General features: G+C 72.2%; 38 protein-coding genes (1 of these 38 running past the window's edge). 8 read left to right on the top strand and 30 right to left on the bottom strand.

The window, feature by feature from the left end; genetic code table 11:
* The 6 genes from ABD191_RS21930 to ABD191_RS21905 form a co-directional block, all read right to left on the bottom strand.
* Window positions 1-802: cellulose-binding domain-containing protein (locus ABD191_RS21930; RefSeq protein WP_425560803.1), on the bottom strand; the 802-nt coding region annotated here is incomplete at its 3' end.
* Between the two features lie 377 nt (window positions 803-1,179).
* The gene (locus ABD191_RS21925; RefSeq protein ID WP_344085196.1) at window positions 1,180-1,674 is read right to left on the bottom strand and encodes a S26 family signal peptidase; all 495 of its coding nucleotides are present in this window, start codon (window positions 1,672-1,674) and stop codon (window positions 1,180-1,182) included.
* Window positions 1,668-3,575: an ABC transporter ATP-binding protein gene (locus ABD191_RS21920; protein ID WP_344085193.1), complete on the bottom strand. Its 1,908-nt coding sequence runs from the start codon at window positions 3,573-3,575 to the stop codon at window positions 1,668-1,670. The genes ABD191_RS21925 and ABD191_RS21920 overlap by 7 nt, the downstream gene beginning before the upstream one ends.
* 130 nt (window positions 3,576-3,705) lie before the next feature.
* Window positions 3,706-3,894: a hypothetical protein gene (locus tag ABD191_RS21915; protein ID WP_344085190.1), complete on the bottom strand. Its 189-nt coding sequence runs from the start codon at window positions 3,892-3,894 to the stop codon at window positions 3,706-3,708.
* A gap of 101 nt (window positions 3,895-3,995) precedes the next feature.
* Window positions 3,996-4,643 (bottom strand): class I SAM-dependent methyltransferase, encoded by a 648-nt coding sequence (locus ABD191_RS21910; protein WP_344085187.1) that lies wholly within the window; start codon window positions 4,641-4,643, stop codon window positions 3,996-3,998.
* A gap of 94 nt (window positions 4,644-4,737) precedes the next feature.
* A complete protein-coding gene (locus ABD191_RS21905; RefSeq protein ID WP_344085184.1) occupies window positions 4,738-5,442 on the bottom strand; it encodes a nucleotidyltransferase domain-containing protein in 705 nt (234 codons plus the stop codon).
* 286 nt (window positions 5,443-5,728) lie between these two features.
* Between ABD191_RS21905 and gltB the strand changes: the two genes are divergently transcribed.
* Both gltB and ABD191_RS21895 read left to right on the top strand, forming a co-directional pair.
* Window positions 5,729-10,273 (top strand): glutamate synthase large subunit, encoded by a 4,545-nt coding sequence (gene gltB / locus ABD191_RS21900; RefSeq protein WP_344085181.1) that lies wholly within the window; start codon window positions 5,729-5,731, stop codon window positions 10,271-10,273.
* A complete protein-coding gene (locus ABD191_RS21895) occupies window positions 10,266-11,732 on the top strand; it encodes a glutamate synthase subunit beta (RefSeq protein ID WP_344085178.1) in 1,467 nt (488 codons plus the stop codon). Before gltB ends, ABD191_RS21895 begins: the two co-directional genes overlap by 8 nt.
* A 140-nt stretch (window positions 11,733-11,872) precedes the next feature.
* Here ABD191_RS21895 and ABD191_RS21890 read toward each other — a convergent pair whose 3' ends face one another.
* Together ABD191_RS21890 and ABD191_RS21885 are read right to left on the bottom strand one after the other, a co-directional pair.
* Window positions 11,873-12,403: a hypothetical protein gene (locus ABD191_RS21890; RefSeq protein WP_344085175.1), complete on the bottom strand. Its 531-nt coding sequence runs from the start codon at window positions 12,401-12,403 to the stop codon at window positions 11,873-11,875.
* A 457-nt stretch (window positions 12,404-12,860) separates the two neighbouring features.
* On the bottom strand, window positions 12,861-13,067 hold the full coding sequence (locus ABD191_RS21885; protein ID WP_344085172.1) for a hypothetical protein: 207 nt from the start codon (window positions 13,065-13,067) through the stop codon (window positions 12,861-12,863).
* Window positions 13,068-13,388: 321 nt separating this feature from the next.
* Between ABD191_RS21885 and ABD191_RS21880 the strand changes: the two genes are divergently transcribed.
* Window positions 13,389-14,192, top strand: coding sequence for an MOSC domain-containing protein (locus ABD191_RS21880; RefSeq protein ID WP_344085169.1), 804 nt, complete (start codon window positions 13,389-13,391; stop codon window positions 14,190-14,192).
* Here the strand turns inward: ABD191_RS21880 and def are convergent.
* Genes def through ABD191_RS21795 form a run of 17 tightly spaced genes read right to left on the bottom strand, consistent with a single transcriptional unit; the run spans window position 14,189 to window position 39,042 of the window.
* Window positions 14,189-14,737: a peptide deformylase gene (gene def, locus ABD191_RS21875; protein WP_344085166.1), complete on the bottom strand. Its 549-nt coding sequence runs from the start codon at window positions 14,735-14,737 to the stop codon at window positions 14,189-14,191. The genes ABD191_RS21880 and def overlap by 4 nt on opposite strands.
* Before the next feature lie 50 nt (window positions 14,738-14,787).
* Entirely contained in the window at window positions 14,788-15,663 is an 876-nt protein-coding gene (locus tag ABD191_RS21870; protein ID WP_344085163.1) for an alpha/beta fold hydrolase, read from the bottom strand.
* Between the two features lie 31 nt (window positions 15,664-15,694).
* Window positions 15,695-18,679 (bottom strand): type I polyketide synthase, encoded by a 2,985-nt coding sequence (locus tag ABD191_RS21865; protein ID WP_344085160.1) that lies wholly within the window; start codon window positions 18,677-18,679, stop codon window positions 15,695-15,697.
* A complete protein-coding gene (locus ABD191_RS21860) occupies window positions 18,669-20,525 on the bottom strand; it encodes a non-ribosomal peptide synthetase (RefSeq protein WP_344085157.1) in 1,857 nt (618 codons plus the stop codon). The genes ABD191_RS21865 and ABD191_RS21860 overlap by 11 nt, the downstream gene beginning before the upstream one ends.
* Window positions 20,522-22,078 carry an MFS transporter gene (locus ABD191_RS21855; RefSeq protein ID WP_344085154.1) on the bottom strand — a complete coding sequence of 519 codons (1,557 nt, stop codon included), beginning with the start codon at window positions 22,076-22,078 and terminating at the stop codon, window positions 20,522-20,524. Before ABD191_RS21855 ends, ABD191_RS21860 begins: the two co-directional genes overlap by 4 nt.
* 34 nt (window positions 22,079-22,112) lie before the next feature.
* Entirely contained in the window at window positions 22,113-23,990 is a 1,878-nt protein-coding gene (locus ABD191_RS21850) for a condensation domain-containing protein (protein ID WP_344085151.1), read from the bottom strand.
* Window positions 23,987-25,837, bottom strand: a complete 1,851-nt coding sequence (locus tag ABD191_RS21845; RefSeq protein WP_344085147.1) for an AMP-binding protein — start codon at window positions 25,835-25,837, stop codon at window positions 23,987-23,989. The genes ABD191_RS21850 and ABD191_RS21845 overlap by 4 nt, the downstream gene beginning before the upstream one ends.
* Window positions 25,830-27,173 carry a condensation domain-containing protein gene (locus ABD191_RS21840; protein ID WP_344085144.1) on the bottom strand — a complete coding sequence of 448 codons (1,344 nt, stop codon included), beginning with the start codon at window positions 27,171-27,173 and terminating at the stop codon, window positions 25,830-25,832. Before ABD191_RS21840 ends, ABD191_RS21845 begins: the two co-directional genes overlap by 8 nt.
* The gene (locus ABD191_RS21835; RefSeq protein ID WP_344085141.1) at window positions 27,170-28,879 is read right to left on the bottom strand and encodes an acyl-CoA dehydrogenase family protein; all 1,710 of its coding nucleotides are present in this window, start codon (window positions 28,877-28,879) and stop codon (window positions 27,170-27,172) included. Before ABD191_RS21835 ends, ABD191_RS21840 begins: the two co-directional genes overlap by 4 nt.
* On the bottom strand, window positions 28,876-29,547 hold the full coding sequence (locus ABD191_RS21830; RefSeq protein WP_344085135.1) for an FMN-binding negative transcriptional regulator: 672 nt from the start codon (window positions 29,545-29,547) through the stop codon (window positions 28,876-28,878). Before ABD191_RS21830 ends, ABD191_RS21835 begins: the two co-directional genes overlap by 4 nt.
* A 19-nt stretch (window positions 29,548-29,566) precedes the next feature.
* The gene (locus ABD191_RS21825) at window positions 29,567-30,901 is read right to left on the bottom strand and encodes a lysine N(6)-hydroxylase/L-ornithine N(5)-oxygenase family protein (protein ID WP_344085132.1); all 1,335 of its coding nucleotides are present in this window, start codon (window positions 30,899-30,901) and stop codon (window positions 29,567-29,569) included.
* 52 nt (window positions 30,902-30,953) lie between these two features.
* Complete coding sequence (asnB, locus tag ABD191_RS21820; RefSeq protein WP_344085129.1) at window positions 30,954-32,813, bottom strand: asparagine synthase (glutamine-hydrolyzing); 1,860 nt, start codon at window positions 32,811-32,813, stop codon at window positions 30,954-30,956.
* Window positions 32,762-34,390, bottom strand: a complete 1,629-nt coding sequence (gene leuD, locus ABD191_RS21815; RefSeq protein WP_344085126.1) for a 3-isopropylmalate dehydratase small subunit — start codon at window positions 34,388-34,390, stop codon at window positions 32,762-32,764. Before leuD ends, asnB begins: the two co-directional genes overlap by 52 nt.
* The gene (locus ABD191_RS21810) at window positions 34,387-35,769 is read right to left on the bottom strand and encodes an aconitase family protein (RefSeq protein ID WP_344085123.1); all 1,383 of its coding nucleotides are present in this window, start codon (window positions 35,767-35,769) and stop codon (window positions 34,387-34,389) included. The genes leuD and ABD191_RS21810 overlap by 4 nt, the downstream gene beginning before the upstream one ends.
* Window positions 35,766-36,911: a CaiB/BaiF CoA transferase family protein gene (locus tag ABD191_RS21805; protein ID WP_344085120.1), complete on the bottom strand. Its 1,146-nt coding sequence runs from the start codon at window positions 36,909-36,911 to the stop codon at window positions 35,766-35,768. The genes ABD191_RS21810 and ABD191_RS21805 overlap by 4 nt, the downstream gene beginning before the upstream one ends.
* Window positions 36,908-37,888 carry an LLM class flavin-dependent oxidoreductase gene (locus tag ABD191_RS21800; RefSeq protein WP_344085117.1) on the bottom strand — a complete coding sequence of 327 codons (981 nt, stop codon included), beginning with the start codon at window positions 37,886-37,888 and terminating at the stop codon, window positions 36,908-36,910. Before ABD191_RS21800 ends, ABD191_RS21805 begins: the two co-directional genes overlap by 4 nt.
* Window positions 37,885-39,042, bottom strand: coding sequence for a LeuA family protein (locus ABD191_RS21795; protein ID WP_344085114.1), 1,158 nt, complete (start codon window positions 39,040-39,042; stop codon window positions 37,885-37,887). The genes ABD191_RS21800 and ABD191_RS21795 overlap by 4 nt, the downstream gene beginning before the upstream one ends.
* 1,328 nt (window positions 39,043-40,370) lie before the next feature.
* Here ABD191_RS21795 and ABD191_RS21790 point away from each other — a divergent pair.
* Window positions 40,371-40,694, top strand: coding sequence for a cellulose binding domain-containing protein (locus ABD191_RS21790; protein ID WP_344085111.1), 324 nt, complete (start codon window positions 40,371-40,373; stop codon window positions 40,692-40,694).
* Window positions 40,695-40,826: 132 nt separating this feature from the next.
* Window positions 40,827-41,408 carry a dihydrofolate reductase family protein gene (locus ABD191_RS21785; RefSeq protein ID WP_344085109.1) on the top strand — a complete coding sequence of 194 codons (582 nt, stop codon included), beginning with the start codon at window positions 40,827-40,829 and terminating at the stop codon, window positions 41,406-41,408.
* Between the two features lie 33 nt (window positions 41,409-41,441).
* Here ABD191_RS21785 and ABD191_RS21780 read toward each other — a convergent pair whose 3' ends face one another.
* Complete coding sequence (locus tag ABD191_RS21780) at window positions 41,442-41,900, bottom strand: MarR family winged helix-turn-helix transcriptional regulator (RefSeq protein ID WP_344085106.1); 459 nt, start codon at window positions 41,898-41,900, stop codon at window positions 41,442-41,444.
* Window positions 41,901-41,989: 89 nt separating this feature from the next.
* Here ABD191_RS21780 and ABD191_RS21775 point away from each other — a divergent pair, with 89 nt between their 5' ends.
* The 3 genes from ABD191_RS21775 to ABD191_RS21765 all read left to right on the top strand — a co-directional run bounded on the left by ABD191_RS21775 (window position 41,990) and on the right by ABD191_RS21765 (window position 45,546).
* The gene (locus ABD191_RS21775; protein ID WP_344085104.1) at window positions 41,990-43,825 is read left to right on the top strand and encodes an FAD-binding protein; all 1,836 of its coding nucleotides are present in this window, start codon (window positions 41,990-41,992) and stop codon (window positions 43,823-43,825) included.
* Complete coding sequence (locus ABD191_RS21770; RefSeq protein WP_344085101.1) at window positions 43,822-44,721, top strand: LLM class flavin-dependent oxidoreductase; 900 nt, start codon at window positions 43,822-43,824, stop codon at window positions 44,719-44,721. The genes ABD191_RS21775 and ABD191_RS21770 overlap by 4 nt, the downstream gene beginning before the upstream one ends.
* 216 nt (window positions 44,722-44,937) lie before the next feature.
* On the top strand, window positions 44,938-45,546 hold the full coding sequence (locus ABD191_RS21765) for a cytochrome b (RefSeq protein WP_344085098.1): 609 nt from the start codon (window positions 44,938-44,940) through the stop codon (window positions 45,544-45,546).
* 48 nt (window positions 45,547-45,594) lie between these two features.
* On the opposite strand, the gene ABD191_RS21760 is transcribed toward ABD191_RS21765, so the two are convergent.
* The 4 genes in view from ABD191_RS21760 to ABD191_RS21745 are tightly spaced (at most 26 nt apart) and all read right to left on the bottom strand, a layout consistent with a single transcriptional unit that may run on beyond the window.
* Window positions 45,595-46,509, bottom strand: coding sequence for an FAS1-like dehydratase domain-containing protein (locus ABD191_RS21760; RefSeq protein ID WP_344085095.1), 915 nt, complete (start codon window positions 46,507-46,509; stop codon window positions 45,595-45,597).
* Window positions 46,506-47,366: a polysaccharide deacetylase family protein gene (locus ABD191_RS21755; RefSeq protein WP_344085093.1), complete on the bottom strand. Its 861-nt coding sequence runs from the start codon at window positions 47,364-47,366 to the stop codon at window positions 46,506-46,508. The genes ABD191_RS21760 and ABD191_RS21755 overlap by 4 nt, the downstream gene beginning before the upstream one ends.
* 26 nt (window positions 47,367-47,392) lie before the next feature.
* Window positions 47,393-48,178 (bottom strand): SDR family NAD(P)-dependent oxidoreductase, encoded by a 786-nt coding sequence (locus tag ABD191_RS21750; protein ID WP_344085091.1) that lies wholly within the window; start codon window positions 48,176-48,178, stop codon window positions 47,393-47,395.
* Window positions 48,178-48,814 carry the 3' portion of a cysteine hydrolase family protein gene (locus tag ABD191_RS21745; protein WP_344085088.1) on the bottom strand. 14 nt of this gene lie beyond the right edge of the window, so only the last 637 of its 651 coding nucleotides appear in the window; its start codon lies off the right edge, out of view; it ends in the stop codon at window positions 48,178-48,180. Before ABD191_RS21745 ends, ABD191_RS21750 begins: the two co-directional genes overlap by 1 nt.

Raw genomic sequence — 48,814 nt, 5'->3', positions numbered from 1 at the left:
TCGGCGCGAAGTAGAACAACGTCGGCGCCACCGCCGCCTGGCTCATCCCGTTCTGACTGGCCGAAGCCATGTCCGACCAGTTCGTGAACGGGGTGAAGTTCATCGAACTGTAGTTGCCGTTCGACACATACGACCCGTACACCAGGTGCTTACCGTTGTAGACGACATTGGTGAAGTCCTTCAACGACACCCACCCCGACTTCGGGTTCGCCAGCACACCACTCGACGACCACCGGTACGACGAGGGCAGCGAGCAGTTCTGACCCGACGTCGTCACCGGAGCGGACGTCACCGGCGGACGGGTCGTGACCGGGCCCTGGGTGGTCGGCGCGGCGGACGTCACCGGCGGGCGGGTCGTCACCGGCCCGGCCGTGGTGGGGTTGGAGACCCCGCCCGTGCAGGTGACCCCGTTGAGCGCGAAGCTGCTCGGCACCGGGTTGGAACTCGTGAACGAGCCGTTGAACCCGAACGACTGGCTGCCGCCGGTCGGGATGGAGCCGTTGTAGCTGACGTTCGTGACGGTGACCTGCGTCCCCGACTGGGTGTAGGTGCCGTTCCACAGTTGGGTGATGGCCTGCCCGGCGGCGAACGACCAGGTCAGGGTCCAGCTGGAGATCGGGTCGCCCAGGTTGTTAACGCTCACATTGGCGCCGAACCCGCCCGGCCACTGGCTGCTCACCGAGTAGGTGACCTGGCAGCCAGCCGCGGCATTGGCGGAAATAGCGGTGGTAACGGCGGTTCCTCCGGCGGCGATGACCGAGACGGCCAACGCCACCCGGGACCACCTGCGACTCAGTCGCATGGGTGTCCTCCAAGGCAATGGTGAGATTCACGAGAGGTTCGCGGCTGTGCCCACGGGCCGCGCCTGTCGATGACCGGGCCACATCGGCTCCCGCGCGGATGCTTTCCGGCCCAGAGGCCAGATAGTCACGCGAACCGCCCGATAGCGTCAACGCGACCAGCGCACGAGGCCGGGCGCATCGACGGTCGCCAGCGCGCCAGGGCCGAACCGCCTTTCGCCAACCGTGTAAGTTTCGGCTCCCGGCCGCCCGTGAGCCCCCTTGGGCTGGGCAGCCGGAATGTCCGTCCACATTTGTGTTCTCCGACGGATGGCCGCCGAGTCGGCGAAAGTGGCGTGCCATTCGCCTGGAATTTACGGTTACTCGACCCGTGCCCGGATCAGGACAGTGTGCGCAGCACCCTGCCGACCAGCCGGTCCGCAGCCACATAGCCGTAGCGGCGCGAGTCGTCGCTGTGGTCCGCGTTGTCGCCGAGCACCACGAGGGCACCGGCCGGTACGACCTCGTGATCCACCTCGGCCAGCGCCGCTACGGCCGCCCGCGGGACCGGGTCGCCGGGCACCGCGACCGCCCGCTTGACCAGCCACTCCCCACCGCGCCAGGAGGGCGGCGGAAGGGCCGGGATCCCGGCGGCAACCAGCCGTTCCCGCTCGGCCGCCAACCGTTGCAGGTCGGCATCGCGGGGATCGGCGAACACCACCACGTCGCCCGGCGCCACCGCGGCCACGGCGCACCGCCGCACCAGGACCCGCTGGCCGTCGGCGAACGTGGGTAGCATGCTCTCGCCGCGCACCGTCACCACGACGTACCGGCGGCGGACGGCCACGGCCACGCACCCGGCGGCCACCAACGCCACCGCGACCGCCGTCACCATGCCAGCTCGCCCACCGGGGACGGCGCCCCGCCGTCGTCACCGACGGTGTCCCGGTATCCCCTGGCCTGCAGGCCGAACAGGGTGGCGTACCGCCCACCGGCCGCCATCAGGTCGGCGTGCCGGCCATGCTCCACGACCGTTCCGGACTCAAGGACCACGATGTGGTCGGCGTCGCGCACCGTGGACAGGCGGTGGGAGATCAGGACGCTGGTGCGCCCCTGCCGGAGATCGCGCAGGCTGGCGTGCAGCGTGTACTCGGCCTCCGCGTCCAACCCGGAACTCGGCTCGTCCAGGATCAGCAGGTCGCGGCGGGCGCGCAGCAGGGCCCGGGCCACCGCGACCCGCTGCCACTGTCCGCCGGACAGCGCCGTGCCGGACTCCGGCTCCGCCGGGTCCGCGAAGAACAACCGGGACAGGAACGTGTCGTACCCGCGGGGCAGGCGGGAGATCGGGTCGTGACAGCCCGCCAACCGAGCGGCGTGCTCGATCGCGGCCGGGTCGTCGATGCGCGTCACGTCCCCGACGCCGATGTTCTCGGCGGCCGTGAGGTCGTAGCTCATGAAGTCCTGGAAGACGACGCCGAGCCGGTCGCGCAGCTCCCCCGGGTCGAGGTCACGCAGGTCCACGCCGTCCCAGTGGACGCTGCCGCGCACCGGGTCGTAGAACCGGCACAACAGCTTGACCAGCGTGCTCTTGCCCGCGCCGTTGAGCCCGACCAGGGCGACCGACCCGCCCGCCGGGATCGTGAGGGTCACCCCGCGCAGGATCCACGGCTGGTCCTCGGCGTACCGGAACCAGACGTCGCGCAGTTCGAGGCCAACCCTCAAGGGCGGGCAGGGCAGCGGCTGGCCGCGCACCGGCAGGTCGGCCGGCTCCGACACGACCGCGCGGTAGTGGTCGAAGAGCAGCAACGCCTGCTGCACCAACCCGCTGCGCGCCACCGTCGCGGTCAGCGCGGCCTGCGTACCGGCGACGGCGGCGATGAAGAGGGTGACGTCGCCGGCCGTCAGCCGGCCCTGGCCCGCGAGCCGGATGGCCCACACCAACCCGCCCGCCGCGATGACCGAGCCGAGAACCGCGAGCGTCACGTGCCCGGCGAACGCGCGCCGGTCCACGGCCCGCTGCTCGCGATTGATCTGGGTCAGTTCGCGCAGCAACCGCCCGGCGAAGAAGTCCCCGAGACGGAACAGCCGCAGCTCCTTCGCCGCCTCCAGGCTGGACAGCAACGTGGTGTAGAAGACCTCGCGCCGCTCCGCCTGACTGATCCGCCACATCATCGCCGCCCGGCGGCGGGCCAGCGCCGTCTCCACCCACAGCGTGGGCACGACGGCGGCGCACACCACCGCCACCATCACGGGAGCGACCGTCAGGAGGGAGCCGACGAACCCGCCGAACGTCAGGATCCCCTGCACGATGCCGAATCCCCCGCTGACGATCTGGCCCGGGCCCGCCCGGCCGGCGTTCATGGCGAGCTGGATGCGGTCCTGGAACTGCGGTTGCTCGAGCCGGGCCAGGCCGGCCAGCCGGTTCACGGCCTCGTACAGCCGGGTCGTGACGACCACACGGAGCGCGCGTTCCAGGGCCGCGTCGAGGTAGCGGGAGACGGCCGCCTCAGCGCCGACGGCGACCCCGATGACCCCGAGCCCGACCGCGAGGAGCGTCAGCGACGCGTCCGGGGCGGCCGGCGCGGCCGTCAGCCGGTCGACGATGGCCCTGGTCAGTAGTGCCGCCGCCCAGCCCCAAACACCGGCCAGGGCGGTGAGCAGCACCTGGGCCAGCAACACACCAGGCGCGGCGGACCAGCACAGCCGCAGGGACGCGGCGAGGAGCCGGGCGGTTCCGGTGAAGCCGAGTCGGACCGTGGCCCGATCGCCACCCGGGCCGTCAGTCAGACCGGCCATCACACTGGCAACGGGACGGCGACGGCAACGAGCACGGCGGGCAGCACCTCCAATGGACCGTGGCCCGGTCCGGGTTGACGCGGTAGCGGACGGGCCGGCCCGGAACTGGCGCCGGCCCGTTCATCGCGGATCAGCAGCCGTTGTACCGCGCGCGGCAGCCCAGGCTCGTCGGGACGCCGTTAACGTACGTCCACCGCTCGTAGTAGCGGTAGCCGTTGAAGCAGTAGCAGTAACGGCCCCAGCTATCCGCGTTCGCGTCGGCCTCGGGCAGGAACAGTCCGATCGCCTTGTCGGCGGCCCGGCGGACAAGTGACAGCATGCGCATCTCCTCTGTCGATGGACGGGAGACCGGATGATAGATCGATCTAGATATAGGACGCCAGCGATGTCCGCACGGCTTCGAAACACCGTCCGCGGTGCCTAGGCCCTGCGGGCGAGCAGCTGAATTCCCAGGAACTGGCGCCGGTCCGTCGGCTCCGGCCGGGAGACCACCCGGAACACCTCGGCCAGACCGGCGTCGCCCAGCGTCGCGGCAAGGTGATCGGGCCACCACTGATAGGCCGGCGCCACCGAGTGGTCGTAGACCTGCGTCGGGCGCGACGGGCCGTCGCTGGCCGGAAAGCAGATCAGGAGGTGACCACCGGGTGCCAGCACCCGACGGAACTCGGCCAGGATCCCGGGCAGTTCAGGCGGTGGGGTGTGGATGATCGACCAGCGCGAGAGCACGCCGCCCAGTTCGCCGTCGGCGATGTTCAGCGCGGCCATCGACCCCAGGTCGAACCGCAGGGCCGGGTACGCCTGCCGGGCCAACTGGATCATGGCGGGCGAGGCGTCGACACCGAACACCGGCATCCCCAGCCCGGCGAGGTGAGCGGTGACGTAGCCGGGCCCGCACCCCAGGTCCGCGACCTGAGCGACCCCGCCCGCACGGACCACCTCGACGAAGGCGCCCAGGATCGCGCGTTCCAGGGGACTGTCCCGCAACGAGTCCCGGAACATCTGCGCATAGGTACCGGCAACGGCGTCGTAACCCTCCCGGGTGGCGCTGAGGGCGTCCAGTTCGACCATGTCCGCGACAGTAGTGGCGCAGGCCAGCGGGAGTGGCCCCGTCGTGACGGGAACGGACCGCGGACGGGTCGCGGAGCCGGTTCGTCAGGAGCGGTCAGGGTCCGGCGGCGCCGGCGAACGCCCGGATGAGTTCAATATCACTTCCCCAGCCGTCGAGGACGTCGGCGTGGCCCCGGCGACGGGCCAGGGACTCGACCGCGGGAAACAGACACAGCGGGGCCAGCCGGACCTGATCCGGCATGAGTACCACGCTCCAGGGGTCGGGCAGCGGGAAGTTCTCCAACTCCCAGCGCAGGTACTTGTTGTAGGGGCGGAGTCTGCCGTGCAGGGCGAAGACGGTCTCCAGCAACCAGGGCAGGCTCTCCTGCTCGTCGAGGAGCGCGGCATCGGCCAGGCCGTCCCGGCGGCTCTTGACGCATCGGTAGAGCTGATTGATGTACGCGTCCAGGTTGGCGCGCGCGAGCGGGACCGCCTCCTCAGCCGTGAGCGTCGCCTGCCGGTCGACCAGCTCGGCGATGCCCCCGCTCAGGCGGTCCAGCAGCACCTTCGCGCCACGAAAGGAATACCGTCGCCAATGCACGGAGGTGTCGGCCAGCGCCTCCACTGTGCAGACGACCTCGTCCAGCGTGCCGGTGCGGGTGCTGTGCCGCCAGGGCCGCGCCTGCTCGGCGACCACGACGGTCACGTCGAAGTCGGATCGGGCGGTCTGCGTGCCCCGCGCCCGCGAACCGGTCAGGATCACGCCGCGGACGCCGGGATCCGCGGCGGCGCGGGCGAGGACCTGATCGATGAGGCTCACCGTGGAGTCCTACCAGAACGCCACGGCGGTCCACCATCCATAAGCGGCCGCGTCACGCGCGCCGGGAGACGAGCGCGGCCTCCCGCTAGCCAAACGTTTATTACGAATAAGTGTAGAAAAATGCGATGAATCTGATTTGCTCCCTTCGCCTACGGTAGGCACCGACTTGGCCTTACGAGCTCGCTGGTCACTGTGTATGCTCCGATAACCTGATGGGCCGACGACGTCCCGCCAACCCATGATCACCGCACGCTGGCGTATGACGTTCATCCCGGGAGCCCGACACGTGACTCTCTCCGCAGCCCCGCACGCCCAGGGTCTCTACGACCCCACCAACGAACATGACGCCTGCGGCGTCGCCTTCGTCGTGGACGCACGCGGCCGCCGCTCGCACGCGATAGTCGCGGCGGGCATGACCGCGCTACGCAACCTGGAGCACCGTGGCGCCGCGGGTAGCGAGGTCAACTCCGGCGACGGCGCGGGAATTCTGATGCAGGTGCCGCACGAGTTCCTTCGCGCGGTCACCGGGTTCCCCCTGCCGGAGCCCACCGCGTCCGGGGAGCCGACCTTCGCCGTGGGCAACGCCTTCCTGCCCGCGGACCCCGACCAACGGGCCCTCGCCGTCTCGGTGATCGAACAGATCATCTCCGAGGAGCACGTCGAACTCCTGGGCTGGCGCGACGTGCCCACGGACGCGCAGGGCGCCGACCTCGGCCCGACGGCCCGCTCCGTGCAACCGCACTTCGCGCAGCTGTTCATCGCGGGCGGGGCCGGCCTGGCCCTGGAGCGGCTGGCGTTCGTGGTCCGGCGCCGGATCGAGCGGGAGACCCGCGAGCGCGGGGTCGACACCTACTTCTCCTCGCTGTCCGCCCGCACGCTGGTCTACAAGGGAATGCTGACCACCGACCAGCTCGGCACGTTCTTTCCCGACCTGTCCGACCCGCGCCTGGTGAGCGCGATCGCGCTCGTGCACAGCCGGTTCTCCACGAACACGTTCCCGAGCTGGCCGCTCGCCCATCCGTACCGCTACGTGGCGCACAACGGTGAGATCAACACCGTCAGCGGCAACCGGAACTGGATGCGCGCCCGCGAAGCGCTGCTCGAGAGCGACCTGATTCCCGGTGACCTCAAGCGGTTGTTCCCGATCTGTACGCCGGGGGCGAGCGACTCGGCGAGTTTCGACGAGGTCCTCGAACTGCTGCACCTGGGCGGCCGGTCGCTGGCGCACGCGGTGCTCATGATGGTCCCGGAGGCGTGGGAGAACAACCTCACGATGGACCCGGCGCGGCGCGCCTTCTACGAGTTCCACGCCTCCGTGATGGAGCCCTGGGACGGTCCGGCCTGTGTCGCGTTCACCGACGGGACCCGCGTCGGCGCGGTCCTCGACCGCAACGGCCTGCGCCCGGCCCGGTGGTGGCGTACCAGCGACGACCTCGTCGTGTTCGCCAGCGAGGCCGGCGTCCTCGACCTCGATCCCGCCACGGTCGTCGCGAAGGGCAGGTTGCAGCCCGGCCGGATGTTCCTGGTGGACACCGCCGCCGGGCGCATCGTCGACGACGAGGAGATCAAGTCTGAGCTCGCCGCCGAGCATCCGTACGCCGACTGGCTGCGGGCCGGCCTGATGCGGCTGTCCGAGCTGCCGGACCGCGAGCACGTCACCTATGACCACGAGGCGGTGCTGCGCCGCCAGCTCACGTTCGGGTACACCGAGGAGGAACTGCAGGTCCTGGTCGCCCCGGCCGCCCGCAACGGCGTCGAGCCGATCGGATCGATGGGCACGGACACCCCCATCGCGGTGCTGTCCGAGCGCCCACGACTGCTCTTCGACTACTTCAGCCAGCTGTTCGCGCAGGTGACGAACCCGCCGCTGGACGCCATCCGGGAAGAGATCGTCACCTCGGTCGCCCTCACGATCGGGCCGGAGCAGAACCTGCTCGCCCCGTCGGCGGCGTCCTGCCGTCAGATCGTCCTGCCGTTTCCCGTGCTGGACAACGACGAGCTCGCCAAGCTCATCCACATCGACGACGACGGCGACATGCCCGGGTTCAAGGCGATCACCGTCTCCGGCCTGTACCGGGTGCGCGACGGTGGCGAGGGCCTCGAGGCCCGGTTGCGGGAGATCTGTCAGCACGTCTCCGAGGCGATCAAGGACGGGGCGCGGCTGATCGTCCTGTCCGACCGCGACTCCACCGCCGACCTCGCGCCGATCCCGTCGCTGCTGCTCACCGCCTGCGTGCACCATCACCTCATCCGCGAGAAGACCCGCACGATGGTGGGTCTGGTCACGGAGGCCGGCGACGCCCGCGAGGTGCACCACATGGCCCTGTTGCTGGGGTACGGCGCGTCCGCCGTCAACCCGTACCTGGCCTTCGAGTCCATCGATGACATGATCGCTACCGGCGCGATCGCCGGCCTGGACCCGCACAAGGCCGCGAGGAACTACGTCAAGGCCATGGGCAAGGGCGTGCTGAAGGTGATGTCCAAGATGGGCATCTCCACGGTCGCCTCCTACATGGGCGCGCAGGTCTTCGAGGCGGTCGGCCTGTCCCAGGAGCTCGTCGAGCGGTACTTCACCGGGACGTCGAGCAAGCTCGGCGGCATCGGGCTCGCGGAGATCCACGCGGAGGTCGCCGCCCGTCACGCGCGTTCCTGGCAGGCGAACGCCACCCGCAGCGCGCACCGTCGGCTGGAGACGGGTGGCGAGTACCAGTGGCGGCGCGAGGGCGAACTGCACCTGTTCAACCCCGAGACCGTCTTCCTGCTGCAGCACTCGACCCGTACCCGGCAGTTCGAGGTGTTCAGCAGGTACACCGCGGCCGTGGACTCGTTGTCGCGCCGGGGGGCGACCCTGCGCGGCCTGTTCGAGCTGAAGGTCGGCGCCCGCCCGCCCGTACCGATCGATGAGGTCGAGTCGGTCGACAGCATCGTCCGGCGCTTCTCCACCGGCGCCATGTCCTACGGCTCCATCTCGGCGGAGGCTCACGAGACGCTCGCGATCGCGATGAACTCGATCGGCGGCAAGTCCAACACCGGTGAGGGCGGGGAGGACGTCGACCGGCTGTACGACCCCGCCCGGCGCAGCGCCGTCAAGCAGGTCGCCAGCGGACGGTTCGGGGTCACCAGCGAATACCTGGTCAACGCCGACGACATCCAGATCAAGGTGGCGCAGGGCGCCAAGCCCGGCGAGGGTGGCCAGCTGCCGGCACACAAGGTCTACCCGTGGGTTGCCCGGACCCGGCACTCCACGCCGGGCGTGGGCCTGATCTCCCCACCGCCCCATCACGACATCTACTCCATCGAGGACCTCGCCCAGCTGATCCACGACCTGAAGAACGCCAACGATCGGGCCCGGATCCACGTGAAGCTCGTGTCCGAGGTCGGCGTCGGAACAGTCGCGGCTGGGGTCAGTAAAGCGCACGCTGATGTCGTACTCATTTCCGGTCATGACGGCGGCACGGGCGCCTCGCCGCTGACCTCGCTCAAGCACGCCGGGGCGCCGTGGGAGCTGGGCCTGGCCGAGACTCAGCAGACCCTGCTGCTCAACGGACTGCGTGACCGGATCGTCGTCCAGGTCGACGGGCAGCTCAAGACCGGTCGCGACGTCGTCATCGCCGCGCTGCTGGGCGCGGAGGAGTACGGCTTCGCCACCGCGCCGCTGGTCGTCTCGGGCTGCATCATGATGCGGGTGTGTCACCTGGACACCTGTCCCGTCGGCGTGGCCACCCAGAACCCGGAGTTGCGCAAGAAGTTCGACGGCAGGCCGGAGTTCGTGGTCACCTTCTTCGAGTACATCGCCCAGGAGGTGCGGCAGTACCTCGCCGAGCTCGGGTTCCGCAGTCTCGACGAGGCGGTCGGGCACGTCGAGCTGCTGGACACCAGCCCGGCCATCGACCATTGGAAGGCCGCCGGCCTGGACCTGTCCCCGATCTTCGCGTTGCCCGAACTCCCCGACGGGACGTCGCGGCGGCAGGTCACCGGTCAGGATCACGGGCTGGACAGGGCGCTGGACAACACGCTGATCCAACTGGCCGAGGGCGCGCTCGCCGAGGGCCAACCGGTCCGCATCGAGCTGCCGGTCCGCAATGTCAACCGGACCGTGGGCACGCTGCTCGGCTCGCGGGTGACCCGCGCGTTCGGTGGCAAGGGCCTGCCGGACGACACCATCGAGGTCGTGCTCACCGGCACCGCCGGCCAGTCCTTCGGCGCGTTCCTGCCGCCGGGGGTCACGCTGCGGTTGTACGGCGACGCCAACGACTACGTCGGCAAGGGACTGTCCGGCGGGCGCATCGTCATCCGTCCCCAGGAGAACACGACGTTCGCCGCCGAAGAGAACATCATCGCCGGCAACACGATCCTCTACGGGGCGACCGCGGGCGAACTGTTCCTGCGCGGCCGCGTGGGCGAACGGTTCTGCGTGCGCAACTCCGGCGCGGTCGCGGTCGTCGAAGGCGTCGGCGACCACGGATGCGAGTACATGACCGGCGGTCGCGTGGCCGTGCTGGGCCCCACCGGGCGCAACTTCGCCGCCGGCATGTCGGGCGGTGTGGCGCACGTGCTGAACCTGGATCACTCCCTGGTCAACACCGAGATGGTCGACGTCGAGCCGCTGTCCGCGGAGGACGCCGTGGAGCTGCGGTCGATCCTGGAACGCCACTATGCCGAGACAGGTTCGGTGGTGGCCGAGGCCATCCTCGCGGACTGGTCGCGACAGTCGGCGGCGTTCTCGACGATCATGCCCCGCGACTACAAGCGGGTACTACAGGCAAGTCGCCTGGCCGAACTGGCCGGTCGCGACGTGGATGAAGCGATCATGGAGGCAGCTCGTGGCTGATCCCACTGGATTCATGAAGCACGACCGGGAACTGCCCGCGCGCCGACCGGTGTCGATCCGGATCTCCGACTGGCGAGAGGTCTATGAGCCGTTCGGGACCGGTAAGATCCAGACCCAGGCGAGCCGCTGCATGGACTGCGGAATCCCGTACTGCCACAACGGTTGCCCGCTCGGGAACCTCATTCCGGAGTGGAACGACCTCGTGCGTACCGACCGGTGGCAGGCGGCCGCCGACCGGCTGCACGCGACCAACAACTTTCCCGAGTTCACCGGGCGGCTCTGCCCCGCTCCGTGCGAGGCGGCGTGCGTGCTCGGCCTCAACTCCGACGCGGTGACCATCAAGCAGGTCGAGGTCGAGATCATCGATCGGGCCTGGGCCGAGGGCTGGGTCGCGCCGCAGATTCCGGCGCAGCTCACCGGCAAGAACGTCGCGGTGATCGGCTCCGGCCCCGCCGGGCTGGCCGCCGCCCAGCAGCTCACCCGCGCCGGGTACGGGGTCACCGTGTACGAGTCCGCCGACCGCATAGGCGGGCTGCTGCGCTACGGCATCCCCGAGTTCAAGATGGAGAAGCGACACCTCGATCGGCGGTTGGCCCAGATGGAGGCCGAGGGCACCCGGTTCGTCACGGGCGTCCACGTCGGCACGGACCTGTCCGTGGAGCAGTTGCGCGCGGACTTCGACGCGATCGTGCTCGCCACCGGGGCGACCGTTCCGCGGGATCTTCCGGTGCCGGGCCGCGAGCTGGCGGGCATCTATTCGGCGATGGACTACCTGGTCCCGGCCAACCGCGTGCAGCTCGGCGACCTGGACTCGTCGCCGATCGACGCGGAGGGCCAGCACGTCGTGATCATCGGCGGCGGCGACACCGGGGCCGACTGCCTCGGCACCGCCCACCGCCAGGGCGCCAAGAGCGTCACGCAGCTGGAGATCATGCCCCGGCCGGCCGACCTGCGCCCGGACTTCACCCCGTGGCCGACCTGGCCGTTGATCTACCGCACGTCCAGCGCCCACGAGGAGGGCGGCGAGCGCCTGTTCGCCGTCAACACCGAAAGGTTCCTGGGCGACGAGAACGGCCACGTGCGGGCGCTCGCGCTGCACGAGGTCGAGATGGTCGACGGCCGCTTCGCCAAGGTCGAGGGGACCGACCGCGAACTCCCGGCCGACCTGGTGTTCCTGGCGATGGGCTTCGTGTCCGTCGGCGACGCCGGCAAGGGCGGCTTCCTGGACACGCTCGGCGTGGAGGTCGACCCGCGCGGTCGGGCGGTCCGCGACGCGGGCTGGAAGTCCACGGCGGACGGCGTGTTCATCGCCGGTGACGCCGGACGCGGACAGTCGCTGATCGTGTGGGCCATCGCCGAAGGCCGGGCCGCCGCCGCCGCGGTGGACGCGTACCTGTCCGGGTCGTCGACCCTGCCGGCCCCGGTCCGTCCGGACACGGTCGCTCTCGCCGTACGCTGAACCCACCCCTGGGTCCTCGGGTGACTATCGGGGCGGCGCCCAGCAGGGTGCCGCCCCGGATTACGGTGAGCCGACCGCCGCCGTTCTCCACCGCCACCAGCCTGGCCTCAAGACCGAAGACCCGTCGCGATCGCGGCGGCTCAGGCGGCAGGAAGGTGCCCTCGCTGGCGAAGTCGGCCGATCCACCCCTGGGCAGTGTGCCGGGGAACGTTGAAGTGCTCAGCCAGGCCGTTCACGGACCCGACCTGCCGGTACGCGGAAACGACGTCGTCGATCGCCGGCATCTTGCGGTACATGCGAGACTTCCCGCCACCGGTCGAGGGCTCGGTCAGCTTCTTCCGGCCGGTCCGCTTGGGCACCTCGTCGGAACCCGCGGTGCGTCGCCTGCCGGTCGATGTGGACTGCTTCGCGGCCTTCACAGCTGCCCCACGGCGGCGTCGCGGCGGGGCTGGCTCGGCCGGCTCGGCCGGCGCCGCGGTCGGTCCGTCGGCTGGGGCCGGCCGCTCAGCGGCGGGGACGTGCGGTCGGGCAGGCAACTCGGCTGCGGGCAGGGGCGCCAGTTCGCCGAGCGAGCTGGAAAGCCACGCGAGTGCACGTGACCGGGCGGCCGGCTCCAACTCGACCAGCACCCGGTAGGCCGTCTCCATCGCCGCGAACTCAGCCAATGCCACAGGAGTTCCCTTCACAATCTGGTATTCGTCGGCTCACTAAACCCGAACGTGAGTGATGTTCGCAAGCTGACGTGACCCGACTATCAACCACCCACGCGCACTCACAGCTCTTGGTCGGTAGAGACCACACCGGACACGTCGTCCTTGCGGCGGCGACTTCGTGACCGTGCGCCAGCTCGCCGGCCGCGGTTCGCGGGCGCTGTGGCAGTCGCGGTCCTACGCGACGGCCCTGGCCGATCGCCATCCTCCTGGCGTGCGGAACGCGCTCGCCAAGAAAACACCAAGCCGACGGCACAGCACAGCGGGACACCATCAACGCATTGCCCGTCGGCCGGCGCGGCACAGGCGGCACAGCCGCACGCGCGCCGGCCGCCAACAAACAGAAAGAGCGGATGGGACGGAACGGGGGTCCACGACCGACCCGGACGATTACCCGAGGAAGCCGCGTGACGAGGCACTAGCCCGCGACGTTGTGCGGGATGACCACAACCACATTCTTCTCGGTGATCTCGCGAACCTGGACGCCCTCGGAGTCGCCGTTGGCCGGCACGGTGATCCGGTTGCCGCCGATGTCGAGGGTGACCATGCCGTCCTCCACCGCCACCAGCTTCGCCTCCAGGCCGAAGACCTTGGCCGACGCCTCCACGCCACGCTGGAAGGTCACCGTACATTCCTGAAGGTTGCAGCTGACGTCAGTGCCCTCGCCACTGCACCCCGCGAGAAGGGCGACCGCCAACAGCAGGGGCAGTGCAACCGTCCGGGCGAAAGCTCTACCAAGGTCACCAGCCATCACCCAACCGTACTGCCAGCTGTCGACCCGGCCCTCCGGGGGCGTACCCGTCCATCGCGATCGTGGACAGCGGACGTCACCCGGCCCTGGCGTCTCTCCGGCAACGCGCCGAGTTGCCCGGCGGACCCGCCCGGCCGCTCAATCTATGCTGGAGGGGACGCGATCGCGGCTCATCGAACCCGGGGGACGACAAGCGTGACGGAGATTGTTGGCCTGTTCCGGTATCCGCTCAAGAGCGCCCGGGGCGAGTCCGTGCAGGCCGTCCGCGTCGAAGAGAACGGCCTGTCGGGCGACCGGGTGTGGGCCTGTCTGGACCCCGACGACGGGACCGTCGCGAGCCTCAAGCATCCCGGCCGGTGGGGGGCGCTCCTGCGGGTCGAGGTCGCCACGGTGGGCGGCGAGGTCGTCCTGCGGGTCGACGGCGAACCCGCGGTCGCGGGGTCGGCCAAAGCCGACGCGCTACTGAGTTCCCTGGTGGGGCGGCCGGTCCGGCTGTCGCGCACCGGCCGCCCCGGGGCCCGGTTACACCGGCGGGTGCCCGACGAAGCGGGGCTCATCCCGGACTGGATGCGCCACGCCGCGCCCGGCGACGACCTGGTCACCACGCTCGATGGTCCGGCGTTCGGCGGGCGGTTCTTCGACGCCGCGCCGGTCCACCTGGTCAGCACCGGGCGACTGGCGGCGCTCGCGCGCCAACTCGGCCGCGACAGCGTGCCCGTCAGCCGATTCCGGCCGAACCTCGTGATCGACGCGGCGGACGACCCGGCCCCCGGCACGATGCTGCGCGTCGGGGACGCCGTCCTGGCGGTGACCGTGCCGACGCCCCGGTGTGTCGTCCCGGGGCTCGGCGAGGGCCAGGTGGACCGGCCGTTGCTGAAGACGCTCGCGGCACACCGGCAGGAGATCCGTGGGCTGGGCCGGGCCGCCTGCTTCGGCTCCTACGCCCACGTGCTCGGCGGCGGCGAACTACGCGTCGGCCAGGCCGTACAGGTGGCCTAGCGGTTGCGTCCGAACATCGGGTGCGGGCTCTCCTTCACCCGCAGGGGTTCGTCACTGAACCACTCGGCGCGGCGGATGGCGAGCATGGCCTCGCGCTTGCGCTCGCGGTCCATCCGGTCGAGGAACAGGACGCCGTCCAGGTGGTCGGTCTCGTGCTGCAGGCAGCGGGCCAGAAACCCGGACCCCACGATCTGGACCGGGTCACCCTTGAGGCTGAATCCGCGGGCCACGACGTTCTGGCGCCGGATCGTGTCGAAGTAGAGCCCGGGCATGGACAAGCAGCCCTCAGGGCCGTCCTGCTCCTCCTCGTCGGGGAACTCGAGCACGGGGTTCACCAGTTCGCCGCGCAGGCGGTCCACGTGGAAGACGAACATCCGCTGCAGGACGCCGACCTGTGGCGCGGCGAGCCCGGCGCCCTCCTCCCGGGCCAACGTCGCGTGCATCGACTTCGCCAACTTGGCCAGTTCGCGGTCGAAGTCAACGACAGGCGAGCACGGTTGCCGTAGGACGGGGTCACCGAACAGGCGGACGGACGTGTCGATCACGCGCTAACTCCCTGAGGTGAGGATTACTCCGACTTACCCAGAAATAGTAGTCAGATTCCGTTCAGCGTGGCGGTGAGCACCCGCATAGTCTGCGCGAGCCCGGGTGCCTGGCGGAAATAGAAATGCCCGCCCGGCACGACATGCCGCTGGAACGGCCCGGTGGTGGCCTCGCGCCAGCCCAGCAGGCGAACCGGGGCCACGTCGTCCTCGCTGCCCGCGAGCGCGGTCACCGGTACCGGCAACGCAGCGTGGCCTCGCCAGCGGTAGGTCTCGTAGACGGCCAGGTCGGCGCGGTAGGCGGGCGCGGTCAGTTCCATGAGTTCCTGGTCCAGCAGGGCCGACTCGTCGATGCCGCCGTAGCGCTGCTGCACCAGGCGCATGAGCTCGATGTCGCCCAGTGTGTGCAGCCGCGCCTCGTCGCGCTCCTCCCACGGCGCCCCGCAGGCGGACACCACGAGATGCTCGGGCAGCGGCAGGCCCAGTTCGGCCAACCGGACGCTGACCTCGTACGCCACCAGCGCGCCCAGGCTGTGGCCGAAGAAGACGTACGGCGGGCGGAAGGCCACCTCCGTGACGATCGCCGCCACGAGCGGGTCCATGCTGTGCGGGGCCGGCTCGGCGAGCCGGCGGCCCCGGGCGGGCAGGTGCACGACCCGGATCCCGGCGGGCAGCTGGTCGGCCCAGCGCAGGAACTCGCCCGGCGCGCCGCCGCTGTGCGGGAAGACGAAGACCCGCGGGCCTCGCTCGGAGCGGGCCCGCCGGTCGCGCAGGATCCACGGGGTCTGCGGCCGGTCGTGGATCCACTGGAGACAGTGCTCCCGGCTGCCCGGGCCGTGGACGACCGCCCACCCCGGCGGCACCGGCCGCTCGGCCGGCCACACCGACCACCGCTCGTACCCGTTGCGGACCACCCGGAACGCGCTCACAACGCCACCTCCACCGCGCTCGCTCATGCCGTCAGGCTCCCCCGTCGACGGACGCCCGCCGCTCGCCCACGATCTCGGCGACGCGCTGGGGCGTGCGGTGGGTGAACAGTTCGCGGGCCGAGAAATCGACTCCGAAGGTGGACCGCAGCAGGGCCGCGACCCGGGTGGCGACCAGCGAGTCGCCGCCCAGATCGAAGAAACTGTCGTGCGCTCCGACGTGGGCGACGCCGAGGATCGACCGGAACGCCGCCACGACGGCGTCGACGACCTCGTCGCCGGTGCCGTCGCCGGTGCCGTCCCCGGCCGCCGCGCCGGCCACGACCGCGGCGGGCGCGGCGTCCGGCGGCGGTGCCACCGCCCCGCCGGCGCGCTCCACGAGGTACGGGACGCGGGCGAACGGGTACGGCGGCAGGTCGACCAGGCGCCCGGCGCGCGCCCGGCGCACGGGCGTGCCACCGGCCCAGACCTCGCCGAGCGCGGTGAGGGCGCACTCCAGGTCGTCCTCCGGTGAGGCCGGGTGGGGCAGGCTGTTGACGAACTGGTGGTGCGGGCCGGCCGCGGGATGCTGGCGGCCCAGCGTGCTCAGCGTCGTGCCCGGACCACACTCCACCACCGTCCAGTTCCCGCTGGCCAACAGCGTGCCCAGGGCGTCGCTGAACCGCACGGTCCGCCGCAGGTGGCGCAGCCAGTACCCGGGGGTGACGATGTCCTCGGGCGCGGCCCAGTCGCCGGTCGTGTCGGAGATCACCGGGCACTGCGGCGGGCGCAGCGTCAGCTCGGACAGTACGGCGGCGAAGCTGCCGAGAACGGGCTCGACGAGCGAGGAGTGGCCGGCCGTGGCGATCCGCAGGCGCTGCGTGCCGATGCCCCGGGCGTCGAGGTCGGCCTGGAACCGCTCGATCTCGTCGACCGGCCCGGACACGGTCGTGCGGGCCGGACCGTTCACGGCCGCGACGTCCAGCGTGGCCGGCAGCACCGCGAGCACGTCACGCTCCGGCAACTCGACCCCGAGCATCGCGCCGGTCGTCACGGAGCCCAGCAGGGCGCCGCGCTCGACGACGAGGCGGACCGCGTCGGGCAGGGACATCACGCCGGCCGTACACGCGGCGGCGTAGGCGCCGAGGCTGTGCCCGAGCACGGCCCCCACCCGCACGCCGTGCGCCTGCCACCACCGCGCCAGCGCGTACTCGACGGCGAAGACCGCCGGTTGTCCCCAGGTCATCGTCGACAGCGCCCGCGCGGCCCGCTCGTCACCGTCGCGGGCGAACACGAACCCCGTCAGGTCGCCGTCGAGGTGCCCGGCGACCAGGGCGGCGACCTCGTCGAAGGGCTCGCGGAACGCCGGCTCGTGGCGGTACGTCGCCGCGGCCATCCCGACGCGCTGCACCCCCTGGCCGGGGAACAGCAGCGCCACGTCGCGGCCGGCGGCCGCCGTGCGCGTCCGCACCCGTTCGGGGTCGCGGCCGTGCAGCAGGTCGATCGCGTCGGCCCGGTCGCGGCAGACCACGACCCGCCGCACCGGGTGGGTCACCCGGGTGTGGTCGAGGCTCGTGGCGAGGTCCGCGGGCCGCACGTGTGGATGCTGTTCGAGGTGGCGGGCGAGGGCCAGGCCCAGCCGGTCGGCGGCGTCGCGGTCGGCCGCGCTGAAGGTGAGCAGCTCCGGCCCGTCCCTGTCCACAAGGGGTGGGGCGGCCGGTCGCGGCGGCGGCTCCTCGAACACCAGGTGCGCGTTGGTGCCGCCGATGCCGAGCGCGCTGACGCCTGCCCGGCGGGGCCCGGCCGGCACCTGCCAGCGCATGCGGCTGGCGGTGACGACGAACGGCGTGGCGTCGAAGTCGATGTCGGGATTGGGCTTGGTGTGGTTGAGCGTGGCCGGCAGGTGACCGTGGTAGAGGGACAGCGCGGTCTTGATCACCGACACGACGCCCGCGGCGGCGTCGGTGTGCCCGACGTTGGTCTTGACCGACCCGAGCGCGCAGAACCCGGTGTCGGTGGTGTCCTGTCGGAACGCCTTGGTCAGCGCCGCGACCTCGATGGGGTCGCCGAGCGGCGTGCCGGTGCCGTGAGCCTCCACGTACGTGACCGTGCGGGCGTTCACCGCCGCCGCCCGCTGCGCCTGCCGGATCACCCGGGCCTGGCCGTCAACGCTCGGCGCCGTGAACCCGATCTTGTCGAGCCCGTCGTTGTTCACCGCGCCGCCCAGCAGGGTCGCGTAGATGCGGTCGCCGGCCTCCAGCGCGTCAGCCAACGGCCGCAGGACGATCAGCGCGGCGGCGCTGCCGCCGACCGTCCCGTCGGCGTCCGCGTCGAAGGCGCTGCACCGCCCGCGCGGCGACAGGATGCCCCCCTCCACGTACATGCCGGTCGGTGGCGGCACGTGGACGGTCGCCCCGCCGGCCAGGGCGACGTCGCACTCGCCGTTGAGCACCGCCTGCGCGGCGAGGTGGATCGCCACCAGCGACGTCGAGCACGCGGACAACACCGTGCAGACCGGGCCGCGCAGGCCGAGCCGGTGCGCGACCCGGGTGGTCAGGAAGTCACCGCCGGTCGACAGCCGGATCTGCCACGGGTCGAGGAACGGCAGCCGGCCGAGGTTGGACTGCAGGACCTGGGGATAGCTGGTGATACTGCCTCCGGCGAAGAGCCCCACCGATCCGGCGTACCGGGCCGGATGGCAGCCCGCGTCCTCCAGTGCCTGGTAGGCGACCTCCAGGAAGACGCGGTGCTGCGGGTCGAGCATCAGCGCCTCGTTGGGCGTGTACCCGAAGAAGGGCGCGTCGAAGCAGTCGGCGTCGGCCAGCGCCCCGTACCGGTCGGATTCCGGGCCGCCGTCGGGCGCCGTCACCGCCTCGACGCCGGCGCACAGGTTGGCCCAGAACCCGGCGACGTCCGCGGCGCCGGGAAACCGGCCCGCCATGCCGACGATGGCCACCTGGTCGGCCGGGTCGGGCCCGTCCCACAGTCGCGGATCGGGCCGCCCGCCCGTGCCTCCGCCATGCCACACCTCAGCGGTCATCGGTACTCCCTCCCCAGCTGGTGACCTGCTCCGCGCGGACCTGCCGGAGGCGGGCCGCCCGCCCCTCGCGCGATCCGCGCCGCCGCGCGGACGGTTCGTCGAGGGCCGCGTCGCCCGCGCCCGCCGTCGCCGTGCGTACGCGCGCCGCCAGCGACCGGATCGTCGGATGCTCGAACAGCGTCGTCAGCGGCAACTCCACACCCAGCCGGGCGGCCAACAGGGCCTGGACCTCGGCGAGGTGCAGCGAATGGCCGCCCGCCTCGAAGAAGCCCACGTCCGGGTCGATGTGGGGCAGGCCGAGCACCTGTCGCCAGCACTCGGCCACGGCCTGCTCGGTGCCGTCGGCGGCGCCGATGAACGCCGGCGCGGCGGTGACGGTGTCGTGCGCCTGCGGCAGCAGCGGCACGTCCACCTTGCCGTTGGCCGTCATCGGGATCCGCTCGACGGCCACGACGTGCCGGGGCAGCCAGCCGGCGGGCACCACCTGCGCCAGCCCGCGGCGCACCTGGGCCGGATCGGTGGCGTCACCCACGACGTACGCCACGAGGTGCGCGTCGTCGGCCCGGTCGGTCGGGCACACCATCACGTGCGCGGCGCTGATGCCCGGCTGCCGCAACAGTTCGGCGGCGATCTCCCCCGGCTCGACCCGTTGCCCCCGCACCTGCACCTGGTCGTCGACGCGGCCGGCGAACTCGATCCCGTCGTCGCCCCACCGGCCCAGGTCGCCCGTGCGGTACATCACCGCGCCGGGCTCGGCGCCGAACGGGTCGGGCAGGAACCGTTCGGCGGCCAGGTCGGGCCGGCCAAGGTAACCCTGCCCGACGCCGGGCCCGCTGAGGTACAACTCCCCCACGTCGCCGCGCGGCACCGGGACCAGGTCGTCGGTGAGGAGGTGGATGCGGGTGCCCGGGACGGGCCGGCCGATGCTCGGCGGCCCGTCGCCGTCGGGCGCGACCGGCCCGGACGCCACGAACACCGACGCCTCGCTCGGCCCGTAGTTGTTCACCAGCACGAACGGCAGGCCCGGCGCCGGACGCCGGACGAGCCGGTCGCCGCCGGTGAGCAGCAGCCGCAGCCGGCAGCCGGTGGCCGGCCACGGCAGGGCCAGCAGCCGCTCCGCCAACACGGTCGGTACGAACGCGACGGTGACATCCCGGTCGAGCAGGAAGGCCCGCAGCCGCGCCGGATCGAGCACGACGTCCTGCGCGACGACCACGAGCGACCCGCCGGCCGCCAGGGTCGGCCAGATCTCCCACACGGAGGCGTCGAACCCGGGCGAGGCCACCAGCGCGACCCGGTCGGCCGGCGACCTGCCGAACAGCGCGTGGTCCACCTCCACCAGGTACGCGAGGTTGCGCTGGTCGATCAGGACGCCCTTGGGCTCGCCGGTCGACCCCGACGTGAAGACGACGTACGCGAGGTCGTCGGGCAGCACGTCAGGTCCGGCGTCGTCGACCGGGTCGGCGCCGGGCACGAGGTCCACGTCCGCCTCGGTGAGCACGGTGCGGACCTCCGCCGTGGCGAGGATCCGTCGCTGCCGCTCCGGCGGCAGCGACGGATCCAGTGGCAGATACGCCCGGCCGGCACGGTGGGCCGCGACGACGGCGACGACGAGCGCCGCCGATCGCGGCAGCACGACACCGACCGGCACCTCGACCCGGTCGTCACCGGCCGGCGCGAGCCGCCGGGCGAGCCGGCCGGCCGCGTCCCACAGCTGCCCGTACGTCAGGCGGGTGACGCCGTCGTCGACCGCGGGCGCGTCCCGGTCGGCGAGCACCCGCTCGCGCACCAGGTCGATTGCGTACCGGACGCCGGTCCGGACCGGGGAGAGGTGCGTGGTGGTCATGCGCTCGCGTGTTCCTCCGTCGGGGACGGTTGCGGCTGGGCGTCCGGCAGCCGGCGCGGCGTCCCGACGAACGCGATGGCGGCGACCACCGCGGTGGTCACCCCCGCGACGAGGAAAGCCAGGCCGGTACCGGCGCCGAACGCGCTCGTCACGGCTGTGGTCAGTTGCTCGGTGCTCCAGCCCGCGACGGTCACGTCGCGGCCGTTCACGATGGCGTCGATGACCCCGGACAGGTCGGCGGCGCTCACCTGACCGGCCAGCCGGTCGGTCAGGTCGGCGACGAACCGCGCCGCCTGCAGAGTGCCCAGGGCCGCGATGCCGATGACGGTGCCGAGCTGCAGCGACGTCTCGACGGTGCCCGACGCGACGCCGGCGCGCTCCGGCGGACTGCTTGCCAGCGCCACCGCTGTGACGACGGGCAGGGCCAGGCCCCAACCGACGCCGATGAGCAGCACGGCGGGCACCAGGACGAGGTAGGACGTCCGCGGGCCGGCGAACGAAAGCCCGACCAGTCCGACCGCCCCGACCGCGAGCCCGGCCACCAGCAGCACGCGCGGGCCCACGGTGGGCATGAGCTTGCCGGTCACGCCGGCGGCGACGCTCAGCGCGACGGCCGCGGGCATGAAGCCCAGCCCGGCGCTGAGCGCGTTGAAGCCGAGCACCTGCTGCAGGTACAGGGAGAGGAAGTAGAACGACGTGGACAGGCCGAAGCCGAGGACGAAGCCCGCGACGCTCGCGGTGCCGAAGGCCCGGTCGCGGAACAGCGCGAGGTCCACCATCGGGTTGGCCACCCGCCGCTCCACCACCACGAACGCGACGGCGGCCAGCACGCTGCCGACCAGGCACCCGACGATGACCGGCGAGGTCCAGCCGAACGACCGGCCCTCGATCACCGCGAACGCGAGCAGCAGGACAGCCGCCACGCCGAGCAGCATGCCGGGCCAGTCGAACCGGGTCCGCGCGCCGGCGGGCGGCCGCGGCAGCAGGACAGCCACGAGGACGGCCACGACGATGCCGAGGGGCACGTTGATCCAGAAGATGGACCGCCAGCCGAACGCGTCCGTCAGCCAGCCGCCCAGCGGCGGGCCGAACGCGATCGCGGCCCCGCTGAGCCCGCCCCAGGCGCCCAGGAGGCGCGCCCGCCGGGCCTGGTCACCCGCGAGATGCGAGATCATCGCCATCGCGCCGGGGACGAGCAGCGCGGCCGCCACACCCTGCACCGCCCGGCCGGCGATGAGCAGCCCGACGTTGTCGGCCACGGCGCACATCACGGAGCCGACTGTGAAGGTCGCGATGCTCACCAACAGACCGGCCCGGTGACCGAGCCGGTCGCTGATCGTGCCGCCGACGAGCACCAGGCTCGCGAAGCACAGCGTGTACGCGTCGAAGAACCACTGCAGTTCGCTCAACCCGGCGTGCAGTTCGAACCGGATGGCGGGCAGGATGATCGCGCTGATCGACAGGTCCAGCATGACCAGGAACGACGCGATGAACACGGTCGTCACGGCCAGGGTCCGGCGGCGGGACGTGCGGATGTCGTTCTCGTGGGGCATCAAGAATCTCCTCGGGCGGAGCAGCTTCGGACGGTCACCGATCGACCTGGGCGACCGGTGGTTGGCCGCGCGCTGTCGGCCCCCGTGCCGCGTGGTCGGCGGGCACGGGGACTAGCCGGATCCGGGTCGGGATGTCGGCCCCGTTGGCGCGCTCGCGCAGGTGCGTTCGAACGCGCGCGACGGTCGGCGGTGGGTACGCCGCGGCATCGACCCGCACGACCGCCACGGCGACGAGCGCGCCGCCCCGCCCGGTCTCGGCGGTCACGGTCGCGTCGCACACGCCCGGCAGGTCGCGCAGCACGCGTTCCAACAGTGGGACGTCAAGCAGGCCATGATCGGTGGCGAGCCACCGGCGGCCTGACGGCCCCAGCAACCGTACCGTTCCGTCGGCGTCGGCGCGCGCCGTCCACGGCAGCGGGCGCGCCGACCCGCCGCCGTCCGACACGCTGAGCACGCCGGCCACGCCCGCTCGCAGCGGGTTACCCGCGGGCGTGGTGATCCGCCAGCGGTTGCCGCCCGCGGGACGCAGGACGGGCGGGTCGCGTGGGTCGTCGGCGGGCGCCAACCAGCCGAGCCGCGTGCCGTCCACATCGTGGAACGGAACCTCCACAGTGGAAGGTGTACGACGGTGGCCCGCCAGTTCCTCCAGCACCACGCACACGTCGTCCAGGAACGCCGTCGCCTCCGCCGGGCCCATCCGGTGCGGCCGGTAGTCCAGCCGCAGCACCGCGTCGTCCGTACCGCGCCGGAACTGCAGCGTGCGTTCGAACGTCGTCGAGGTGTTGGGGGTCAGGAACGTCCACCGGGTCTGCACCCCGTCGACGTCCACCGACAGACCCACGGGCGGGCGCGGGAACGACAGCCCCACCTGGGTCAGTAGCCGGCGCGCCGCTCCCGGCCGGGCCAGCCGGCCCGTGAGCAGGCTGAACGGCACCCGGCGGTACCGGGCGAGCCGGCCGGCGGCCCGCGCGGCGGACGCCAGCAGCGCCACGTTGTCCACGCCGGACAGCCCGTCGAGCGCCACGGGCACGACGTTGACCTGCATACCGGCGATCTCCCGCGTCGCCTCGTCGCTGACGTCGGCGGCGACGGCGAGGGGCACCATCTCGTTGCCGTACTCGAGGTGCTGGCGGGTCACCGCCGCCATGAGCAGGGTGAACAGGCTCGTCCCCGCCTCGCTGGCCCGCTTGCGCAGCCGCTCGACCAGATCCTCGTCGAGGCGCCGCTCGGGCGTGCCGCGCACCGTGTCGGCGCCCGGGTGGCGGCCCTCGGGCAGCGCGAGCGGCTCCGGTTGGCGGCGCAGCACCTCCGCCCAGTACGCCACCGCCTCGGCGCAGGTCCGATCGTCGGCCTCGGGCAGCACCAGCCGCGGCACCGGGTCCAGCACGGCCGACCCGGTGCGCAGGACGCTGTTGAGCGCATGGGCGAAGTCGCGGGCCACCACGAACTTGCTGCGCCCGTCGAAGCCCACGTGGTGGACCGAGAAGACGAGGCTGCTGCGGTCCGGCGCATGGACCAGGTGCAGGAACCGGATCGGTGGCTCGCCCTCCAGGTCCCATTGGCGACCGGCCTCGTGCTCGGCCGTCCACGCCGCGACCGTCGCCTGTTCGGCGCCGGGCGCGCAGGGCAGGTCGTCGGTGCGCAAGCGCAGGGCGCCGGGCAGCTCCAGCGCCGTCTCGCGCAGCACCCCGTCCTCCCCCAGCCGCAGGACCGACCGCAGCGCGGCGTGCCGCCCGACCACCGCCAGAGCCGCCGCCCGCAAGGCCGCGGTGTCCGGCAGCGGCCTGCCTGCCGCGGTGAGCGTGACGGCGAAGTAGCCGGCGCTCAGGGCGGTCGGGTCGCTCTGCTGCTCCAGCCAGATGGCCCGCTGCGCGTAGGTGGCCGGCCGCCCGGCGACCGCGGTGACGCTCATCCCACGACCGTCGCGGTCCGGGCGGCGCGGCGATCGGCCAGGTTCTCGGCCACCTGCCGGGCCACGGCGTCGCGGTCGATCTTCCCGCTGGGGGTGCGGGGCAGCTCCGCCAGCACGGTGATCGACGCCGGCACGGACACCTCGGGCAGCGTCGCGGCGAGCGCGGCGAGCAGCCGCCCGGTCGCGGGCGGGTCCTCGGGCCGGGTCGCCACCACGGCGGCGCGCAGCGAGCGGGCACCGGACGGCGACGTCACGACGACGCTCGCGGCGGACGCCACGTCCGGGTCGGCGAGCAGCTGACTGTCGATCTCCAGCAGGTTCACCCGTACTCCCCTGATCTTGACCTCGTCGTCGCGGCGGGTGAGGAACGTCAGCGCGTCGCCGTCCAACCGCACCAGGTCACCGGTGCGGAAGGCGCGCCGCGACCCGTGTGCCGACGGCTCGATCGCCAGGAACCGCTCCGCGTCCAGCTCCGGCCGCCCGAGGTAGCCGGCCGGGACAGGACGGCCCGCGACCAGCAGCTCGCCGACGGCCGGGTCGCCGTCGACGGGATCGACGAACACCTCGCAGCCGGGCAGCGGGCGGCCGATCGGCGGCAGGTCCGGCCAGGCCGCCGGATCGGACCCCAGGATGTGCGCGGTCACCATCGCGCACTCGCTCTGGCCGTAGTGGTTGACCAGCCGGCACCGGGGCAGGGCGGCGAACAGCGCACGGATGGCCCGCGTGCAGACCAGCTGCTCGCCGGCCACGTTGACCTCGACCAGCGTCAGCCGGCGCAGGTCCTCGCCGGTGGCCGCCGTGGCGAGCATCTGCAGCGCCACGTACGGGAGAAAAAGGCGTTCGACGCGGTGGTCACCGAGCAGCCGCAGCAGGTCACCCGGCTCGCGGCGCATCGACTCGGGCACGACGACGAGCGTGCCGCCGCCGTACAGCGTGCCCAGCGTCTCCTGGAAGAACACGTCGAAGTTCAGCGGCGCGAACTGCGCCGTACGCAGGTCGGGCGCCGGCGAGAACGTGGCCTGCCACTCGACCATGGTGTCGAGGCACTCGTGGGCCACGGGCACGCCCTTGGGCCAGCCGGTCGAGCCGGAGGTGTAGATGATGTACACGGGATGGTCCCCGGGCCGGTCGTCCGGGCGCCACCACCAGCCCCCGTCGGCGACCGGATCGTAAGGGCGCACGCCGGCCGGGTCGGGCACGGTGACCACGGCCGGGGCCGGCGACAGGCCCTCGGTGGCGCGCCGGCCCGCGGCGCCGTCCGTGTCGAGCACGACCACCGGCGCGCTGTCGGACACCATGTGGGCGAGCCGACGCTGCGGGTACTCGCGGTCGAGCGGCACGTACACCGCGCCGGTGCCGATGGCGGCGAGCATCGACGCCACGGCCGCACCGCCGCGCGGGCAGGCCACCGCGACCCGGTCACCGGGGCGCACGCCGTGCGAACCCAGTACGGCGGCGATGTCGCGGGCCCACCCGAACAGCTGCGCGTAGCTCAGGACGAGGTCGCCGTCGATGACGGCGTGCTGGTCCAGGCACGCGTGGGCGGTGTCGCGCAGAACCGCGACCAGGGAGGGCGGGTCGCTGGGGCCGCCCCACAGCGACCGGCGGGCACCGGCGCCGCCGCGGGCGGCCAGAAACTCGGCCAGCTCGGCGATGGTCGGATGGTCGAAGAGGGACCGGACGCTCACCGCCTCGCCGGTCGCGGTCCGCACGCGGGTGACCACCTCCGTGGCCACCATGGAGTCGCCGCCGAGGTCGAGGAAGTGCTCGTCCGGGGCGATGTCGTCCAGACCCAGCACGTCCTGCCAGATACCGGTGAGGGTCCTGATCCATTCCTGATCAGCCATGGTGTTCCTCCTTCGGGGCCCAGCGGTGCCACGTGACGTCCAGCGCGGCCTCACGGGCGGCGACGGCACGGACGAACGCATCGGCGAGGTCGCGGGTGGCCGCGGCCGAGTACAGCCGCGCGTCGGTGAGCAGGTGACCCTCCAGGCCGCCCGCCCGGGGGTGCAGGTGCAGTTCGAGGTTCAGGCGCACGCAGCGCGGCTCGATCCGGTACGGCGCGACCGTCAGGCCCGCCAGGTCCGGTACGGGCGGGCGCGCACCCAGGCTGAACGTCGTCTGCACCAGCGGCGCCACACCCGGTTCCCGGCCCACGCCGCTCGCCGCGACGATCTCCTCCAGCGGCACGTCGGCGTGGTCGAACGCGGCCAGGCAGCGGTCCTGCACGTGCGCGAGGAGGGTGTCGACCGTGGCCGCGCGCGGCGCGGTGATCCGGATGGGCAGCAGGTTGACCAGGCATCCCACGACGCCGTCGGGGACCCGTTCGTCCCGCCCCGCCCAGGGCAGCCCGATCACGACCTCGTCGGTGCCGGCAGCGGCGGCCAGCACGGCCGCGTGGACGGCGAGGAAGGACATCAGCGGCGTACAGCCGTGCCGGCGGCCACGGGCGCGCCACCACTGCGCGTCGGCCGGGTCGACGAACACGTCCACGACGTTGGCGCCGGCCGGGCCGGAGCCCGCGCGGTCGGGTCGCGGCCGGCTCGCGGCGGGCGCGCCCGCCAGGACGCCGCGCCACGCGCCGAGCGCGGCGGCGTCGTCCACGTCCAACGGCCGCCGCCAGCGGCGCGCCTGGGCCGCCGCGACGTCGGCGTGCGCCGGCGCGACCGGCAGCCGCGGCTCGCGGCCCTCGACGAGCGCGCGGTAGGCCTGCGCCAGCTCGGTCACGAGGATGCCGAGCGAGACACCGTCCACGGCGATGTGGTGAAACGTCAGCAGGACCAGGAACCCGGCCTCGCCCACGGCGCGCACGTCCACCGCCATGAGAGGTCCCGTGCCCAGGTCCATGCGCTGGCACCGGCGCTCGTACACCCAGTCGGCGAGCGCCGCCCGCCCGGTGTCGTCGTCGCCCGCGAGGGCGGGCCAGTCGTCGCGTACCGGGTCGGGCCAGTCGGCGCGCGGGAACGAGTACACGCCCGTGGCGTCGGACCGGTAGACCGTACGCAGGCTGTCGTGGCGGCGCATGAGCTCATCGACCGCGCCGCGCAGCGCCGCGCGGTCCAGCGTTCCGCGCACGTGCCAGGCGTGCTGCACCCGGTAGCCGGGGTCGGCGGGGGCGAGCCGCTCGCTGAACCACATCCGGCGCTGGGCGCTGGACAGGTCCGTGGCGATCGACGCGGTCATACGCCCGCTCCCTCAAGGAGGGCGTCGGCCGGCTGGGCGCCGTCGACCCAGGCGGGGACGCGCTCGTCGACCCCGTCGGGCGTACGGCGCAGCTCGGCGTCGAGGTCCTCGGTGAGGACAGCCAACCGGCGCAGCGCGCGTCGGCTGTGCAGGTCGCACAGGTCCTGCGTGTCATATCCCGCCGCGGCCGCGGATCCGGTACGGGCCAGGGTCAACGCCGTGGTGAGCAGGTCTTCCATGGCGCGGCCGGTCAGCGTCACCAGCCGCTGCCGCGCGGCCAGGGCGGCCGGGTCGGGGTGGGCCGCGACGGCCCGGTCGAGCAACGCGGCGACGCGTGCCGCCGCGTGCTCCAGCCCGTCGAGGTGGGCGGCGTTCGTGGCGGACAGCCGCCCGGCGAGGTCGGCCCGCGCGGCCGGCGCGGCGCTGTCCGCGGCCGGCACCCGGCCGGTGTAGCGCGGCGCGAGGGCCACCGCCGTGGCGGTGCGCTGGCGCAGCAGTACCTCCGTTCCCCCGGCGATGCGCAGCCCCCGCACGTCGCGGTGGATCTGCTCGACCGGTTCGCGGGGCAGCCCGCGGGCCGCCTTGCTGCGAGCGCGCTCCCAGCCCTGCGCCGCCGTCGTGGTCATGGTGTGCTCCGCGACCCGCCATGCCAGCTCCGCGCTGACCGTCTTGATGACCGCCTGGTCGGCGACCAGGTGGGCGCGATCGGTGCCGAGCATCGCCCACCGGGCGGCCGTCTCCAGCGCGAAGCCGTCGGCCATCGCCTCGGCGGTCATCCGCCGCGGCTCCTCGTAACCGGTCAGCCGCACGCCGTCGACGTGTCGGCGGCCCAGGTACGCCCGGGTGATCGTGAGGCACTCGCGGGCCGAGGCCAGCGCAACCGGCGTGACGATGTGCAGCCGGCCGGCGGCCAGCATGGACACCAGGGCCGGCGACATCCGGTCCCCGTCGTCGGGTACCAGCTGGTGGGCCGGCACCGGCACGTCGCGCAAGCGCACCGCGGCGTTGACGTAGCCGCGCAGGCCCGGGTACTCGTGCCGGGCCACCACCGCGAAGCCCGGCGCCGGCAGGTCCACCACGAACAGGCGCGGCCGGCGGCCGTGCTGCGCGGTCACCAGCAGCAGGTCCGCGACCGCGGCGTTGCCGATGTAGGACTTGTCGCCGGTCAGCCGGAAGCCGTCGGCGGTCGGCTCGGCCCGCGTGAACCGGTCGCGGTTCGCCGCGCCCTCGGGCTCCGTGTCGGCCATGCCGGTCACGGCACCGGCCCGCAGCCGGGCGCGCACGTGCTCGCCGAGCGGGCCCGCGCCCAGCAGCGGCTCGACCGCCGGCGCGCCGATCCCGTTGTGCACCCCCAGCATGAACGCCGCCGGTCGCCAGTAGCCGGCCGCGGCCGTGAGCACCCGCTGGGTGTTCAGCGGCGACAGCCCTGCGCCGCCCACGGCCGGCGGGCCCACCAGGTGCAGCAGTCCGGCGGCGTGCAGCGCGGCGGGCAACCCCGCCGGCCAGGTGCCCGCCTCCTCGGCGCGGACCGGATCGACCACGTCCCGCAGGACGCTGATCATCCGCCGCGCCGCGTCGTCGCCGAGTTCGACCTCGGCGCGGTCCTGGACGGGAAACGGATGCAGGGCGTGCCACGGGACGGCGCCGCCGGTCAGGCTCGCCACCACGCTGGTCGTCCCCGCAGCCAGCAGCGCGGTCGCGGTCATCGCTCGCCCGCGGACACGGACGCCGCCTGGTCCGCGCCGCGCACGAGCCCGGCCGCGCCCATGTGGTCGACCAGGCCGTGCAGCAGCGTCGACGGCGACCGCCGGAAGCTGTCGACCAGCCGGTCCCGCACATCCTGGGTGAGCTCCTGGCTGAGCTTGAAGTGCCCGTCGACCGACTGGACCCGGAAGCCGAACGCGCCCACCCCGGGCAGGATCCGGCGGAGGTACTCCATCGACGGGCCGGGGTCCCAACCGGTACCGAAGCGCTCCTCGCAGATGCGGACCGTCTCGAGGATCACCTCGAGGGTCGGGTCCCCGGCCTCGATCGGGTGCACCGTGCCGTGGACGTGCACGGTGATGAAGTCCCACGTCGGCGCGGCCGGCGTGATGTCGTACACGGTGGGGCTGACGTAGCCGTGCGGACCGCAGAACACCAGCGTGGCCGGGTCGCCGTCGGCGAGCGCCCCCCAGTGCGGGTTGGCCCGGTTCAGGTGCGCGAGCAGGGTGGTGCCCACCAGTTCGGGTCCCGGTTCCGGGTCGATGCACAGCAGGTGGGTGATGAGCGGTCGCCACGGCCCGTTGGACACCAACTGGCACAGCGGGTTCTCGCGGACGACGCGACGGACCCGCTCGCCGTCGTCGACGCGGTAATGGTCTGGAACGAACACGATGCCCTCCTCGTCTTGCTCAGCGCGGCGCGGTCGCCAGGGACTCGTCCGGGTGGCGCAGGCTCTCGGTCAGCGCCTGGGCGATCTCACCCGCCCGTACCGCCACGTTCGACAGCAGGACCGACGACAGGCCGTGGCTGCGCTCGGCGGCGCCCTGGACGTAGATGCCGCAACGCAGCTGGGGCTTGGTGCGGACCCGGTAGTTGCGGCCGATGTCCACGCCGCCCTCCTCGTCGAGCCGGCAGTGCTCCAGCACCGGCTCCAGCAGGTCGCGCGGATCGACGGGGCGGTACCCGGTGGCGAACACGACGATGTCGCACGTGAAGGTGGACGCGCAGCCCAGCGCGAGGTTGTGGACCGTGACGTCCACGCCCATCGGGGTCTGCTCGCAACTGGTCACCCGCGACACGTTGTGGAAGTGCAGCCGCTGGTCGTGGGCGACCTTCTCCTGGTAGCTGCGCTCGAACAGCTCGGTGATCAGATCAAGGTCGACCACCGAGTAGTTCGTTCCGTCGTGGTAGCGGCGCAGCATGTCGCGGACCTGCGGCTCGGCCTGGAAGTGCACGTCCACCGCGTCCGGGTCGAAGATCCGGTTGGCGAACGGGCTGTCGTCGGCGACCGAGTAGCCGAACCGGGAGAACACCGAGTGCACCTGCGCGTTCGGGCACACCCGGTGCAGGTGGCCCGTCACCTCCGCGGCGCTCTGCCCCGCCCCGACGACCAACACGGTACGGATCTCGTCCGGTTTGATGTCGCCGAGACGGTGCAGCAGCTCCGAGCTGTGCCAGACGCGGTCGGACAGCGCCACGCCGGCCGGCACCCACGGCTGCAGGCCGGCCGCGAACACGACGTTGCGGGCGCGGTGGCGGCGCAGCCCGCTGCCGTCCACCCGGCGCACCACCACGTCCAGTTGGTCGATGCCGTCCCCGGCGGTCACCGGTTCGATGCGGACGACCTCCGACCCGTACTCGACGACGTCCGTGAACCGCGCCGCGGCCCACTCCAGGTAGTCGTGGAACTCGACCCGGCTGGGAAAGAAGTTCTTGCAGTTGATGAAGTCCACCAGCCGCCCGCGCTCCTGCAGGTACGTCAGGAAGCTGTACCGGCTGCGCGGGTTGCGCATCGTGACCAGGTCCTTGAGGAACGCGATCTGCATCCGCGCGCCGTCGAGAAGCATTCCGCGGTGCCAGCCGAACTGAGCCTGCTGCTCCACGAAACGCACCCGGCCGCCGGCGCTGCCGAGGTCGCGCAACCGGCCCTGCTCCTCCAGCGCGATCGCCAGCGCCAGGTTGGCCGGCCCGAACCCGACGCCGATCAGATCGATCGTCTCGGGATCGCCGTACTGACCGTTCATCACCACTGCGTGCCCTTCTGTCATGGACGCTGATTCACCGGGGACGACCTGCTCAGAAGGCGAGCCGGACGCCGTACCGGTCGAACCAGTCGTTGAGGTAGAGCGCCATTTCCATGCTGAAGCGGTTGACGACCGAGGCCGTCGGGCCGTCGGGGTCCTTCACGTAGGCCCGGGCCACGTCGAGGTCCAGCAGTTCGCGTACGGGCGCCGACGTGTCGGCCAGCAGCGCCGACACCCGCTCCCGCAGCAGGTCGTTGTACCGGGGGTCGGTGGTGGGCGGGTACCCGGCCTTCTGGCGGAACAGCACCGACGCCGGCAGCAGGTCGCGTACGGCGGCGCGGAGCAGGCTCTTCTCCCGGCCGTCGAACGTCTTCATCGCCCACGGCACGTTGTAGACGTACTCGACCAGCCGGTGGTCGCAGAACGGCACGCGGCCCTCCAGCGCCGCCGCCATCCCGACGCGGTCCTTGCGGTCGAGGATGATGCGCAGGTACCCGGTCATGTTGAGGTGCGTCATGACCCGGGCGCCGCGGTCGGTGTCGCTCTCACCGGCGAGCGTGGGCACCCCGGCGACCATGTCGGCGTAGAGGTCACGCTCGAAGGTGTCGCTGTCGAGCTCCTTGACCAGGTCCTCGCGCAGCAGCGCGGTGTTGCGCAGCTGGTTGCGCCCGACCATCCGGCGCGCGAACTCCAGCCAGGGCAACGTGCCGGCCGTGTAGTAGTGCTGGTCGTGCGACCAGGCGTACCCGCCGAACAGCTCGTCGGCCGCGTCGCCGGTCAGCGACACGGTGCACGAGCGGCGGAACTGCCGACACAGCAGCAGCAGCGACGTGTCGAGGTCGCCCAGGGAGGTCGGGTGGTCGCGGGCGATGAGGACCTCCGACCGGGTGGCCGGGTCCATCAGCTCGTCGGTGCCCACGACGACACGGGTGTGGTCGGCGCCCAGGTGCTGCGCCATGCGGGCCACGAACGGGTAGTCCGGCGTCGTGCGTACCTCGTCGGGGGTGAAGTCGTCGGCGTGGCCGGCGTAGTCCACCGAGAAGGTGCGCAGCGGCCCCTCGCCCTTCTCGCGCATCACCCGCGCCGACAGCGCGGCGATCGCACTGGAGTCCAGGCCGCCGGAGAGGAACACGCCGACCGGCACGTCGGAGATCAGCTGGCTGCGGACGCTCTCCTCCAGCAGCTCGCGCACCGTCGCGACGGTGGTGTCGAGGTCGTCGGTGTGCTCGCGGGCCGGCAGGGTCCAGTAGGTGATCTGCTGCGAGCCGCCGCGACCGATCCGGCGGATGGTGCCCGGCAGCATCTCGTGGACGCCCTTGAAGATGCCGTTCTCCGGCCGCTTCACGAACGTGATCACCGCGCGGAAGCCGTCCAGGTCCACCTCGGGTGCGACCCTCGGGTGCTCCAGCAGCGCCTTGAGCTCCGAACCGAACACGACGCCGCCGTCGAGCTCCGCGTAGTACAGCGGGTAGATGCCGAAACGGTCGCGGATGAGGACGAGTTCCTCGGTCCGCCCGTCCCACACCGCGAAGGCGAACATGCCCACGAACCGCTCCGCGCACGCGGGTCCCCACTGCAGGTAGGCACGCAGGACGACCTCCGTGTCGCTGGACGTCTCGAACCTGTGCCCAAGTCCCACGAGTTCGGTGCGCAGCTCGACGTAGTTGAAGATCTCGCCGCTGTACACCAGGGCGACGTCGCGCCCGTCGGCTTCGCGGGACACCATGGGCTGCCGGCCGCCGGCCAGGTCGATGACCGACAGCCGACGCAGGCCGAGCCCGACCCCGCCGCGGACCCAGGTCCCCTGGTCGTCAGGGCCGCGCCGGTGCAACGAGCCGCACATCCTGTCGAGGATGTCCGTCAGGTCGCCCTCCCGCTCTCGGAAGTCGACCAGACCAGCGATCCCGCACATACGCTCAACTCCGTTCTGTGATTCTCGGGGGCCGCCCCGCGAGGCAAGGGTGGATTGCCGCCGCGCGCGGTCGCGGGCAGCAGCCCGGCGGCCTCGAACGCGTCCGCCGCACCGGGCAGGTCCACGACGTCGTGGGCCAGGAACATGCGGATGGTCTTGCGGGCCGCGCGGCGGATGTCACCGTGGATCCGCTCGGTCGGGTAGGTCTCCCCGATCGTCTGGTCGACCGCCGCGGCGCTCAGGCCGGCGGCCGACAGGCTGCGCCGCACGGCGCTCAGATCGGGCGCCAGGCAGGCGGTGATCATCGCGGGCAGGCTCCGGGCGGCCAGTTCGCGCTGCCGCGGTTCGAGCACACCCCACAACCTGTTGAAGAACACCGAGAAGTACGCGTGATGGACGCGCTCGTCGGCCGCGTGGTCGGCGACCACCTGCCGGATCGTGGGCACCACGGTCTCGTCCAGCGGGATGTCCGTCAGCAGCTCCGTGACCACCGTCTCGAACACGACCACCTCCAGGAGGTGGTCGAGCCCGGGCAGCACCGCGCCCAGCTCGCGACCCGCGGCGCGCAGCCGGTCCATCACCGGCGCGAAGTCGTACGGCAGGGCGGGGATGCGGCTGGCGCGCTCCACCTGGTTGAGCAGGTCCACGCCGGACACCGCGTGGTAGGCCTCGTCGCAGTAGATCTTCCAGCCGTCCAGCCGCAGCTGCTGGGGCAGCCCGAGCTCCAGCTCGTCCAGCGCCACGATCCGGGTCCCCCGGTTGACCACCTGGGCCTCGAGGTTCACCACGAAGAACAGGTAGTCGTAGAGCCGGCGAGCGACCAGTTCCTCCTGCCGTTCCATGGGCAGCTCCGCGACGAGCGGATGGTCCAGGTACGGCATGAGCTTGCGGGGAAAGAGGCTCAGCCCTTTCTCAAGCTCCTCGGTGAGCAGCCGGTGCGGCATCGCCCGCACGCCGGCCCGTTCGTGCCAGGACGCCAGCAGCCCGTCCGGGAAGGTGTTCCACGGCCGCTCCGGCGCCGCCGGCCGGGGGGCCTCGTCGAGAATGGCCAGCGTCTGGCGGATCTCGTCGTAGCCCTCGACGACGAACCGGTGCGCGTCCGCCGACAGTGTCGCCTCGTGGGCGACCCCGCCGGCGGTCACGGTCCCCTCGGCCAGGTCGATGGTGAGGAGTGCGGTCGGGTCCTCGCGCACCTGGTCCAGGAGCTGATCGAGGGTCTCCCGGGACACGACCACCGGCGCGAGCCCGTTGCGGGCGGCGTTGCGTTCGAAGATCTCGCCGAAGCCGACCGCGAGCACGGCCTCGTACCCGAGACCCTGCAGCGCCCATACGGCGTGCTCGCGGCTGGAGCCGCAGCCGAACGTGTCGCCGGTGATCAGGATGCGCGCGCCCTGGTAGCGGGCGTCGTTGAGCACCGAGTCCGTCGGCGTGCCGTCGGGGTTTCGGCGCCAGGTCAGGAAGGCGGCGTCCGCCAGGCCGGCGCTGTCGACAACGAGCAGCTCGGACTGGGGCGCGATCACGTCCGTGTCGACGTAGTCACGGCCCAGCGGCATGGCCCTGGCCTCGATGCGGGTCATCGGGTCACCTCGCCGGGGTGGGCCAGCCGGCCGGTGATGGCCGAGGCGGCCACGGTCGCCGGGCTGGCCAGGTGGGTGATGGCGCCCGCGCCCTGGCGACCCTCGAAGTTGCGGTTGGAACTCGACACGCAGCGCTCGCCCCGGGGGATCGTGTCGCCGTTGATGGCCACGCAGGACGAGCAGCCCGGCTCGCGCCAGAGGAATCCGGCCCCCACCAGGACGTCGCGGATGCCCTCCTCCTGCGCCTGCTGGGCGACCCGACGCGAGCCCGGCACGACGACCGCGCGTACGGACGGCGCGACCCGGTGCCCGGCGACCACCGCGGCGGCGGCGCGCAGATCCTCGATGCGCCCGTTGGTGCACGAGCCGACGAAGGCGTGCTGCACCTCGACGCTGCTCAGCTCCTGCCCGGGCGCGAGGCCCGCGTAGGCCAGCGCCGCCTCGAAGGCCCGGCGCTGGTCGTCCGGCACACTCGTCGGTACGCGGCCGTCCACGTCGGCGACGTGGGACAGGTTGGTGCCCCACGAGACCTGCGGGGCGAGCCCGTCGACGTCCACGGTCGCGGCCACCGGCGCGGCGGTGACCGCCCGCGTCAGTTCCTCGGTCGCGGCGCGCGCCCCGGCCAGCCGCTCCGGCGTGAGCCGCTGCGCCAGGTACTCCCAGGTGGTCTCGTCCGGCGGGATGAGCGCCGACCGGGCGCCCAGCTCGGCCGCCATGTTGCACAAGGTGAAGCGCTCGGCCATCGAGGTTCCGTCAATGTAGGGTCCGCTCCATTCGATCCGGCGGCCGACGCCCCAGCGCGGCGACAGCTCGCCGCACACGCGCAGGACGACGTCCTTGGCCCCCGCGCCCGGACCGGGAGTGCCGGTGACGCGCAGCCCGACGACGGGCTGCACCGGGGTCCACACCGCCTGGGTGGCCAGCACGTGCGCCACCTCGGACGTGCCGATGCCCCAGGCCAACGCGCCCAGGGCGCCCAGGGTGGTGGTGTGGCTGTCGCCGCAGACCACCACCTGCCCGGGCAGCACCCGGCCCGATTCGCTGACCGACACGTGCACGATGCCGTGGTCCGCGCTGTCCAGCGGGATCTCCTCGATGCCGGTGCGGGCCAGGTTCGTGGAGAACACGTCGAGCATGCGCTGCGCGCGCGGGTCGTCGCTGCCGGTACGCCGCGGCACGGTGGACACGACGTGGTCGGGAATGCCGACCGAGCGGGACGGGTCGCGCACCGGCAGCGCGCGGTCCGCGAGCATCGTGAACGCCTGCGGCGAGGACACCTCGTGCAGGACGTGCAGGTCGACCGAGAGCAGCAGGCGGGGCCCGTCCCGGTGGCGGGTGGCCCGGTCAACGACCGCGTCGGTGTAGGTGGTTGAGCTCATCGCCGTGCCTCCGCCATCTGCTCCGGGGAACGCCCGGCCGCGAACTCGGCCAGTACGCGTTCCTGATCCGCGTGCTGCGGCCGGCCGGTGTGCCGCACCGTGTGCCGGCTGCGGGAAAAGTCCATGCCGATGCCGGGCATGAGCACCGCCCCGACCCCGTCGGGGACGGCGGTCAGCGACCCCCGCGCCGTCGCGTGCGGGTCCGCGGCGAGGTCCGCGGCCGTCAGGACGGGAACCGCCGGTATCCCGGCGGCGAGCAGTCCGGCCAGCGCGACCTCTCGGGGGCGCGAGGCGATCCAGGCAACGAGCCGGTCGTGCACCTCGGCCGGGTCGCGCACGGCACCCCGGTCGCCGGGCTCGGCCAGCCCCAGCAGCGCGGCGACCGCGCGGCCGGTGGCCTCACTGTGCGCCGACAGGGCGACCCAGCCGCCGTCGGCCGCGGCGAACATGCCGCGGACGTGCCCGCGCGCCGCCGGAGCATCCGGGTCGGCGGCGGCGTCGCGCACCACGTGCCCGCCGAGCACACCCAGCAGCGGCTCGTACAGGTTGACCTCGACGAGCTGACCGAGCCCGCTGCGCTGCCGCTCGTGCAGGGCCGCCAGCACCGCCACCGTCGCCTGCAGGCCGGCGACCGAGTCCGCCAGCCCGGTGGGTGGCAGCCGCGGCCCGTCCGCGTCTCCGTTGAGCGCGGCGAAGCCGCAGTACGCCTCGGCGAGCGTGCCGAAGCCCGGCCAGCCCTCGCGCGGGCCGCCCGCTCCGAAGCCGGAGATGCGCGCCACGACCAGCCGGGGATTGACCGCCGCCAGATCGTCGTAGTCGAGACCCCAGCCCGCCATGGTCCCGGGCCGGAAGCTCTCCACGAGGACGTCGGCGGCGGCCGCGAGTCGCAGCAGGTGTGCGCGGTCGGTCGGGTCGGCGAGGTCGAGGCTCACCGTCTCCTTGTTGCGGCCCACGTAGGCCCACCACGCGCTGCCGCCGTCGCCGACCGGGCGGCCCATGGACCGCACGGGATCGCCGGCGCCGGGCCGCTCCACCTTCACCACCCGGGCGCCCAGGTCGGCGAAGATCCGCCCGACCGTGGGGCCGGCCAGGATGACCGACAGGTCGAGCACCAGCAGTCCGTCGAGGGCTGCGCCGCTCACCACCCCACCTCCAGTCCGGACGCGGCGACGAGCGGGAAGACCGTGTCCTGCAGGCGGGCGAGCTGCTCGTCCGGGCGTCCGACGGGCAGCACGTAGAGCCGCTGGACCCCGGCGCGGGCGAACGCCATGAGCCGTTCGGCGCAATGCTCGGGGGACCCGACCAGGGTGCGCCGGCGCAGGTCCGCGGGCGCCACCTGGAGGAAGTTCGACAGCACGTCGTCGATCAGGTGGTCGGCCTCCGCCGCGGAGTCGGTGACGTGCTGGAAGCAGGTGGAGGCGGCGAACCCGAACGGATCGGTGGGCGCCTGCCCGGCGCGCTCCGCCCGTGCCTGCCGGGCCAGCCGTACGGCGCGGGCCATCGAGTCCGAATCCGCCATGTACGCCGAGAAGAGCAGGCCGTCGCCGAACTCGACCGCGCGCCGCACGCCCGCGGGCGACCCCCACGAGGCCACCCAGAGCTCGGATCCCGGGGCGGGCCCCGGCGTGAGCGGGTCGTCCAGCCGGTAGTACTTGCCGTCGTAGGTGCCCGGCGCCGGGTCGCACAGGCTCGCCCGCAGCAGGCCGAGCGCGTCCTCGAACCGTTCCCAACGCTGGTGCGCGGGCACCTCGGCCAGGTCGAGGTCGCGCAGCGACGAGCCGGCCGCCACGCCGGCGATCAGTGGGCTGCCGGCCAGCCGGCTGATGGCGGCCAGGGCCTTCGCCGTGACGGCCGGTCCGCGCACGGTCGGCAGGCATGCGGCCGTGACGAGCCGCCGCCCGGGCAGCCGCGCCGCGGCGAACGCGAGCGCCGCCAGGCCGTCGAGCCAGGGCACCCGAAAGGCGACGTGGTCGCTCGCCGCGAGTTCCTGAACGCCCAGCTGTTCGGCCACCTCCAGCAGCCCGCTCAGGTCGTCGCCCGTCAGAGTGGGTGATCCGTACCCGAGGTCGAACAGCGGAAGGTGCAGGCCGAGCGTCAGGCGGGAGGCCGTGTCCGTCACCGCGCCGTCTCCCGCAACGAGTCGCGGTACAGCTGGGTGAACTGCTCCGGCTGGTTGTACCGCGCGGGGCTGGGGTCAAGCGAGAAGCGCTCGTACATGCGCTCGAGCACGTCGTCCGAAATGGACATTCCCAGTGCCGAGCCGACGTGGCGAAGGTTGGCCCGGCCGGACGCGCCGCCGAGCAGGATCCGCCGCTCGCGCCCGACGACCTCTGGGTCGACGAACTCGTAGCAGACCGGGTTGTTCATCATCCCCTTGGCGTGGATCCCGGCCGCCGTCGAGAAGGCCAGGTCGCCCAGGAGCGGCTTGTGCTTCCACGGGCGCTCGCCGATCACGTCGAGGACGGCGTTGGCCGCCTCGACACACCGTCGCGGATCGAGTGCGGTGCGGAAGCCCAGCGTCTCGCCCCGGTAGTGGGTGAGCACGGCGAGTTCTTCCAGCGGGGTGTTGCCCGTGCGCTCCCCGATGCCGGCGAGGGTGCACTGGACGCCCGCGGCGCCGGCCTGCAGGCCGGCGACGGCGTTGGCGAGGGCGAGCCCGAGGTCGTTGTGACAGTGCAGGGTCACGCCGGCGGCGTCGCCGACCCAGTGCAGGGCCGCGCGCACCCGCGCCGCGACGTCCTCGGGTACGCAGCCGCCGACCGTGTCGGCCAGCACGAAGAGGGTGGCGCCGGCGTCCAGGCCGGCCTCGACCATGGGACGCAGGTACTCCGGCGAGGCCCGCAGGGAGTCCTCCAGGCCGACCGAGAGGTCCCGCACGCCGGCCTGCAGGCTGTAGCGGCAGGCCTCGACCAGTTCGGCCCGCGCCTCCTCCCACGTCTGCCCACGCTTGTGCTCGGCGTGGATCTCCGAGCCCGTGACGAGCAGCTGCAACTGGAAGCGCTCCGCGGACCGGACCGCGTCCAGCGCGGTGTCGATGTCCTTGGGAGTGGCGCGTGCGAAGACGGTCACCGCCGCGCGCGACGACCGCCGCGACACCTCCTGCACGAATTCGTGGGTCGCTGGCGACGACGCGGGAAAGCCGACCTCGATGTAGTTGACCCCGGTCGCGTCGATCAGCTCGAAGAGGCCGACCTTCCGGTCGATCGGCATTTCATTTCCGGGCGCCTGCTCGCCGTCCCGCAACGTCGTATCGAGCACAGACTTGAGCGTCACAACATCCCCCAGAAATAGCCATTGATAATGCATTTGCGCAACCCGTAGCGACGCATGTATGACATGCGTCGATCCACGCAGAAGTGGGGTTTGACAGGTCGCGCCGACGCACTATGACCATTGAACTTCGTCATACTCCCCGTGGACTCGGAGAAACATACATGGTCGATCCCGCCACAGACAAGAGATCATTAATGGAGAGCGTCACGGGCGGCTTGGCCAGCACCGATCGTTCATTCTGGCTCCCGGGGTCCTAGGACTGTGGAGCATTACTCAGAGCTGCGTATCCAACGGGAATTGGCCATCCGGATCGGCTAACGGTCCTAGGACCTATCGCCGGCCCGCCACGAATAGTCACGTGGTCCACATAATGAGAGCAGCGGTCATCGACTTCGCCATTCGGCCCTCCCGCCATTAACAAGGAAGGTGGGAAAGTCCTAGGACTGTGACCCCTGTCACAGGCGTGGAGAACATCAGCTGTCCCGTAATCGGCGCCCGGCTATACATGGGATTCGGGTAAGCTGCCCGTCGATATACGGACCGTACGGATGGACCTCGACTCTGGCGCTTCCCGCGGGCGGCCGAGCCCGGCGGGACGCCCGAGATCGCGCACGCCTACCACGTCTGGCCAGATGCCGGGGCCGGAATTCATCGCACCGCCGGGCGGGTACGGAAGGCCTCAACCAGCGACCGGCCGACCGGGATGGTGGCGGGCACCTGAGCCAGGCGATCAGCGTCCCGGTATCGATAGGCTTCCGTACCGAGGCAGTGATCGACGTACAGTTGCACGCCCGCTGACGGATCGGAGAGCGTGTTTGGCCGTGGGCAGACATTCCGCAGCGAAGGTGAGGCAGGAGCAGGACGCGCACCGGCGCCTGCCGTGGTTCCCGCGCGAGCCCGGACCGCTGGCACTCATCGCCGTCGTGGTGCTCGTCATAGCGTGCGGCGCGTGGGCCTTGACCGACATGGGTCGCGAGAAAGGTCCAGCCGACATGGTGACCGGCGACGGTGCGCCGACGGCCGCGTACGTCCCGACAGCGCCGCTGGAGGTCCCACCGTCCGAGGCGTCTCCGACGAACCCAGACCCGTCGGACGGAACGCCGCCGAGCGAATTGCCGCCGAGCGGAACGCCAACAGGTGCAACGCCGACGAACGGAACGCCGACGCGGGGCGGGACTCCGGGCCCGAGAGCTGGCGGTGCCGTAGGCTCGCCGACCAGGGCCCCGACCACCACGCAAGCAGCCCGGCCGGTTCCCACGCCCGCCGCCGCGCCCCGCCCCACCGCGACCCGGCCCAGCCCGACCGCCACCAAGCCCACCACCGCGACCATGGCAGGGACCTACTCACTCGACGTCGTCTGGACAGGACGCTTCCAGGCCTCGGTGCTGCTCCGCAACGGCACTGCCAGCAAGCAGACCTGGACCGTCCTGCTCAGCTACGGCACCGGAATCACGGCGAACGCCGCCGCCTGGGTCGACGGGGCGCCATCGCCCAAGGTCAGCCGAACCGGCAACGCCTGGTCCTTCACCGCCAGCGCCCCGCTGGCCGCGGGAAGCAACCAGACGCTGCGGATACAGTTCGACATCTCGGACCAGAGGGCGCCCACGTCGGTGTCATGCACGGTCAACGGACGCGCCTGCGTCATGTCCTGACAACAGATCATCGACCGGTGACGCGCCCGACAGGAGCAGGAGCTCGCTCCGCCGCCGGCCGATTGATCTCCTCCGAGAGAGCCAGCTCACGACACGCTAGTTTGGGGCGTCCCCCAAACAGAGGAGATCCCCGTGGGCAAAGTGGTCATGTACAGCTCGGTGTCGGTGGACGGCTTCATCGCGGACGAGAATGACCAGCCCGGACCGTTGTTCGACTGGTTGTCCAGCGGTGATGTCCCGTTGGACGACAGCGGCATGCTGAAGGTGTCGCAGACGTCCTATGACTACACCCGGCCGTACTGGGACGAGATCGGGGTGACGGTCGTCGGCCGCCACGTCTTCGACATGACGGACGGCTGGGACGGGAAGCCGCCGAGCGGGATTGCCCACGTGGTCGTCGTGACGCACCGGCCGGCGCCCGAGGGCTGGGACCCCGAGGCGCCGTTTCACTTCGTCGAGGGGGTCGAGGCGGCCGTGGCCAAGGCGCGGGAGCTCGCGGGCGAGCGCACGGTCGAGGTCGCGGCTGGCGACGTCGGTGGCCAGGTGCTCGCCGCCGGTCTGATCGACGAGGTGCGCATGGACGTCGTACCCGTCGTGTTCGGGGCCGGCAAGCGCTACTTCGGATCGGTCCACGCGCAGCACATGCTGGAGGATCCTGACGTTGCGCTGCAGGGCAACCGGGTGCTTCACCTGCGCTACCGGGTACGCCGTTGACGATGCGGTCCCCTATGGTCCGGCTGACCTTATCTATGCGTCAGGGTGACCGGCCTCGCACCCGTCGGTCGAGTTGTCGGCGTGGCCGCACGCCGCTTTGAGCAGGAGCCGGCGGAAGTCCAGCCGCTCCTTTTCGTCCAGCGCGGCGAGGACGACGGCCTCCGCGGCCGTCACCTGCCCGCAGAGCGTGGCGATCGCCTCGCGCCCACCGGCGGTCGCGATGATCTGTCGCTGCCGGCGGTCGGCCGGGTTGGGCCGGCGCTCGACAAGATCGGCCGCGACCAGATCGTCGATGAGGTAGGTCATCACGGTGGGGTCGATGCCGAGCCGGTTGGCCAGCGCGAGTTGGCTGGGCTGTTGCCGGCTGACGACCTCGCACAGGGTCTGGTAGCCCCGCACACCATGCGGAAACTCGCCCATCGTGGGTGGAAGGCTCTCGCGGTACGCGCGAAGCAGCGTTCCTAGCGCCCAACCAAGGTCCGGTTCCGTCATGGGAACAGAATAGCCCACCTCCATTGTTAAGCAGATCATCTGTGCTACATATGATTTGTTGATCAGATGGATGGCGGGAAGGATGGCGCATGGCCATCGAGGTGGGGATCGCGCTGGGCATCTCCGGCAGCGATCCGGAAACACTGCTGGACCTGGCGCGGCAGGCGGAGTCGGCCGCGCTGAGCCTCGTGGTGATCCAGGGCGGGGAAGATCAAGGGCTGGATCCGTGGACGACCGCCGTCTGGCTGGCCGGCCGGACCAGACACATCCCGATCGGGGTGGCCCCCGCACCGGTCACGGCCGATCCAGCCGACCCGGAGCAGGCGTACCCGGCGATAGTCGCGAAGGCGCACCGGAGCCTGGACATACTGGTCGGCACCAGGCTGATCACCGGGGAATCCGGCTGGGTCGTCGCGCCAGCGGACGCCACCGCCGACCAGCTCCGCAGCCTGGCCGCGGCCGGCACCCCCGTCGTCGTACCCGCGCGGTCCCGCGAGGACGTTGACCGTCTCGCCGAACTCGTCGGCGGCGACGGTGCCTCGAAGGAGCGATCGGCGGCGGTCCGGGCACGCCGCCGCGAGGGCATCGACTACGACCACGTCCCGGCGTCGTTGGCGGACGTCGCTATCGAGCCCGGTGACGCGGCGTACCGCAGCGTCGCGTCGACCTATCTCAGGGGCGGCTCGCCCGGACTCGTCCTGCGCCCCCGTACGCCCGCCGAGGTCGCGGACGCCATCGCGTTCGCCCGCCGCCACCGGCACCTGCCCCTCGGCGTACGAAGCGGCGGCCACGGGATCAGCGGCCGCTCCACCAACGACGGTGGGCTGGTGATCGACGTCGGCGCGCTCAACACGATCGAGATCCTCGACGCTGGGCGGCGGCTCGTGCGCATCGGGCCGGGCGCCACCTGGAAGCAGGTCGCGGCGGCGCTGGACCCGTACGGCTGGGCGCTCGGCTCCGGCGACTACGGCGGCGTCGGGGTCGGCGGGCTGGCCACCGCGGGCGGCATCGGGTTCCTGTCACGCAGGTACGGCCTCACGATCGACCGGCTCCGCGCGGTCGAGCTGGTCCTGGCGGACGGCAGCCCGGTACGGGCGACCACGGCGGACAACCCCGACCTGTTCTGGGCCGTACGGGGAGCCGGCGCCAACTTCGGCGTGGCCACGGCGTTCGAGTTCGAGGCCAGCGACGTGCGCGAGGTCGGCTGGGCCCAACTGGCGCTCGTCAGCACCGACCTCGAGGCCAGCCTGCGCCGCTTCGGCGAACTGGCGAGCGCGGCCCCTCGGGACACCACCGTGTTCCTGGTGACCGGGCGGCCCCGCCAGGGTCAGTCCGTGATCCAGCTGTACGCGATGGTCGACCAGCGCGACCCCGAGATCATCGTCGAGCGGCTTACCCCGTTCACCGAGCTGGGCCTGCTCGCCCAGCAGCAGGTCGTGCTCACCTCGTACGCCGACGTCATGGGCCTGGCCGGTGACGTCGGCGCCGAGGGCCACCAGGGCGTGGGCGAGCCGGTCGCCCGGTCGGCCTTCCTGCCGGAGCTCACCGACGCGTTCGCCCGCGACGCCGCCCGGCTGCTGCGCCTCGGGCTGGTCTACTTCTTCCAGCTGCGCACGATGGGCGGGGCGATCGCCGACGTACCGACCGGGGAGACCGCGTTCGCGCACCGTACGCCGGCGTTTCAGGTCACCGCGATGGGCGGGGACCAGGCCAGGCTGAACACCGCGTGGGACGGGCTCGCCGGCCACTTCGACGGCCTCTACCTCAGCTTCGATACCGACGTACGGCCGCAGCGCCTGCGCGACGCGTTCCCGCCGCCCGTACTCGCCCGGCTGCGGGACCTGAAGCGCCGCTACGACCCCGACAACCTGTTCCGGGACAACTTCGCCATCGACCCGGACCCCATTGAGGAGCACACCCGATGACCGACTACGGACACGACCTCCTGTTCGGCCTGTTCGTGACACCCAGCGCGACAAACGCCCAGCACGTACTGGACCTGGCGGTGACCGCCGACCGGGCCGGCCTGGACCTCGTCACGTTCCAGGACCATCCGTACCAGCCGGCGTTCCTGGACACCTGGACGCTGCTGTCGTACGCCGCCGCGCGTACCGAACGGGTGCGGCTCAGCGGCAACGTGCTCAGCCTGCCGCTACGGCCGCCGGCCGTCCTCGCCCGCGCCGCGGCCTCGCTCGACATCCTCAGCGGCGGCCGCTTCGAGCTCGGCCTCGGCGCGGGTGCGTTCTGGGACGCCATCGCCGCCATGGGCGGGCGGCGGCTCACCGCGAGCCAGGCCGTCGACGCCCTCCGCGAAGCCATCGCGATCATCCGCGACCTGTGGAACACGGAGGCCACCGGCCGGGTACGCCACGAGGGCCCGTACTACCCGATGGCCGGCGCGAAGCGGGGACCCAGGCCCGCCCACGACATCGACATCTGGGTCGGCGCCTACAAGCCCAGGATGCTGGCGCTCACCGGCGCGGTCGCCGACGGCTGGCTGCCGACTCTGGATTACCTGCCCGAAGGCGTCGCTTCGCTGCCCGGCCTCAACGCGCGCATCGACGAGGCCGCGACGCGGGCCGGGCGTGACCCGGCGGCGGTGCGTCGGTTGATGAACTTCATGAACGTACGGTTCTCCCCCACGTCCCAGGGCATGCTCGACGGCCCGCCCGGCCAGTGGGTGGAGCAGCTCGCCGACCTCGCCCTCACCCACGGCATCACCGCCTTCATCGTCGGCGGCGACGACCCCGCCGTCGCCGAGCGGCTCGCCGCGGAGGTCGCCCCGGCGGTCCGGGACCTCGTCCGGCGCGAGCGAGGCTGAGACGAGAACCTGAGGCCTGGCATCGCCAGGTCCGGACGCTCTCCGCGACAACGGTGGCGGACAGCGTCCGACCGAAACCACCTTCCAGGCACGTACGGGTCAAATGTCACCGTTACACGCGTTCGGAAACGAAACACCGAGCACAATCTGAAGCTGCTCGGTGGTCCTTGACCAATCTCGATCAGTAAACGGGCTTGGGCGTGATGGGAGTTCGTTATGCCGCTGTTGAACGGGACATACGGCTATGGCCTGATCACCAAGTCTCTGCACTGGCTGACGGTCATGCTCGTCGCCGCCCAGTTTGTCGTCGGGTACACGATGGTCGCCGGCGCTGGCGGCGGCCCTGGCCGGGGAGGCGACAGTTCGCCGGTCGAGCCCGACCGGCGGGGGGAGGGTGGTGAGCGCTTCCCGGATGGCGTGCGTCCCCCATTCGGGGAGCCTGCCCCATTCGGTGAGCGTCCCTCGGACGGCGTGGGTTTTCCGGGCGGCGAACGCTTCGGGGAGCGTGGCGGCCTGCTGCCCGTTCATGTGATGCTGGGTTTGTTGATCATCGCCGTGGCGCTGGTACGACTCGCCTGGCGTCGGGCGACGCCGCTTCCACCGTGGGCGCCGCACCTGACCGCGGGCGAACGCCGCTGGCTGCACGCGAGCGAGGTCTCGTTGCTGACGATGCTGATCGTCATGCCCGCGACCGGGCTTCTGCTGGTGTTCGTGGGCGGCGGCCTGGTACCGCTGCACATCGCGGCGCACGTCCTGTTCTTCGTGGCCCTGGCCGCCCATGTCGGGCTCGTCGCGCGGCGCAGGCTGCTGCGCCGCATGCTGTGATCACCCGACACAACGCTCATGATCGGTGGATTGGTCTGCTGTCCCGGCTCAGGGCGCGTACTGGACCCGGACCGTGGTGTGCACGACCGGCCGGCCGTCGACGCCAAGGCTCGACATGGTGAGCGTCGAGGTCGTGTCCGACTCGGCCACGCTGCTGATCTCGGCGGTCTGCCCGCAGAACAACGGCCGGTGGTTGCGGTGTTCCACGACGACCACCCGGCGCTCCGGCTCCCCCAGCCGTACCGTCTCCAGCAGGGCGAGGGTCATCAGCGGGCCGTGCACGACCAGCCCCGGATAGCCCTCGACACCGGTGGCGTACGGCCAGTCGTAATGGATGCGGTGCCCGTTGGCCGTGGCGGCGCTGAACCGGGTCAGCAGCCGGGGATCGGTACGCAGGCGCCAGGTGCCGTCGCCGGTGCTGTCGAGGAGCCCGGACACCAAGTCGGGTTGCGGCAGCGGTTCGCGCGCCGCGGTCGTCGTCGCGCCGGGTCCGGCGGCCCGCCGGTAGATGATGTCCTGGGTTTCCAGCACGGCGAGGCGCCCGTCGGTACCGGTCAGCTGGGTCTCGACCGTGACCAGCGTGAACTCGCCCTGCCGGCCGCTCTTGCGGGTCTGCGACAGCACCCGGACGGTGCGGTGCACGGTGTCGCCGACGGTCAGCGGCGACACCAGCCGGACCGTGCCGCCGGCGAACATCCGGCGCGGGAAGCCCGGCGGATGCGGGGGTACGCCGTGGACCGGGTGGCCGTCCGGACCCACGTCGCCGGCCGCCGGCCATCTCGGCAGGGCCACCCAGTGCCACAACGGCGGGAGGGGATCGCCGGCGTGCGGGGTCGGTAGCCCGTCGTCGAGCAGCCCGGCGAACGTGTGCACCGGCGCCGGCTGGACGGTCTCGGCAACGGTGACCGGTTGCGGCGGACGTGACGCGTCCGGTGCCGCCGGGGTGCCCGACGGCCCGGTCACGACGGCACCTGCGCGCGGTACCAGTCGACGATGGCCCCCGGTCCGGCGAACGTCACATCGGGGTCGGCGGCCAGCTCGTCGAGCAGGGTCATCAGGCCCCGGACCCGGTGCGGTACGCCGAGCAGATGCGGATGCAGCGGCAGGGCCAGCACCCGGGCACCCCGGCCCGCCTCGGCCTTGAGGACGGCCACGGTCTCGCGGACCCGCCGCTGGTACTCGGGCATCGGCTGCCGCTCGACCGCGATGACGACGCTGTCGTTGAGTTCCAGGTTGTACGGCAGCGCCAGCAGCGGCGGTTCGGTGCTCATCCACAGGGGATAGTCGGCCACCGACCAGTCGAGCACGTACTCGACGCCGAGTTCGGCCAGCACCTGCGGGGTGCGCATGGTCTCGGCCAGGCCGGGGCCCATCCAGCCGCGGGGGCGTACCCCGGTGCCCTCGGTCAGCATGCGCATCGACGCCTCGATGACCTCACGCTCGTCGGCGGCGCCGGTGACCGACTCCTGGCGTACCCCGTGGGCGATGAACTCCCACCCGGTCCGCAGCAGCAGGTCGAACACGGCGGGATAGTCGTCGCGGATGGCGGCGTTGACGCTGAGCCCGACCGGCAGGCCACGCTCGACGCACCCGGTGACCAGCCGCTCGACGCCGGCCCGCAGGCCGTAGTCGACCCAACTGAAGTTCGGCACGTCGGGTACGTCGTCGCGGCCGTGCGGCCCGGTGAGCACCTTGCGGGGCATCGGCCGGTCGAACGGCCAGGACTCCACGTTGAGTACCGGCATCACGATCAGTCCGGCGCCGGCCATCGGGGCCAGCGGCGGCAGGGCCGCCGGCAACGCGTGCGGGATCCACGACATGTTCTGCTCCTCCAACGCGGGCCGGATCAGCCCCAGGTCTGCCCGCCGTCGACGGTCAGGCAGGTGGCCACGATGTGCGCGGCCCGGGGCGAGACGAGGTAGACGGCGGCGGCGCCGATGTCGCCCGGGTCGGCGGGGTGCCCCACCGGGATACTGGCCGCGAGCTTCGCTGCCGCGGCCGTCCCGTCGACCCCGGCGGCCGCCGCCTGGTACGCCACGAGCGCGTCGTACCGGGCGGTGCGGGTCGGGCCGGGATGCAGCCCGACCACCCCGATCCCCTCGGGGGCGAGCAGCCGGCCGGCGCTGGCGACGAGCCCGCTCAACGCGGCGTTGATGGCGGTCGAGGTCACCATTCCGGTGGGGGCGTCCCGCGCGGCGTTGCCGGCGATGACGACGATCCGGCCGCCAGCGCCGCCGGCGCGCATCAGGTCGGCGGCCACCCGCATCGCCCGGACCGAGGCCAGGAACTTGGTGGTGAAGGCGACCTGCCAGACGTCGTCGTCGATCTCGTCGAAGGTGCCGATGGGGGTCGAGCCCACGCACGCCACGAGGCCGGCCAGGCCGCCCTGCCGCTCGGCCGCCTCGCGCAGGGCGGCGAGCCCGGCGGGGGCGGTCATGTCCCCGACCACGGTCTCCACCTGCGGCGACCCGTGGGCGCGCAGTTGCCCGGCGACCTCCGCCAGCTCGTCGGCGCCGTTGGAGGCGAGCAGCAGCCGCGCGCCGGCCGCGGCCAGTTCGGTCGCCACCGCCCGGCCGATACCGGCTCCGGCGCCCGTGACCGCGACAAGGCGGCCGTTCAGCAGCAGGTCCATCAGTGTTCCTCCCAGATCGCGGTGAGATCGTCGGTGCCGCACACCACGGCGTACCGGTGACGGGCCGTCTCCAGCGCCGCGTCGTGCAGCTGCGGCGACCAGGAGCCGCACGCGTCCTCGGGGAGGACCACGTAGTAGTCGGCGCTGAACGCCTCGCGGGCGGTCGCCTCGACACACACGTTGGTGGAGACCCCGGCGCACACCACCGTGCGGATGCCCGCCGAGCGCAGCACGAGGTCCAGGTTGGTGCCGGCGAACGCGCTGTACCGGTATTTCTGCACCACCACATCGGTACCGGTCGGCGCCAGCTCGTCGATGATCTGCTGTCCCCAGCTGCCCTGCACGCACAGGTCGGTCACCGAGAACGTGGCGCGGGAGCGGGCGTCCAGCCACGGGCCGGAGTCGCTGAGGTGCTCGGGCAGGGTGGTGTGCTGGGCGTGCACGACCAGTACGCCGGCCGCGCGGGCGGCGTCGAGCAGCCGGCGCATCACCGGGATCACCCGGCGGGCGTGCTCCAGCGACCGGCCACCCCGTACCGCGGTCTTGCCCTGCGGGCTCAGGAAGTCGTTGCACATGTCGACCAGCACCAGCGCGGTGTGTCCGGGGTGGACCTTCGCGGCCAGGGTGCTGAGGACC

The organism is Luedemannella helvata, from assembly GCF_039528415.1.
GTDB lineage: Bacteria > Actinomycetota > Actinomycetes > Mycobacteriales > Micromonosporaceae > Luedemannella > Luedemannella helvata.
This window is presented reverse-complemented; position numbering and strand designations above follow the sequence as displayed.

What these genes read in the sequence shown, in the direction of transcription:
- ABD191_RS21840 (WP_344085144.1), bottom strand. Translation starts at nt 27,173, where the DNA reads ATGACCGCGTCGATCGCCACGGACCTGTCCAGCGCCCAGCGCCGGATG.
- ABD191_RS21915 (WP_344085190.1), bottom strand. Translation starts at nt 3,894, where the DNA reads ATGCTGTCACTTGTCCGCCGGGCCGCCGACAAGGCGATCGGACTGTTC.
- ABD191_RS21790 (WP_344085111.1), top strand. Translation starts at nt 40,371, where the DNA reads ATGGCAGGGACCTACTCACTCGACGTCGTCTGGACAGGACGCTTCCAG.
- ABD191_RS21765 (WP_344085098.1), top strand. Translation starts at nt 44,938, where the DNA reads ATGCCGCTGTTGAACGGGACATACGGCTATGGCCTGATCACCAAGTCT.
- ABD191_RS21835 (WP_344085141.1), bottom strand. Translation starts at nt 28,879, where the DNA reads ATGACCGCGACCGCGCTGCTGGCTGCGGGGACGACCAGCGTGGTGGCG.
- ABD191_RS21865 (WP_344085160.1), bottom strand. Translation starts at nt 18,679, where the DNA reads ATGACCGCTGAGGTGTGGCATGGCGGAGGCACGGGCGGGCGGCCCGAT.
- ABD191_RS21920 (WP_344085193.1), bottom strand. Translation starts at nt 3,575, where the DNA reads ATGGCCGGTCTGACTGACGGCCCGGGTGGCGATCGGGCCACGGTCCGA.
- ABD191_RS21850 (WP_344085151.1), bottom strand. Translation starts at nt 23,990, where the DNA reads ATGAGCGTCACCGCGGTCGCCGGGCGGCCGGCCACCTACGCGCAGCGG.
- ABD191_RS21910 (WP_344085187.1), bottom strand. Translation starts at nt 4,643, where the DNA reads ATGGTCGAACTGGACGCCCTCAGCGCCACCCGGGAGGGTTACGACGCC.
- ABD191_RS21855 (WP_344085154.1), bottom strand. Translation starts at nt 22,078, where the DNA reads ATGCCCCACGAGAACGACATCCGCACGTCCCGCCGCCGGACCCTGGCC.
- ABD191_RS21860 (WP_344085157.1), bottom strand. Translation starts at nt 20,525, where the DNA reads ATGACCACCACGCACCTCTCCCCGGTCCGGACCGGCGTCCGGTACGCA.
- ABD191_RS21750 (WP_344085091.1), bottom strand. Translation starts at nt 48,178, where the DNA reads ATGGACCTGCTGCTGAACGGCCGCCTTGTCGCGGTCACGGGCGCCGGA.
- ABD191_RS21810 (WP_344085123.1), bottom strand. Translation starts at nt 35,769, where the DNA reads ATGAGCTCAACCACCTACACCGACGCGGTCGTTGACCGGGCCACCCGC.
- ABD191_RS21925 (WP_344085196.1), bottom strand. Translation starts at nt 1,674, where the DNA reads ATGGTGACGGCGGTCGCGGTGGCGTTGGTGGCCGCCGGGTGCGTGGCC.
- leuD (WP_344085126.1), bottom strand. Translation starts at nt 34,390, where the DNA reads ATGACCCGCATCGAGGCCAGGGCCATGCCGCTGGGCCGTGACTACGTC.
- ABD191_RS21770 (WP_344085101.1), top strand. Translation starts at nt 43,822, where the DNA reads ATGACCGACTACGGACACGACCTCCTGTTCGGCCTGTTCGTGACACCC.
- ABD191_RS21825 (WP_344085132.1), bottom strand. Translation starts at nt 30,901, where the DNA reads ATGAACGGTCAGTACGGCGATCCCGAGACGATCGATCTGATCGGCGTC.
- asnB (WP_344085129.1), bottom strand. Translation starts at nt 32,813, where the DNA reads ATGTGCGGGATCGCTGGTCTGGTCGACTTCCGAGAGCGGGAGGGCGAC.
- ABD191_RS21755 (WP_344085093.1), bottom strand. Translation starts at nt 47,366, where the DNA reads ATGTCGTGGATCCCGCACGCGTTGCCGGCGGCCCTGCCGCCGCTGGCC.
- ABD191_RS21845 (WP_344085147.1), bottom strand. Translation starts at nt 25,837, where the DNA reads ATGGCTGATCAGGAATGGATCAGGACCCTCACCGGTATCTGGCAGGAC.
- ABD191_RS21775 (WP_344085104.1), top strand. Translation starts at nt 41,990, where the DNA reads ATGGCCATCGAGGTGGGGATCGCGCTGGGCATCTCCGGCAGCGATCCG.
- ABD191_RS21780 (WP_344085106.1), bottom strand. Translation starts at nt 41,900, where the DNA reads ATGACGGAACCGGACCTTGGTTGGGCGCTAGGAACGCTGCTTCGCGCG.